Source organism: Pseudomonas sp. C9 (assembly GCF_002000165.1).
Taxonomy (GTDB): Bacteria; Pseudomonadota; Gammaproteobacteria; order Pseudomonadales; family Pseudomonadaceae; genus Aquipseudomonas.
On record NZ_MPAK01000001.1, the window covers coordinates 173,014 to 230,684 of the forward strand.

Sequence of the window (57,671 nt, forward strand, 5' to 3'; positions counted from 1 at the left end):
CGGCAACGCCGCAATAAAACTGGTGGAGCGCACCCGATTGAAGATCACATCCTCAGGCGACCCCGTGTGTCCATGGTTGAAGTGCTGCACCTGCAATGGCCCGAACGCGGGATGTGGAAACGCCCGGCGCCAGGCGCCGGTGTAATAACGCGGCGTATCGCCTTCCAGCGCGTTGACGATCGCATCCAGTTTCGGCACCCAACTGACCTTGGTATCGCGCAGGTTCCACACCAGCCCCAGCTTGCCGCCCGGCTTCAGGACCCGCGCTATTTCGGTCAGCGCCCGGGCGTTGGCGAACCAGTGAAAGGCCTGGGCGCAGACCACCACGTCCACACACGCATCCGGTAGCGGCAAATCCGTAGCGGTGCCGTTGACCGCCAGCACTTCGGGATAGGCCTGGGACAGCTTCTCCAGCATCTGCGCCACCGGTTCCACGGCAATCACCTGCGCTCCGGTCGCCAGCAACCGGCCGGTGAACTTGCCGGTGCCGGCGCCCAGGTCCACCACGCTTTTGTCGGCGTTCAAGCCCAACGTACCCGCCAGCCAGTCAGCGACCGCTGGCGGGTAGTCCGGGCGGCCGCGCACATAGGTTTCGGCGCTGGTTTTATAGCCCGCCGTCGCGTGATGAACGTGGTCTGTCATGGCAGTTCTCCTGGTGGACAACGAATGCTGTCGAGCATAGCGCCAAGGTCTGAGCTTTCGTTGCAATGTTCGCCAGAAAGAAATGAATAATTGTTCACGCTGCGGTGTTTTCAATTCATCACCCCACATTATCGTGATTCAAACCCTGGAGCCTTGCCCATGAACGTGCGTTTTGCTGTTTTCACCGCCCCGCTGCTGCTTGCCGGTTGCCTGACGGCAGCATTGACCAGTTCGCTCGCCCAGGCCCATGGCGAAGAAGACGCACCCGCCAGGCCCAACTGCCCGAAAGGCCAGGTGTTCGACTCCAGATCGCAAAAATGCCTCAAGCAAACCAGCAACCTCGTGCCGGACGCCGACCGAACCAGCTACGCTTATCGTCTGGCCAAGGACGGACGCTACGAGGAAGCCTTGGCCCTGCTCGACACCCTGAAAGAGCCGAACACCGCCATCGCCTTGAACTATCGGGGCTACGCCACGCGTAAACTGGGGCGCACCGACGAAGGCATCGGTTACTACCTGCAATCGGTCAAACTTGACCCGCAGTATGCGAAAGTGCGCGAGTACCTCGGCGAAGCGTACGTGATCAAGGGTCGACTGGACCTGGCCCAGGAACAGTTGCAGCACATCAAATCGATTTGCGGCAACACCTGCGAGGAGTATCAGGACCTGGCCGAAGCCATCAACGACTCATCGAAAACCTGACAACCGAGATAGACGGAGTTCGTCATCGCCAACGATCAAGCAATCAGGGCCGAACTGGGGCAGCACTTGGCGCGTTTGTGGCGCTATGGCTTGTTGCTGTCCCGGCAACGGCATGTGGCCGAAGACCTGGTGCAGGCGACTTGCGTGCGGGCGCTTGAGCGTGCCGCGCAGTTTATCCCGGGCACGCGTATGGACCGCTGGTTGTTGAGCATTCTTCACTCGATCTGGCTCAACGAAGTGCGCAACCGGCGCGTGCGTCAGGGCCAGGGATTGGTGGATGCCGACAGTCACTTGTCGTTTGACGGCGAACACGCGGCGCAAACCCATGTGCTCGCCGCTCAAGTGATCCGGCGTGTCGACGCGTTGCCCGAAGCACAACGCGAAACGGTGTACCTGGCGTATGTCGAAGGTTTGGCGTATCGCGAAGTCGCCGAGGTGCTGCAAGTGCCCATCGGCACGGTCATGAGCCGGCTGGCCGCGGCACGGGTGAAACTGGCCGAGTATCCGCCGCTGCACGCGGTACCGAACCCTTCCACGGGAGAACGTCGATGAACGAGCGTGGCATACCGTCGGATGAGCAACTGGTGGCGTACCTCGACGATCAACTCGATGTCGAGCAACGCAGCCGCATTGACGCGGCCATCGCCGAGGATTCGACGCTCAACCTGCGCCTGCAATGGCTGGCCCGCAGCTGCCTGCCGTTCAAGGAAGCCTATGCCGAACTGGGCCAACAGGCGCCCCTGGATCGCTTACAGTCGATGCTCGACACCTTGCCGTCCCCTGAACTCCCGTCGATGAATCGTCGCTGGTTTCTCGCGGCAGCTGCCGGGTTGGTGCTCAGCAGCGTGGTGGCGGACCGTTTTTTCCTGGGCTGGCAATTGAGTCAGGAAAAAACCAATTGGCGCGGCCTGGTGGCGGACTACATGTCGCTTTACGTGCCGCAAACGCTGGAGCACCTGCCCAGCGATGAAGCCAGCCAAAGTGCGCAACTGCGCATCATCGACACACGCCTGGGCCTGAACCTGACGCCGGCCCAACTGGTCCTGCCAAGGTCCGAGTTCAAGCGCGCGCAAATCCTCGAATATGACGGCGTGCCCATTGCGCAGATTACGTACCTGGATCCGGTGCACGGCCCGATTGCCTTGTGCGCCACCCGCTCCAACAGCGGCAGTCGCCACCTCGCCCATGAGCGCCGACACGACATGAACGTGGTTTATTGGGCGGACATGGAGCATGCCTGGATGCTGATCGGACACAACCCGGCAGCCGAGCTGGAGGGCATGGCCACCGTGTTGCGAACCCGGCTTGGCGCATAGTTTTGTAGCCGCTGCCGAGCTTGCGAGGCTACATTCGCCGTAGCAGCTGTCGAGCCTGCGAGGCTGCGTCCGCCGTAGCAGCTGTCGAGCTTGCGAGGCTGCGTCCGCCGTAGCAGCTGTCGAGCTTGCGAGGCTGCGTCCGACTGCGAAGCAGTCGTAAATCAGACGGTGCGGTGCTTCATAAAGAATGCTTGTGCAGGTTTTACGACCGCTACGCGGCCGGACGCAGCCTCGCAGGCTCGACAGCTGCTACGGCGGACGCGGGCTCGGCAGCGACTACATCGGTCTGCGTCAGGATTGGGTCGGCAACCACAAACGAAAGCGCGCGCCACCCAGCGGCGACAGTTCGACGGTCAGTGTACCGCCCTGCGCTTCCAGTGCCCGACGGCTGATCGCCAGCCCCAGGCCGAACCCGCCCGTCGCCCGGTCCCGACTTCGGTCCAGTCGATAAAACGGCTCAAAGACCCGCTCGCGCTCGTCATCGGGAATGCCGATGCCGTCGTCATCGACCCAGATTTCACAGCCCTTGGTACAGACCTGAACGCCAATTTGAATGCGTTTTTCGCAATAGCGCATGGCATTGCGCAGCAGGTTCTGAATTGCGCGGGCGGTCAGGCGCGGGTCGAGCGTGAAGCGTTCGAGCTGGCCTTGAAGCAGGACGTCTATCACGATGTGCGGCGACTCCAATTCTTCATCGACGCTCCCCAGGATGCTGTCGATAAACTCGTCCAGCGACACTTCAACCCGCTCTGGCAGGCGAGCCGGGTTTTGCAGGCGGCTGTAGGACAGTAACTCCAACACCAATTCATCGAGTTCGCGGATGTGTGCCACCAAGCCTTGCAAGCGCTCGCGGCTGGCGGCGGGCAAGTCGTCGGACAGCGCCAGCGCCAGGCCAAAATCCAGGCGGGTCAGCGGTGTACGCAGTTCGTGGGAGACCGCGTTGAGCAAGTCGCGCTGCTGGTTGAGCAGGCTTTCGATGTCGCCGGCCATGGTGTCGAAGACGTTGGCCAGGCTGCCGATGTTGGAGTGTCGGGAAATCAGTGTGCGTTCGCTCAAGTGACCTTTGCCGAAACGTTCGGCGGTGCCTTTGAGGCGTTCCAGATCGCGCCAGTGCGGACGCAACCATAGCAACAGGCACGCCAGCATGGTTGCCCCGATCAGAACGTTGATGCTCCAGTACAGCAAGCTGACGTCCATCGGGTCCGGCGGCACGATCATTTGCACCACTGTCTGTTCGTTCAGTGGTGCCACGGCGAGCGTGCGCCAGCCCCAGTCGCCGATGCGCACCACGTTCTCGCCGCGCTGCAGGCGTTCGCGCTCAAACAGGGAAAATTCGGGATCATCATTGCGTGTCAGAACGATGTGCAGCGGGGCAAACTCCTTGTCCATCTCGACCGCCAAGGCCGGCCACTGCGCGTCGGGCACCGCATGGAACTGTTTGACGATGAGGGTCTGCAAGCCTCGCGAATAGTCGAGGTTGTAGGTGATAAAGCGTTCATGGAAGACCTTGACCACTATGTCTGGTACCAGATAAATCGCCGCGCTGAAGGAGACGATGGTTACCAGGTACAGGCGAAACAGAATTCTGAACATCGTCTCAGCATTCCCACTCGGAACGGCTGAACAGATAACCTTTGCCCCAGACAGTCTTGATCTTGCGCGCCTCGCCGGCGTGGTCGTCGAATTTGCGCCGCAACTTGGAAATCGCCACATCCACCGAACGGTCTGTGCCGTTGAACTCGATGCCGCGCAAACGCTGCAGGATCTGGTCACGGCTCAGCACTTCGCCGGCATGTCGAGCCAGCACCACCAGCAGGTTGTACTCGCCGCTGGACAGTTCGACCAACTGCTCGCGCCAGGTTACGGTGCGCTCGGACAGGTCAATGCACAGGTTGCCCATGAGGATGCGATCGTTGACGGTTTGTGGATCGCCAAGGCTGCTGCGGCGCAGCAATGTACGCACTCGGGCCAGCAAAACCCGGGGCTCGCAGGGCTTGGTGACGTAGTCGTCGGCGCCCATTTCCAGGCCCAGCACCTGATCGTGACTGTCGTCGCGAGCGGTCAGCATGAGGATCGGCAGCGTGGCCGAATCCGCCCGCAGCAAACGGCAGACTTGCAGGCCATCGAGGCCCGGCAACATCAAGTCGAGGATCACCAGGTCCGGCGGATTGGCCCGCGCGCGCTCACGTACGTGGTCGCCACGACTGATCACACTGACCGAGTAGCCGTTGCGTTCCAGGTAGCTGGCAATCAGTTCGGAGAGCGCGGTGTCGTCTTCGACCAGGAGAATGTTGGGCATGGGTGTTTCCAGAAAGAGCTGTGGCTACTGTTAAGGCCTCATCGCGGGCAAGCCCGCTCCCACAGTGGTCGGTGGTGTTCACAAAATCTGCGTTCACATGAGATCCCTGTGGGAGCGGGCTTGCCCGCGATGACGGCGTAACAGTCGCAAAAAATATCAAGTCGCCAAGGATATACGCCCTCACGCCCGCCCGAGCAAAACCCTTACACAATTTCACACAGCACCAACAAAGCTTCACCGCTACCCTCGTCGGCGCCCCGTAGGATGCGGGTGGTCATTATTGGGGTATTTCCATGTCAAAGAATCTGTTTGCCACGCTCGGCGTGTTTGCGCTGGCGCTGACGCTGAGCGCTTGCGACAAGTCCTCCAACGCCGAAGAACAGGCGCCGCTGGCCACCGTGCGCATCGAAACCATCGAAGCCGGCCCCTTGTCGATCACCAGCGAATTGAGCGGGCGGATTGCCGCGCCACGGATTGCCGAAGTCCGTGCCCGAGTCGCCGGCGTCGTGTTGCAACGCACCTTCAATGAAGGCAGCGATGTGAAAAAAGGCGACGTGTTGTTCCGCATTGATCCAGCACCGTTCAAGGCCGACCTGGACAGCGCCGAAGCTGCATTGCGCAAGGCCGAGGCCAACGCCTTCCAGGCCCGGCTGCAAGAGCAGCGGTTTGCACAATTGATCGAAGGCAACGCCATCAGTGGCCAGGACTACGACAACGCCCGCGCCAGCGTCCGGCAAACCGCGGCCGACGTGGCCGCCAACAAAGCCGCCGTGGAACGGGCGAAACTGAACCTCGGCTACGCCACCGTCACCGCGCCGATTTCCGGGCGGGTCGGCCGCGCACTGGTGACCGAGGGCGCCCTGGTCGGCCAGAACGAAACCACGCCAATGGCGCTGATTCAGCAGCTAAACCCTATTCATGCCGACCTGACCCAGTCGACCCGCGAACTCAACGACCTGCGCCGGGCATTCCGCTCCGGCCAGTTGCAGCAAGTCGGCCAGGGCCAGGCCAGAGCGACATTGATCCAGGACGACGGCAGTCTCTATCCGCTGCCGGGCAAGCTGTTGTTCACCGACATTACCGTGGACCCGGGCACGGGCCAGATCATCTTGCGCAGCGAGTTTCCCAACCCGGACCTCGATTTGCTGCCGGGCAGTTTTGTGCGTGTGCGCCTGGAGCAGGCGGTGAACCAACAAGGCATCAGCGTGCCGCAACGGGCGATCCAGCGTGACAGCGCCGGTATTGCTCAAGTGTGGCTACTCGACGCCGAGCAACGCGTGGGTCTGCAACCGGTTGAACTGGGCGCGGTGCAGAACGATCGCTGGATCGTCACCGGAGGTCTCAAGCCCGGCGACCGCATCGTCATCGAAGGCCTGCAACACGCACGCCCCGGTGAGCAAGTCCAGATCGACAACACCCCTCTTCCACTTGCCCAGGTTTCTGGTCAGTAAGCAGGACGCTTTTTTATGCCGCAGTTCTTTATCGATCGCCCGGTGTTCGCCTGGGTGGTTGCCCTGTTCATCCTGTTGGCCGGTGCGCTGGCCATTCCGCAGTTGCCGGTGGCGCAGTACCCCGACGTCGCGCCACCGCAAATCGAAATCTATGCCACGTACCCGGGCGCCTCGGCGCAAACCGTGGACGAAAGCGTGGTCAGCCTGATCGAGGAGGAGCTCAACGGCGCTGATCACCTGCTGTATTTCGAATCCCAGAGCAGTCTCGGCAGCGCCACGATCAAGGCGACCTTTCAACCGGGCACCGATCCGGAAATGGCTCAGGTCGATGTGCAAAACCGCCTGAAAGTCGTGGAATCGCGCCTGCCGCAAGCGGTGAACCAGCAAGGTTTGCAGGTGGAGAAAGTCTCCGCCGGTTTCCTGTTGCTGATCACGCTCACCTCCAGCGACGGCAAGCTCGACGACGTGGCGCTCAGCGATTACCTGGCGCGTAACGTGATGAACGAGATCAAGCGTCTGGACGGTGTCGGCAAGGCTCAGTTGTATGGTGCCGAACGGGCGATGCGCATCTGGATCGATCCACAGAAGCTGATCGGCTTCAACTTGACCCCGGCCGACGTCAACGCCGCCATCGTGGCGCAGAACGCTCAAGTGTCGGCCGGCAGTATCGGCGACTTGCCGACCCGCACCACCCAGGAAATCACCGCGACCATTCTGGTCAAAGGCCAATTGTCGACGCCGCAAGAGTTCGCCGACATCGTCCTCAAGGCCAATCCCGACGGCTCCACTGTGCGCATCGGCGATGTGGCACGGGTCGAGATCGGCAGCCAGGACTACAACTTCTCCACCCGCCTGAACGGCAAACCGTCGACCGCCGTCAGCGTGCAATTGGCACCGGGGGCCAATGCCCTGAGCACGGCAACGCTGGTGCGGGCGAAGATGGATGAACTGTCGCGCTATTTCCCGGCCGGGGTGGAGTACAAGATCCCGTACGACACTTCGCCTTTCGTCAAAGTCTCGATCACCAAAGTGGTCTACACCCTCGGCGAAGCGATGTTGCTGGTGTTTGCGGTGATGTTCCTGTTCCTGCAAAACATCCGCTACACACTGATCCCGACCCTGGTGGTGCCGGTCGCACTCATGGGCACCTTCGCGACCATGCTGGCGCTGGGTTTCTCGATCAACGTGCTGACTATGTTCGGCATGGTGCTGGCCATCGGCATTCTGGTGGACGATGCCATTGTGGTGGTGGAAAACGTCGAGCGGATCATGGCCACTGAGGGCCTGTCACCGAAAGAAGCGACGCGCAAGGCAATGACACAGATCACCGGCGCAATTATCGGCATTACGCTGGTGCTGGTGGCGGTGTTTATTCCGATGGCGTTCATGCAAGGCTCGGTCGGGGTGATTTACCAGCAGTTCTCGTTGTCGATGGCCACGTCGATTTTGTTCTCCGCGTTCCTTGCGCTGACGTTGACCCCGGCGCTGTGTGCGACGTTGCTCAAGCCGATTGCCAAGGGTGAGCATCACGAAAAGACCGGCTTCTTCGGTGGGTTCAATCGTGGCTTCGAACGGTTGACCGAACGTTATCAAGGCTGGGTCGCCTATGCGTTGAAACGCACCGGTCGATACCTGCTGATCTATGGCGTGTTGCTGATCGGTCTGGGCGTTTGTTTCAGTCGTCTGCCCTCCTCGTTCCTGCCGGTTGAAGACCAGGGGTACACCATCACCGACATTCAATTGCCGCCGGGCGCGAGCAAGAACCGGACGGTGCAGGTTGTTGAGCAGATTGAAGCGCATAACGCCACGGAACCGGGCATTGGCGACAGCACGATCATTCTCGGCTTCAGTTTTTCTGGTAGCGGGCAGAACGCGGCGCTGGCGTTTTCCACGCTCAAGGATTGGTCTGAACGCAGCAGTGACGACTCGGCGACTTCGATTGCCGACCGGGCCAATATCGCGTTGAGCCAGATCAAGGACGCCGTGGCTTTTTCGGTGCTGCCACCACCGGTTGACGGCCTGGGCACCTCCAGCGGTTTCGAGTTCCGCTTGCAGGACCGTGGCGGTCTCGGCCACACCACACTGATGCAGGCGCGCAGTGAATTGCTCGCCGCCGCCGAGAAAAGTCCGATCCTGATGAACGTGCGTGAAAGCGCTCTGGCTGAAGCGCCGCAGGTGCAACTGGAAGTCGACCGCAAACAGGCCAACGCACTGGGCGTGTCCTTTGCTGACATCGGCAACCTGCTGTCCACCGCCGTCGGCTCGGCCTACATCAATGACTTCCCCAACCAGGGCCGAATGCAACGGGTGGTGGTTCAGGCTGAAGGCGATCAGCGCAGCCAAGTGGCTGATCTGCTGAAAATGCACGTGCGCAACGACGCCGGAAAAATGGTGCCGCTGTCGGCCTTCGTCCAGGCCAAATGGACCCAGGGCCCGGCGCAACTGACGCGCTACAACGGTTACCCGGCGGTTGCCATTTCCGGCGAACCGGCGCCGGGCCACAGTACCGGCGAAGCCATGGCTGAAATCGAGCGGCTGGTGGCACAAGGGCCGGCGGGATTGGGTCAGGAATGGACAGGGTTGTCATTGCAGGAACGTTTGTCCGGCAGCCAGGCGCCCATTCTGCTTGGGCTGTCGCTGCTGATCGTGTTCCTGTGCCTGGCGGCGCTATACGAGAGCTGGTCAATTCCGACGTCGGTATTGTTGGTGGTGCCGCTCGGCGTACTCGGCGCGGTATTGGCGGTGACCTTCCGCGGCATGCCCAACGATGTGTTCTTCAAGGTGGGGTTGATTACCATCATCGGCCTGTCGGCGAAAAACGCGATTCTGATCATCGAGTTCGCCAAGAGCCTGTACGACGAAGGCCATGACCTGGTCGACGCCACGTTGCAAGCGGCACGGTTGCGACTGCGGCCGATCGTCATGACGTCGCTGGCGTTTATTCTCGGCGTGGTGCCGCTGGCGATTGCCACCGGAGCCAGCTCGGCAAGCCAGCAAGCGATCGGTACCGGGGTGATTGGCGGGATGATCACGGCGACGCTGGCGGTGGTGTTCGTGCCGGTGTTTTTTGTGGTGGTGATGAAGTGGGTGAAACGACTTGCCAGTCGATCTTGAACTGGACATTTCGCGATTAAAAAAACCGTTTAATACCTGTCATATTTGACAGTATCGGATAACGAAACCAGTCTTTAATCTGGCTCCTGTCTCGCACTAAGACACCCCGTCTTCTCGATTCAGGAGTCAGTCATGAAAACGATTAACGGCACCTCAGGTTCGTTTACTGCTAATACGACCGATAGCTCCCTTCCAGTGTACGAGGGAGATTCCGATCGAATGATGTTCTTCCGCGACCTGGACTTGGGCTGGTGGACGCTCAGTTCAAGGGCAACCATCACCGATGGAGATCCGGATTACCGGGACATCCTGATCTTTTTTCCAGATGAGGGAAGCGTCAGTAACAAGACCTATGAAATTGTTCTTGATCAAACGTCCGGTAAAGCGTCGGCCGCATGGGTGGTCAGCACCGACAACACCTTTAACCCCTACCCAGCCCAGCTTGGCGAGGTCACCGTCACATTGGATGCAGAAAAAAACTCCGTCAGCGGCACTTTCCACTTCCATACACAATCGTTGGGAGGCATTGACTTTAAAGTGTCTGACGGGAAGTTTGCACTTGAAGGCATCGAAGAGAAACGGTCTATCCCAAAACGGCTATCCGAAGGACATTTCACCGCTGATATCACCGGTGGTCCACCTGAAACGCAAAACTACCAAGCTACTCGGGTGAAGTTGACGCATCTGCCAACGTCCATCTATTTCAAACCCGCCCATTGGCACGGGTGGTCGCAACAGGAAGTTACTGGACAACCCGGTCAACTTGCTGTGTTTGTTCAGGTACTGATTGCTGACACGGCCAAACCGGGCGAGAGCTATCAACTGAGCGAAGACAGTGAAGTTGTCAGGGCGACGTGCATCGTGACTCAAGGTAACGTAAAGAATTTTCAAGCTATCAGTGGTTCTTTGAAACTGGATTCCTCTCCGCCAAAAGAGTCGTCGGCCGGAACGCTCAAAGGTAGCGTTGACTTCGTAGCTCGCAGTGGTGACGGTACTACTATTACGATTGATAACGGCAAGTTCTCGATCACAAACTAAATGTTCACCTGACTCGTGGCAGCCCTTTTGATTTCCCCCAAAAGGGCTGGCGCCTGTAAAAGCGCATTGACCTGGGCTATGGTGCTGAAAAGCCCCGACGCATCGAGTCTCCATGCCCTTCCTCACCCACACCCACCCTCGCCTGTCCGCCGCTACTACCCTCGGTGTCGCTGTGGGCATATTGGCGCCGGCCAATTCAATCATTAGCAAAATCCTCATTGGCTGGAATGTCGCGGTCTGGACTTACCTGATTCTGATGGTTTGGCTCGCCGCCCGCACCCAGTCGCCAGATGTGAAGCGCATTGCCGAGATCGAAGACGAGAACGCCGGGCTGGTGCTGTTCGTGGTGTGCATCGCCGCTATTGCCAGCCTGGCCGCCGTCACCTTCGAACTGGCCGGCAACAAGGAAACCACCCACAAGCTGCTGCATTACGCTTTCACAGCGTTGACCGTGATTGGTTCATGGCTGCTGATCGGGGTGATTTTCTGCCTGCATTACGCCCGCCTGTTCTACACCTGGGGCGGCAAAGGCCTGGCGCTGCGCTTCGCCGAAGGCCTGGAAAACCCCAATTACTGGGACTTCCTGTATTTCTCGTTCACCATCAGCGCGGCAGTGCAGACCTCCGATGTCGGCGTGGCCACGCGAGAATTGCGCAAGATTGTGCTGGCGCAGTCGCTGATCGGTTTTCTGTTCAACACGGCGATTCTCGGGTACTCAATCAACATTGCCGCGGGACTCTTCAACTGATCCGCGCACAAACGTTCTAGTCAGCACCCTCGACGCAGGCGTTAAATACGTCGGCAATCCGTCCCACAGGTGCCGCATGAATACTCACAACTGGATCGACCTGGCCCAGGACGCCGACACCGGCATCGAGACCCTGCGCGCGCATTTCGAGGGCCATGCCTACGATCCGCATTGGCATGACAGCTATCTGGTGGGGGTCACCGAACAAGGGGTTCAGCAATTCAACTGCCGGCGGGCGAAGCATCAGAGCACGCCGGGCAAGGTGTTTCTTCTCGAACCCGGTGACATCCACGACGGTGAAGCGACGACCGAGGAAGGTTTCACCTACCGCATGCTGTACCTCGACCCGCAATGGCTGAGACGAGAACTGAGTGCGGTGTTCGAAAATGCCCCCGACTCCAGTCAATTGAGTTTCGCCAATACCCTGACCAGCGATCCGCGACTGGCCCGCGCCACCAGCGTAGCCTTCCAGACCCTGCATGGCGGCGAACTGAAGATCGTGCGCCAGACTGCCCTCGACGGTTTGCTCGAACGCCTGACCAGTCATCTGCACTGGCGCACCCGTTACGCCGAAGACCCACGCCTGCCGTTGATCGCGCAAAAAGCCCGGGAGTACTTGCACGCTCACGCCCACGAGGACATTGGCCTCGATCAACTGGCCGCCAGCACTGGCGTTGATCGATTTCGCCTGACCCGCGCGTTCAAAGCCGCGTATGGCCTGGCGCCCCACGCTTATCTGGTGCAATTGCGCCTGTCCAAGGCCCGGCGAATGCTTGCCAGCGGCCTGCAACCGGTGACGGTGGCGGTGGCATTGGGCTTTGCCGACCAGAGCCATCTTGGGCGCTGGTTCGTGCGGGCTTATGGTTTGACGCCGGCCATGTACCGCAAGCGCTGCTCAAATCTTCCAGACGCCTGACTCACTGCTCGTGAAGATTGACCCTCGTCAATCATTCACTGGAACCCGTCATGCTGCCCACCTTGTTACCTTTTCTACTGTTTGCGTTCGTCGCCGCCATTACGCCCGGCCCGACCAATATTCTGGTGCTGAGCCACAGCGCCCGTCATGGCTTCAAGGCCGCGCTGCCCATCGTTATCGGCGCCTGTACCAGTGCCGCGTTGCTGGTCATGGTGGTCGGCAGCGGGTTGGGGCAAGTCTTGAAAACACACCCGAAAATAGAAACGGCCATGCAGTGGGCGGGCATTATCTGGTTGAGTTATCTGGCGTGGCAGATTTTCCGCCTGCCGCCTGAGCGTCTCGACCGGCCCTCTCCTTTACAGGCTCCTCGACTCGGATTGTGGGGTGCGGCTGCGCTTCAGTGGATCAACCCCAAGACCTGGATGATGGCATTGGCCGTGATCAGTGTTTTTACCGGGAGCGGTGCAGAGAAAACAACACAGGTAATGCAGCTGTCGCTGGTGTTCTTTCTGGTATCGCTGCCGTGTATGGGAGCCTGGTCTGCAGTGGGCGCAGGGTCCGGGAAATTATTACGATCGACAGCCGCGCAAACGTACTTCAATCGAGGCATGGGCCTGCTGTTGCTTTGTTCTACCTGGTTGCCTGTCACGGTATAGAAGCGAATGTTACTAACACCGAAGAATGCAAACATTTAGCGCGATGATTTCACTATTAATTTCACATGCATCAGCACTTGTAAACTGTCAACTATGACAGTTTACAAGTGGCTCGCTAACAGGCTTTTATAGTTCATCCAGGATTAGGGTCGCGTACGGCCTTTGGATACCTTACCTAAACGTAACGGAGACCGAATCCATGAACGCTGTGATCAAACGTACCAGCTTTGCAGAAGGCAATTACATCAATGCGTCTGCGTTTGCAACTGAAAAGGACATTACGGATTTTATTGCGACATCGCGACTGATCGACCGAGTAAAGTCTGGCCCACAAAAGACTGAAACCGTGAAAATTACTGCCATTGATCGGCCAGCCTCAAAAACAAAAGCGAAAAGCTTGCCCGCCCGCGAGTTGGTTATCTGCATTCCCGCAGACTTTGCGCCGGGTGAATACCCATTGAAAAGTCGTGACGATGTGAGTTTCAGCTTCAAAGACGCCGACGATACTATTTATGAAGGTATTTCGGGCGATATCGTGCTGGAGCCGGGCGTGGGAGACAGTGTCAAAGGTAATTTCAAGATCGATCTCGAATTCCCGGACACCGACGGAGAAACCTTTTTGCTCAAAGGTGTCTTTCAGGTGTTGAAAGCGGGATAGTCCAGATTGAAATCAATAAAAAGGGAAGCCAATGCTTCCCTTTTTACTGCTGCATTAAAACGCGAAATGAACCCCCATATTCACACCCAGCTCCTTGGTCACGTTGTCGCCTTTACTGGTATCCAGTTCAGCATGCAGCTGCCAGCGATCGTTCAACGTCCATGAAGCCCCTGCTCCGACTTCGAACCGGGTACCCGACAAGTCATTGTTGAACTTGTTATCGTTGACTCGCACCTCATTGTTGTTCACAAACTCATGGACAACGGCAGCACGAATATGTGGTTGCACTACGCTGCCGTTGGCCAGTGTCATGCCGCGCCCCAGAGTTACGCCGGCCTTGCCCAACATCGAGCGCGTCGTGTCGGCATCCGCCTTCAAACCGTTATCCAGAGTAAAATCATCGCCTTGTACGGAGGCTGCTTGCCACTGGGTAAACACTTCTGCGTAATAGCCGTCCTTGATATCGATGTGTTTACCAAACTCGACCGAAGCACTGGCCCCCAGATTGTTGTAGTTGCCTTCGGTTCGGGTGCCATCACTCAGCGCCACCTTGGCGTCGTTACGGAAATGATTGAGTTTGACCACGGTATCCAGGTAATAGCCGCTATCACCCATCCACGTGCCGTAGACACCCACAGAGGTGCTGTCGATTTCGCCGGAGCTGCCGCGACTCAAGTCGAGATCGGATTTGCTGTAGCCGGCAAATACGCCCAATAGCACACGCTCTCCTGCGATTTCGAAAGGAGTATCGGCACCGATGGAAAGGCCATATTGGTTCTGGCTGTAACCATCGCCATACGCGTTGTTGCTGATGTTGTAACGATTGCCGTAAGTGCGAACCCATCCACCGGTCTGCCCGCCATTAACCCGCAAGTCGCCCATGCGGTTGTTCAGGGAAGCCATCTCGCCGTAAATCACGGTGGGGGCAGTGCCGAATATCGCCAGCACCGAGCGAGTCGGTGTGCTGACCACCGTCTTATCTGGTTGTAGAAACCAATCGTCGCCTTCCTTGACCAAGCGATAGGTGAACGCCCCGACATCGACCCGCTCATTGACCAAGCCATATTGAGCGCTGGCAGCAACGCTCTGCACCACCTTGATCGACGAATCATTGACCGGCTCAAGACCGGTGCTTGAGACCAGCAACTGATGGTTGCCGGTAGCGCTACCGGTGACGTTCAGCAAGTCACTGATACCTCTGTTGAAATCAGTGCCCATTTCAAACGTGCCGTTGCCCGACAAATTGGCCACGTTCAGCTGGAAATATTCCTGCCCCCCCCCAAAGCGCACTCTGCCGCCATTGTTGAGCGTGAGATTGTTCACCGACTGACTGTCGGTCATTTGCCACAGCGCCTGATTGTTGATGGAGAAATTGGCCACATTGTTCACTTGGCCGGTGAGGCTCGCACCGTTGTCCAGGGTCAGACTCGAAACGCTATCAGCGGCGGCCGTCACATTCCCGATCATGACGCTCTGGTTGTTGATCGATACATTGGCCACGTCTTGCACGTTGCCATTGTGCGTGGACCCGTTGTCGATCACCACGCTTGAGCCGCCCAACACGTTGCCGGTCATGACGCTCTGGTTGTTGATCGATACATTGGCCACGTCTTGCACGTTGCCATTGAGCGTGGACCCGTTGTCGATCACCACACTTGAGCCGCCCAACACATTGCCGGTCATCCGCGCCTGATTGGTGAGCGTTGTCGAGGTAACGTTCTGCAAATCACCGGTCAATGACGCATTGTTCTGGAGCGTGACGTTGGCCGAACTGCCTGAAGCAACCACGACATTGCCAGTCAAGGCACTGTTATCAACGAGCAAATTCGCCGAGGCGCCAACACCGACATCGAGCAGCGTATTGTTACCGGCCAACAAGGTCGAGCCGTTGCGTACCGCAATGTTGGCGACAGTCGGAAAATTCGGCGCATTGATACCGACCACAATGGCCGAGCCGCTGCCGCCTTCCACACGCGTACCGTCCAGCACGATCGTGGTTGGAATGATCGCCGAAGCCTGCGTGTCAGTGCCCACGGTCAAGCCATTGAGCCCGCCCGTGATCGTGCTGCCGCTGGCAGACAACGAACCTTCCAGCAGGCGAATCCCGAAACTGTTGGCCCCAGTGCCTTGCACGGTCGAATTCTGAAGGTTGATCTGGCTGAAACGGTTGCCCGCGATACCGCCTTGCAAACCTCGAACGACAGCCTGGTTGTTCAGTGTCACCGTGGAGCCGCCAACACTGGCGACACCGCGCACCGCCGATATACCAATCCCCGAGACGCTTGTAACCGTTGAATTGTTCAGCGTGGTGCTGGCGTTTGTCAGAACAATACCTTGGGCAAATCCGCCTTCCCCCGCAGAGGTGACGGTCGAGTTGGTCAGGTTGACCACGCCACCGGCAGAACTGGTGATACCGCGCGTTGTGGCTGCGGTGCCAATCAGTGTGGAATTGGTTTGAAGTTGCCAGTTATCCAGAGGTGTACTGGCATCGATGGATTGACTGGTGCCCGTTGGGACAGTGCCTGCGTGGGCCAATGAAGCATTAACCAGCGCGGATGCAAACGTGAATATCCAGATGCCTGTTGATGTTTTAGTAAATAGGGACAGCGGCTTTGACGACATAATTGAGTCCTGCTCGATTGCATTCCATCAGGAACGAGTGACCGACTCAAACGATGTGCGAGCCGGACTAAAACGGCCGCCAGACTACGGTTAAGCTACTCCACCTTATGTAGGACAAATCCCTATGCATGTACGATTAGTCCCTGATTGTTGTGCGAGGCTCCATATCTGGACGTACGCCACTGCACTTCCACTGAAGGAGACGACAACCAATGTCGCCCCCCGCAGTAGGAAGATTTACCTGAAACATCATTTAAGAAGCGGCTAAGGACGCTCTTGCTCGCAATACACAAGACTTGAGTTCAATAGGGCCACAGGGACCGTAACCTGAGTCTCAATCCCGTTAACGGTGTAAGCGATACGCGCATAGCGGGTAACAGGACGTTGACCCGGCGCAGTGCTTGGCAACTGGATCGTCCTGATGGAGGTGTAGTCCGTCAGCCTGAACTCCAGATCGCCCGTGGGCGGCATCGGTGCCGAAGCGGTGATCAGCGTATTAGAAATGGCAGGTGCACCCACTGCATTGGTTGTCCGGCCTTCAAATACCAGATCCACTGTCGCACCCGTCGGGATATTGGCATCACGCCGGACTCTGATTCGCAACTGTCGCGGCTGATACGGCGGCATCGGGCCATTCACGACAGTCGGGTGGTTGAGGCTCGGGCAGTTGATACTGGTCACGATGCGCTCGGGCACCAATGTCGTTGCCGTTCTGAAGGCTGACACAATAATTTGTGGAACCGGCAGATTGATCACAATCGCTGTCACATCGACTTTGGTCGTAACCAGCTGTTTCATCACATTGTTACTGCCTGGGAATCCGACGGTGATGTACGCCTCTCTGGGATTGCCGCCAGCGACAGTACCGTTTCCTTCAGCCCGAATCGTCTCCCACGGTAAGGTGGTTGTGACCGTTGTATCACCAATTCTCACAGGAATTGGAGCACCCACTTGTTTGCCCTGGTAGTAGAACGTAACGATTTCACGGCCTGTCACCGGCCGATTGCCGTCAGCCCACACAGGCCAGTTCATGACGGCCGCATCGCCGGCTTGCGCTGGGCCCAGGGTGTTGGGCGCTGGCAACGGTGTGCCCGCGCCCTGAACCACCACCGGTGGAATGTTGGGGTTTTCCAGGTCCGGCAGGTTGGGTTGCTCCGGCCCTGCGTACGCAAAATCAACGACACCAAACGCTGATGGCGACACCGGATTGACCGCGATGGTCGGGCGCTCCAGCTCATACCAATATTCGAATTCGACCTCATCGGCGCTGTTGGGATCACCAAACACCTGGGCCCAAATGTCGTACTCCACTTCGAAACGCAGTGGACCCGGGGTGCCCGCGGATGGAATCACTTGCTCCGCCAAGGCGATAGGCGAACCGGCCTGGTCGGAGGTGATGTACGGGATGATCCGGTCACCGGGTAACGAATTCAGGGGGAAATCGATTTCCATAATCGACTTGGTGGGTGGAGGGTTCACCGAGGAGAAGGTAATCGGCGTGAGACCGGTGCTCCCGGTGATCGGAATCCGTGGTGCCTGGAGGACCGGTGCCGGGGTTTTGACCCTTCTGAACATGGTGGTGATCGGAGCGTTGTTACTGATGTTCCCGGGCAAATCCGTGAGGTTGTACGAGTAGTAGAAAGTGCCTTCAGCCAACGCAGTCAGATAGGCCAGCGGAATAGTGATCACGCCACCGACGGGCAACGCAAAATCGGCCACAGCGGCGCCTTCGCCTTGCATCAATGGAAAGGTCGTTTGCGTGGAAATATAGAAGTTGACCTTGTCGTTGTTGGCTTCGAACTTGGTATAGGCGGTCGGAATGGTCAGGCGCAGGCCAGCGGCGTTGGCCGGATCGTTCAACCAGGCGTCGTCGATGACGTCAGGCACTGTGCCTGCCAGGGTCAGGAGTGCCGGTCTCGTACCCACGCCGTTGCCGGGGCCTGGTTGGCGTTGGTAGGGCGCGGTCAAGTCGACCAGGGCTTCGGCGAGCGGACGGGAAGTGTCACTGTTATCAAACGCGTCATAGATGATGAAGGCAAGTTCGTAAGGGGTGTAGTCTCCGGCCGCATTGAACCTCTCGATCAAGCTGGTGGTGGGCACATCGAACTCGATCGGGAACGTCCAGTCTCCACCGGGTTCGTTGGCTTTGAATCGGGTTGCAACAACATAAGTGGGATCGAACTCAATAGGCTCGACCCCACGCGGAAACATATGAAGTTCAACTTTGGTGCCGCTATCCGGACCTTTTTCATCAATATCGGCTAACTGCACCTTGATGGAACGGTCTACCCTGAGTTGCTGATAAGTCAATCGACCATCCGGCAGTTGATCGACAATAGTGGGAGGTAAAGCAAGAACACCAACACCCGTTTTAACCTGCATATTCATTTTCGCAAACTCCATGGATGAGTTAATACCTGAACGAACAACGTTATTGTCTAATGGAGAACCACACGACAGCGGGCTGCATGTTCCTGACATTGACGCCTCACAACCTTCAACAACATTTACTGTTGAAGCTAACCCTCCCTGTGCAGTGGGACCACAAAGTTCACTTTGCCCAGGAATAACGCGATCAATTTTTACCAAACCCGACGCCGACCGGCCCAGGGCTACGCCATTTCGATAAAGCGTGTATCGGGCCACCGCCGATGCGTTATTTCCCATCGGCTTTATATGTTGCAGATAGGTATCGCTGCCGAGCGTGAAGACGAACCCCAGGCCAGAATCGGCTTCGGCCTGGGTCAATTTCTTAGAGAGTTGCAGCGCTGTACCCGGAATCGGACCGACGCCGTTCAGGTTGCTGAAACCTTCCCAATCCAGCGTGCATTCATCGTCCAGCACGAACCGCCCCTGCTGTGCGGGAACTCGCACGATCACCGACTCCCAGAGCTTTGGCGACGAGGCGCAATTGAGGTACCCCCACAACGTGGCGCTGGGGAATGTCGGCTCAGCCAGATTGACGGGGATCACACGCCTTACAGTGAACTGTTGAGGTAAGGAGGTATCAGCGTTGCCAGTATCTTCGGCCGTTACCCGATACCGCAGGCTGATTTCTCCGTCTTGTCGCAGGTATTGCGCCGGTAACAGGAAAGAAGCCGGGATAGTCACTGGCACGGGGAACCGGTTGCTGTAGAACAGCGTCTCCGTCGAAGCACCGGGCTCAAGCACCCAGATTTCCAGCAGATCACCATTGCCGGGAATTTGGGAAGGCGCGTCCCACATGGCAATCAGCAAGTTTGCACCGACGATGGAGGCTTCAGGCGGGAGCGTGCCGTTGCCATCCGCACCTTCAACAATCAGCGGTGCGGCTAAAATTCCAATGTTCATTACGCCGCTGTTAGAAGAGCCCATCCGCCGTTCTCCAAAGTGTAAGTACCTGTGGCCTTGGAGAAATTAGACGCGGTATTAGGCTCCTCGCCTACTGTCAGATCTGACAGGTTTTACGACCATTCGTCGGACTTTTACGCGCCACAAGACAGGCTCCCGGCAAGCAAGGCGTGACGCACTGTCGATTCATGCGGTTTTCAGAAACCGGTTTCAGCGCTGAACGAGCGACCTTGAACAACGCCAACAAGAAGGCCCGACACGCACCTGCTGCGCCCCATGGCCCAAGGCGTTTTGCGGCGATGTTCATTGGCTTGGTCCGCCTGGAATTAACGTCGCGGGGCTGAGCCGGGGCGGTGTCGATTCGCCGGGCAGGCCCGCCAGGTCTCCAGAAGCTCCGCCGCACACAACGCGATCCGTTCACACGCGTCCGCCAGCTTCACCTGGTCCACCACCAATCCGATCCGGATATGCCCCGCCGCGCTCGGACCGAATGCTTCGCCGGCCAGAACCGACACGCCATAACCCACTAGCAGCCGTTCGGCGAACCGCTGGGCAGACAACCCGGTGGGACGCACATCGACCATGACGAACATCCCGCCATCGGGTCTGATCGGGCGAATCCCCGGGCAACTGCCCAACCGCGTGCACACCAGATCGCGACGCTGACGATATTCTTCGCGCATCAGCGCTACTTCCGGCAAGTCTTCATCAAGCGCCACTTGCGCCGCGTTCTGGATGAAGTCCGGAATCCCGAACAGCATGCTCAACGACAGGTTCACAAGGTGCTCGGCCATGGGTTTGGGGCCAATCGCCCAACCGACCCGCCAGCCACTCATGGCGTGGGATTTGGACAGGCTGTTGATGGTCGCGGTGCGTTCGGCCATGCCGGGCAAACTCGCCGGGCTGGTGTGTTCGCCCTCGAACAACAGATCGCTGTAGACCTCATCGCTGATCAGCCACAGGTCATGGCGCACGCATAACGCCGCGAGCGCTTGCCACGTAGGGAGCGGCAAACTGGCACCGCTCGGATTGTTGGGACTGTTGAGCAGGATGGCTCGGGTCTTCGGGCTGATCCGTGCCGCGACATCCGCCGGGTCGACGCGAAAGCCGTTTTCCGGTCGAACCGGCACCGGCACGACTGTCGCGGCGCAGGCACCGAACACGCCTTCGTAGGTCACGTACATCGGTTCGGCAACAATCACTTCGTCGCCCGGATCGAGCAGGCATTGCGCGACCGAATACACCGCGCATTGCGCTCCCGGGAACACGATCACATGGTCGCCATCCACCGCTTGGCCGCTGCGCTGGCAATGGCGGCGCGCGATGCTGTTACGCAGCCCTCGACTGCCGCGCACCTCCGGGTAATGGGTGTCGCCGGCCTGCAAACTGTCGATGGCGGCCTGGACAATGGGTTGTGGCGTGTCAAAGTCTGGATCGCCAATCGACAACAGCAGGACATCGACGCCCTGCTCGCGCATTTCCAGCGCTCGGTCATGAATCTGCCAGGCGGCGGCTCCGTCGCCGGCGATTCGTTGGGTCAAGGCTGAATAGCGCATGTGGTTCTCCTGTCGCGCGCGAACTCCCAGCCCTCACCCTATCTCAAATCACGAAACGCGCCACCATGGCATTCAAGTCCACCGCCAGACGCGACAGCTCATGGGTAGCGGCGCTGGTCTGGTTGGCGCCGGCGGCAGACTGAGTGGCCAGGTCACGGATGTTCACCAGGTTGCGGTCGACTTCACGGGACACCTGCGCCTGCTCTTCCGAAGCGCTGGCGATCACCAGATTGCGTTCGTTGATCAAATGGATCGACTGAGTGATCTGCTCCAGTGCGATGCCGGCGGCGCGGGCCATTTCCAGAGTGCTTTGGGTGCGCTGGTTGCTTTGCTGCATCGACGAGACAGCTTCGCCGGTGCCGTTCTGAATGCCGGCGACCATTTTTTCGATCTCCTGAGTCGACTGCGCGGTGCGATGAGCCAGCGCCCGCACTTCGTCCGCGACCACGGCAAAACCCCGTCCGGCTTCACCGGCACGGGCAGCTTCGATGGCGGCATTGAGCGCCAGCAGGTTGGTTTGTTCGGCGATGGCGCGGATCACGTCCAGCACTTTGCCGATGTCACGGCCCTGCGCGGCCAGGCCTTCGATCATCAGCGAAGTGTTTTGCACGTCATGGGTCATGGTCTGGATCGCGTCGACGGTTTCCACCACCCGGTCGCGCCCTTCGCGGGCTGCCTGGGTCGACTGGCTTGACGCTTCGGACGTGGACACGGCGTTGCGCGCCACTTCTTCCACGGCGGCGGTCATTTCGTTGACGGCCGTGGCGGCTTGTTCGATTTCGTTGTTTTGCTGTTGCAGTCCGCGCGAAGCTTCTTGCGTCACGGTGCTCAGTTCTTCGGCAGCGGCACCCAATTGCGTGGCCGAACCGGCAATCTGTTCGATGGTTTTGCGCAGGTTGGCCTGCATCGTGGCCAAGGCACCGAGCAACCGCGCCGGTTCGTCGTTGCCGTCAATGTCGATAACTTTGGTCAGGTTGCCACCGGCGATGGTTTCGGCCGCCTGCACGGCGCGGTTCAGCGGGGTAACGATGCTGCGGGTCAGCAACCAGGCCAGCAACACCGTCAATACTGCTGCCATGACCGAGACGGCGACGATTCCGGTGATGGCGCTGCTGTAGTGTTCGCCCGCCTCGACACCCGCCGACTTGGCGTAGCCGTTGTTGAGGGCCACCAGTTTGTTCAACTGCTCGCCCATCTGGTCGGTTCCGTCCTTGATCCGCGTATTGATCAGGGTACGCATCTCGTCGAGCTGGTTCTGGCGCGACAGCTCCATCATCTGGTTTTGCGCTTGCAGGTAGCCGTCCAGTGTTGTCATGAATGTCTTGTACAACGCCGCTTCTTCCGGCGGGGCAGGCAACGCTGCGTAACTGGCTTGGGCACTGTGCAATTTGTCGATGAGCACACCGATGCGTGTTTGCGCTTCCTGCAACGCGGCCGGTTCGCGGTTGGTCAGCACACGGAAAGAAAGGATGCGCAGTCGCAGGACGTTCTCGGTCATGTTGCCCAGGAAACCGACGCTGGGCAGCTGCGTGCTTTCCATATCAATGGAAGCCTGGCGGATGATCGACATGCGGTTGACGGCAAACACGCCCAGCACGATGACGAGCAAGGCAATAAAGGAGAAACCCAGGAAAGCTCGAGGCGCGATGTTCAGATTACGCAGTGACATAGGATGATTCTCGGAAGATTGAGGCTACGAGCGTCCATGCCGTGATCGCTGACTGGCGGGCGTTGGCGCGCACCTTGTCAGCTTGGCGCCACTGTCGAATCTGGTGTGTGAGCGTCTATTGTGGGTATCGGCTGAAGATGAGGATTTTTGCGGGGATTGGAGAAATATATTTCGGGGGGCGAATGTTTCAACGGTGAAACACAATCACCTGTAGCAGCTGCCGGAGGCTGCGTTCGACTGCGAAGCGGTCGCGCTGTTCAAATCCTGCGACGGCTGCGCAGTTCGGACGCAGCCTCGCAGGCTCGACAGCTGCTACGAGCGTTGCGGCGGCGAAGCGGTCGCGCTGTTCAAATCCTGCGACTGCTGCGCAGTCGGACGCAGCCTCGCAGGCTCGACAGCTGCTACGAGCGTTGCGGCGGCGAAGCGGTCGCGCTGTTTAGATCCTGCGACTGCTGTGCAGTTCGGACGCAGCCTCGCAGGCTCGACAGCGGCTACGAGCGTTGCGTCAGGCTTTGGCGATCCGCCAGACCCGGGCGATGTCACTGGCTCGATCCTGCAACAACCGAGGTGCCTCGGCGCACGCCTGTTCCAGCGTCATCGGCCCGCTCGCCAAGGCAAACGCGGCATCGATGCCATGTTCGTACAACGCCTGATACCCCTCACCCAAGGTGCCTGCGATCACGATCACCGGCACGCCCTGCTCCCGGGCAACGCGCGCCACGCCAAACGGCGTCTTGCCACGCAAGGTCTGGGCATCGAAGCGTCCTTCGCCGGTAATCACCATATCGGCACCTTTAACGGCCTCGGCCAACCCGACCAACTCGGCGACCACTTCCACCCCGGCTTTAAATTGCGCACCGAGGAAGGCCTTGGCAGCAAACCCCAAGCCACCTGCCGCGCCGCTGCCGGGTTCATCCTTGACGTCGTGACCCAGCACATCGGCGCACAGATCGGCGAAGTGCCCAAGCGCGCTGTCCAGTTGCTGCACCTGCTCGGGCGATGCACCTTTTTGCGGGCCGAAAATCGCTGATGCGCCGTGAGGGCCACACAAGGGGTTGTTGACGTCAGCGGCAATGTCGAAGCGCACCCCGCTCAGACGCGAATCCATGTCGCTCAGATCAATGCGATCCAGTTGCGTCAACGCCAAGCCGCCCGGCGCCAGGGGCTGCCCCTGCGCATCCAGCAACTTCACACCCAGCGCCTGCATCGCCCCGGCGCCGCCGTCGTTGGTGGCACTGCCGCCAATCGCCAGAATCACCCGCTGGGCCCCGGCATCGAGCGCCGCACGAATCAATTCACCGGTGCCGAACGTGCTGCTGGTGCACGCGTCACGCTGGCCTGGCGGGACCAGTTGCAGGCCGCTGGCTTCAGCCATTTCGATGATTGCGGTGTGGTTCTTCGGCAGCCAACCCCATGCGGCGTCGACCATCGCCCCGAGCGGCCCCCGTACATTCGTGCGGCGCAATTCGCCTTCGCACGCGGCCAGAATCGACTCGACCGTCCCCTCCCCGCCGTCAGCCATCGGGCACTTGATCAATTGCGCGTCTGGCCAGACCTCTGCCAGCCCCAGCGCAATGGCGTCGGCCACACCTTGGGCACTGAGGCTGTCCTTGAACGAATCGGGGGCGATGACGATTTTCATGCGAGTTCTCCAGTTCCAATGCGCTCCATGCTGCCAGTCGGCAGAAACAATAACGCCAGTCCGTTGCACAAGTGGCCATGGCGTTTATTGTTCATTTCCACAAAACCCACACAGTCACCGTAGCAGCTGCCGAGCCTGCGAGGCTGCGTTCGGCGGCGAAGCCGTCGTGAAATCATGCGCTGCGGTGTGTCAGGTAAATCATGCTTACCGGTTTTACGACTGCTGCGCAGCCGAACGCAGCCTCGCAGGCTCGGCAGCTGCTACAGGGTTTGTGTTAGGTCAGTCGGTTTGGGGCAGAAGCTGCACGCCGAGATAGAGCGCAAGCATGCCGTCCAGCTTGAGCGGATCAACGCCGCTCAACTCGGCGATTCGCTCCATTCGATAGCGCAAGCTGTTGCGATGAATGCCCAGTGCATCGGCACAGGCCTGGCTTTGGCCATCGTGATCACACCAACTGCGCAACGTCGCGAGCAACTGGCCGTTGCTGTCCTTGGCGATGACTTTGCGCAACGGCTTGAGCAACTCATCCAGTGCGTCGTCGTTACGATGGCGCCAGAGCATCACCGGCAATCGATAACGGGTCAGCGTCAGCAAACGTGATCGCGGCAATACATCTCGCCCATACGCCAGCAAGTCGCCGACCCGCCGGTAGCAGCGCCGCAACCCCGACAAGCCATCGGCCTGCCCGCCCACGGCGATGCGCAGAATGTTCCAGCCCAGGCCATCGAGCTTTTCCAGCAACCGATCATTCTCAATGGTTTGCGCGGCCGGTCGGCACCACAGCAACGACGACTTGGCTGAACTGACGCACCAACTGTCCGGGTAACGCGTGCTCAGCCAGGCACTCAGCGCTTCAACGGTTTGCGCCGGGCCGTGCTCCATACCCAACTCAAACAGGTAAGGCACCCGGGTCATTTGCGGTTTGAGCCCCAATTGCTGTGCTTCATCCAGCAACCGAGGTGAGTCCCCCGCCTCGCTCAGCAACAATGCCAGCAGATCATCGCAACGCTGACGCCGCCATTGCTGCTCGGCCTGCTGATTGCGCTGGCCCACGAGCATTTCCGCGGTCATTCGCACCAGTTCGGCATAGGTGCGCAGCGCCTCGGGTTCGCCGGTAATGCCGAGCACACCAATCAAGCGCCCATCGAGCAACAGCGGCAGGTTGATGCCCGGCTGCACGCCCTTGAGATGAATCGCGGTTTGCGCGTCGATTTCCACCACCCGACCATTGGCCAGCACCAGTTGCGCGCCTTCGTGGCGGGTGTTGATGCGTTCGGGTTCGCCGCTGCCAAGAATCAATCCCTGGCTGTCCATGACGTTGACGTTGTACGGCAGGATGGCCATTGCCCGGTCGACGATGTCCTGGGCCAGGTCGTGATCGAGTTCGAACATAACGGGGATCCTTGAAAACGGGGTGGGACGGGTTGTTCACCCGCACAGGCCTTGGTCGCAAACCCTGTGCTCAGGCACAAAGACAACAACCCGGGGCGTGACCGAGACTCACTGGGCGATCAACGTTACCCTTGCATCGCAAAAAATCATAATAAAGAGAGAGCCGCCATGTCACAGAGCGCCGCCGCTACCCAGGCCATCGTTGACGAAAAAAACGCCGTCTACAAACGCATTACCTTGCGTTTGATCCCCTTCATTTTCATCTGCTACCTGTTCAACTACCTCGACCGGGTGAACGTTGGATTTGCCAAACTGCAGATGCTCGACGCGCTGAAATTCAGCGAAACCGTGTACGGCCTCGGTGCCGGTATTTTCTTTATCGGCTACGTGCTGTGCGGCGTGCCAAGCAACCTGGCCCTGACCAAGTTTGGCCCACGGCGCTGGATCGCGTTGATGATGATCGTCTGGGGCACGCTCTCGACGTGCCTGCTGTTCGTCACCACCCCGACCGAGTTCTACACCTTGCGCCTGTTCACCGGCGCGGCCGAAGCCGGGTTCTTCCCGGGCGTGGTGCTTTACCTCTCGCAGTGGTTCCCGACCTTCCGCCGTGGCCGCATCATGGCGCTGTTCATGTCGGCGATCCCGGTGTCCGGCCTGCTCGGCAGCCCGTTCTCTGGCTGGATCCTCAATCACTTTGGTGCAGGCCAGGGCGGCTTGGCCGGCTGGCAGTGGATGTTTCTGCTGCAAGGCATTCCGACCATCATCCTCGGCGCCCTCGCCTATTTCCTGTTGAGCGACAGCTACGCCAACGCCAAATGGCTGACCCCGTTTGAGCGCTCGGTGCTGGAAGCGGATCACGCTGAAGACCTGGCCAACAAACCGAAAACCACCACCGATTCGTTGTCGGCGGTGTTCAAGAACCCGGCGATCTGGGCGTTCGGCTTGATTTACTTCTGCATTCAGAGCGGTGTCTACGCGATCAACTTCTGGCTGCCGTCGATCATCAAGAACCTGGGCTTCAGCGACAACATGGTGATTGGCTGGCTGAGCGCGATTCCGTACCTGTTGGCCGCCGTTTTCATGCTGATGGTCGGTCGCTCGGCGGATTTGCGCAAAGAACGCCGCTGGCACTTGGTGGTGCCGATGCTGATGGGTGCGGTCGGCCTGCTGATCGCGGTTAACTTTGCGACGACGCCGGCCATTGCGATTCTCGGCCTGACCATCGCCACCATGGGCGCCCTCACCGGCCTGCCGATGTTCTGGCCGGTGCCAACGGCGCTGCTGAGCGCGGGTGCTGCAGCGGGTGGCTTGGCGTTGATCAACTCGATGGGACAAATGGCCGGTTTCCTCAGTCCGTACCTCGTGGGTTGGGTCAAGGACAGCACCGGTTCGACCGATGCGGCGTTGTACCTGCTGGCAGGCGTGATCGTGTGCGGCAGCTTGCTGGCGCTGCGCATGACGCGCACGTTGCGGGTGTAAGCCTGTTCTACACCAATAAAAAACGGCCCTTTCGGCTAATGCCGATGAATTTGCAGTAACGCAATTTGTAGCAGCTGGCGCAGCCTGCGTTCGGCTGCGAAGCAGTCGTAAAACCGGAACATGTGGTCTTCCTGAAACACCGCATAGTCTGATTTCACGACTGCTGCGCAGCCGAACGCAGGCTGCGCCAGCTGCTACAGATCGCGTAGTGGCTTAACTAATCGGTGTTAGACATGGGGGTCGACGTTGTCGAGCATCTGGTTCACCGCCAGTTCGCCCAGCATGACCGAGTTTTGAATGCCCAGCAGGGTGTGGCGCTGTGTGCCGTTCAATTGCCCGGCGAAATCACTCAACATGACACTCGCTGACGCCAACGTCTCGCAGGCATTGACCAGCAGGGTTTCGTGATCGGTGTTGGAGCCTACGAAGTAGATCGTGCTGGGTTTGCGTGGGGTGTCTTTGGGGATGACCGGTTTGAGGTAGTAATCGAGGGCGCGGTCGGCGGCGGTGTTGAGTTTTTTGGGATTGGTGGATTCGTACGGGGAAACGTCGTCGATTTCGGTGTCGGCTTCTGGTGGGTTGGGTGTGATCTTGAACATAGATGAATCTCCAGATATTTAAAGTGGAGCCATCGCCCTCGCTACCAAACGAAGGTGGCGGCCATACGGAGGTTGGTAGACCGGTTATCTGGCAACCCGGCGCGCCCGGAAGCGCCCTACGCATGGCCACCATATAAACAGAGGACGATAAAAAGTCCCTGTATTAGGTGCGCTATGCGCCGGATAACCGGGCTACCAAACCCGATCGCTGTTTTTCAGCGACGAGCAAACGATAGAGCCCAGGCCCAAGGCGCACAAGCCGGCGGATTCTGGCGCAGTCGTAGGTAACGGCGCAAGGCTATGTAGCCTCCAGCCCCATCCCTCCCGACCGTTTAAACATGTCTGTTTATTGCCGCCAATTCCCTGTGGGAGCGAGCTTGCTCGCGATGAGGCCGGGTCAGTCGACATCCATGCTGAATGATCAACCGCCATCGCGAGCAAGCTCGCTCCCACAGGGTTCTCCATTGAGCTGATATTCCGATTGCTCCCGACGACGGTTCTGGTATTTGATTGAGGCCTTTCTCCCACCGGTAAAAGGATTTCCTCATGAGCTATCGCACGCTGGGTCATTCGGGTTTGCAGGTCTCTACCCTCACCCTGGGCACCATGATGTTCGGCGAACAGACCAACACCGAAGATTCCCTGCGGATCATCGATAAGGCCTGGGACCAGGGCATCAATTTCATCGACACTGCGGACGTTTACACGGGCGGACGTTCGGAAGAAATCGTCGGCGAAGCGATTGCCGGCAATCGGCATGAATGGGTGCTGGCGACCAAGGTCGGCTTCGGCCCGGTGGACGGTGTGCCGAACCGCAGCGGCTTGAGCCGCAAGCACCTGTTCAATGGCATCGATGCCAGCCTGACGCGTTTGGGCACCGACTATCTCGACATCTATTACCTGCACCGCGAAGACCACAACACGCCGCTGGAAGTGACGGTGTCAGCGATGGGCGATCTGATTCGCCAGGGCAAGGTTCGTCATTGGGGTTTGTCCAACTACCGTGGCTGGCGCATTGCCGAGGTGATCCGTGTGGCCGATCAACTGGGCGTCGACCGGCCGGTGATCAGCCAGCCGTTGTACAACATCGTCAACCGCCAGGTGGAAACCGAGCAGATGACCGCCGCGCAAAACTACGGGCTGGGGGTGGTGCCTTACAGCCCGTTGGCGCGGGGGGTGCTCAGCGGCAAATACGCGCCAGACGTCAAACCAGACGCCAACAGCCGCGCCGGGCGTGCGGACAAACGCATCCTGGAAACTGAGTGGCGGGTTGAGTCGTTGCGCATTGCCCAGCAGATTCAGCAGTACACCCAGGAACGTGGCGTGGGGATTGTCGAATTTGCGATCGCCTGGGTGTTGAACAACAGTGCGGTGACGTCGGCCATCGTTGGGCCCCGTACTGAAGAACAATGGGACGCCTACACCAAAGCGCAAGCGGTGAAGATTACGGCTGAGGATGAGGCGTTTATTGATTCGCTGGTGGTGCCTGGGCATTCGTCGACACCGGGGTTCAATGATGTGAGCCACTTCGTGTCGGGCCGTAAACCGCGCAATACCTGACGAAACACAATCCACTGTAGGAGCATGGCTTGCCCGCGATGGCATCGACGCGGTCTAACTGACGCACCGTGTTGCCTGCATCGCGGGCAAGCCATGCTCCTACGGTTGATAGGTGTTGATCGGTAGATCAGTGTTTAGATTGAAAACCACGTATCCTCTGCGCCCCGTTTCACGTTCAACCTCGCGAGGGCAGTTTGTCTAAAGGTATCGCTTTATCGGTCACAGCCTCGGTGCTGTTTGCCGTCATGTATTACTACACCTCGTTGCTCACGCCCCTGAGTGGCGTGGAAATTTTTGGCTGGCGGATGCTGCTGACCGTGCCGTGCATGACCGTATTCATGGTGGTGTCCGGTGAATGGAAGCATGTGGTCGGGATTGCTCGGCGCGTCAAAGCGAATCCGAAACTGGCTGCCGGCCTGATCGCCTCCTCGGCCCTGCTCGCGGTGCAACTCTGGCTGTTTATGTGGGCGCCGCTCAACGGCTACAGCCTTGACGTATCGCTGGGTTATTTCCTGCTGCCGCTGACCATGGTGCTGACCGGGCGGATCGCCTACGGTGAACGCCTCTCCTACCTACAAAAAATCGCCGTGTTTTTTGCCTGCCTAGGGGTGGCGAACGAGGTGTATCAAGTCGGTGGCTTTTCCTGGGCGACGTTGCTGGTGTGTATCGGCTATCCGACCTATTTTGTCGTGCGTAAACGCCTGGCAACGGACAACCTGGGCGGGTTATGGCTGGACATGGCGCTGACGCTGCCGGTGGCTTTCTGGTTCGTGCAGAGTGGTGAACAGGGCTTTGGTGTGTTCGATCAACATCCGTGGCTGTCACTGTTGATCCCGATTCTCGGGGTGATCAGCGCTTCAGCATTGGTGGTTTACATCATCGCCAGCCGCTTGTTGCCGTTCAGTCTTTTCGGGCTGTTGAGTTATGTCGAGCCGGTGCTGTTGCTGGGCGTGGCGCTGTTACTCGGAGAAAGCATCAAGCCTGGAGAATGGCTGACGTACATTCCGATCTGGATGGCGGTCGTGGTGCTGGTGTTTGAAGGGTTCAAGCATCTGATGCGACAGCGCCGCAAACCGATGTAACTGAAATGAAAAAGCCCGATCAATTGATCGGGCTTTTTTACATCTACTGCGGTTTAGTCGGTGGACAGCACGCCACGACGAACCTGGTCACGCTCGATCGATTCAAACAATGCCTTGAAGTTGCCTTCGCCGAAACCATCGTCGCCTTTACGCTGGATGAATTCGAAGAACACCGGGCCCATCAGGGTTTCCGAGAAGATCTGCAGCAGCAGTCGCTTGTCGCCCGACTCCGACGAACCATCCAGCAAAATACCCCGCGCTTGCAGTTCGTTGACGGGTTCGCCGTGGTTCGGCAAACGGCCTTCGAGCATTTCGTAGTAGGTTTCCGGCGGCGCGGTCATGAAGCGCATGCCGATGCTTTTCAGGTGGTCCCACGTCTTGATCAGGTCCTCGCTGAGGAAGGCCACGTGCTGGATGCCTTCACCGTTGAACTGCATCAGGAATTCTTCGATCTGCCCGGCGCCCTTGGACGATTCTTCGTTCAGCGGGATGCGGATCATGCCGTCCGGCGCGGTCATGGCCTTGGAAGTCAGGCCGGTGTATTCGCCCTTGATGTCGAAGTAGCGAATTTCACGGAAGTTAAACAGCTTCTCGTAGAAGTTCGCCCAGTACGCCATGCGACCGCGATACACGTTGTGAGTCAGGTGGTCGATGATTTTCAGGCCGGCGCCGACCGGGTTACGGTCCACGCCTTCGATGAACACGAAGTCGATGTCATAGATCGAGCTGCCTTCACCAAAACGGTCGATCAGGTACAGCGGTGCACCGCCAATACCTTTGATCGCCGGCAGGTGCAGTTCCATCGGGCCGGTTTCGATGTGGATCGGCTGGGCGCCGAGTTCCAGCGCACGCTTGTAGGCCTTTTGCGAATCCTTGACGCGGAACGCCATGCCGCACACCGACGGGCCGTGTTCGGCCGCGAAGTACGAAGCGACGCTGTTGGGTTCGTTGTTGAGGATCAGGTTGATTGCGCCCTGACGATACAGGTGCACGTCTTTGGAGCGGTGGGTCGCGACCTTGGTGAAGCCCATGATCTGGAAGATCGGCTCCAGGGTGTTTGGGGTCGGCGATGCGAATTCGATGAACTCAAAGCCCATCAGGCCCATTGGGTTTTCGTATAAATCTGCCATTTTGGCGCCTCATCATGCTTTTAGAATTAACAAATGTTAGTTGCTAGCAATGCTGAGACCAGCGGGTGGCGCACAGGAGATGCCCCGCACGCTGCGGGCGAGGAAGTCACCGTAGATCAATTGAAACCCGAAACTCTTCATTGTCGACCCAAGGCTCTGGCGGGCAAGGCTTCTGCTGCCAGAAGACGTTTATTATTGTATGCGTAAACCGATTCTACACAGCGTAAATCGGTTTGTCCGCCTTCTGTATCAAATCCCCTTTTTCCCTACTCGTGCAAGGGGTTTGTTGCAGAGGAAAATCCCCAACAGGATCAGCCCTCCTCCCAGGCACATCGCCCACGTCAACGGCTCGCCCAGCAGCAGCGCTCCAAGGATGACAGCGGTCAGCGGGTTCAAGGCAATGAACACGCCAGCGCGCGTCGCGCCAATCTGACGGATGCCGTCGTAATACCCGATGTAGGCCAGCGCCGAGCCCAATACGCCGAGGTACATCAGGCTCAGCCATTGTTGCGGGCCGAGGCTCTGGAGCGCGCCGAGACTCAATTGGCCACCCGCAGCACTCGTCACCCACAGCATCACCGTCCCCAGCAGGATCGAATAGGTCACGGTCTGCACCGGCCCCAAGGACTGATTCAGGCCTTTGGAAAACAGCGAGTAAATGCCCCAGCCGAGCACGCAGCCGAAAATCAACAGGTCACCGATCCAGGCATCGGCATGACCGGCCAGCCACTGCGGATTGCGGCTGACAATCACCACACTGGCGCCGCCAATACAGATGACGATGCCGGCGACTTTCGCCCGACCCAATCGCTCCTTGAACAGCAACCACGAAGCCAGGCCGATCACAGCCGGGTTCAGCGCGACGATTAATGAGGCGCGCGAGGCATTGATGTAATGCAACCCGTAAAAGAAGCACAGGTTGTAGAAGAAGATCCCGAAGAACCCCAGCAGCGCCAGTTGCAGCCATTGCCGTGAGCTCGGCCGGGATAAAGGAATTCGGGCCAGCAGCAGAAACAGCAACAATGCTGCGCTGGCCAGCAAGAACCGAAGGCTGGCGGCGAACAACGGGTTGAGGCTGTCGGCCAGGAAACGCCCCGCAACGAATGTCCCACCCCAGATCATGGTGACGGCAGCAAGTTTCCAATAAACCGCGCTTTGGGATGGCGCTGTTTGCACAAAGGTCGTCATGAGAGAACAAAACCGGACTGAAGTAGATGCCGTATCATCAGACTAATGATCGATCATCGTAAAATGAGTAAACACTCATGACACTCAGTCAACTTGAAATCTTTTCGCTGGTTGCTGAACTGCGCGGCTTTACGGCGGCCGCCAATCGCCTGGGTATCTCCCAATCGGCGGTTTCTCATGCACTGAAGTCGCTGGAACAAGAGTTGGGCGTCGAACTGATGCGGCGTCATCAGTCCCAGGTGGAGTTGAGCGACATCGGCCAACAGCTTTTGCTGCGCGCCAGGGCAATGCTCGGCTTGGCCAATACCTTGCGCCAGGAAGCCGCGGATGCGCGCGGGATGAAACGCGGCACGTTGCGCATCGGCTCGTTTGGCCCGACCTCGTCGATCAAGCTGCTGCCGTTGATCCTGCAGCATTACCGCGCGGCTCACCCGGGCATCGAAGTCCACATAGACGAAGGCCCAGACCGCCAAGTGTTGCAATGGCTTGAGGAGCGACGCGTCGATATCGGTTTTGTGGTGTTGCCGCAGGAGCGTTTTGACACCTTTGCACTGATTGAGGACCAGATGGTTGCTCTGCTTCCCGCCAATCATGCGTTGGCAAGTCATGACGCTTTAAGCCTGAGCGACTTGTGCCACGACCCGTTCGTACTGACGGAAGCCGGGTCGTCGGAACTGGTGTCACGGATGTTCAACGCCGCCCGGCTGACACCGAACATCCGTTACCGCTGCTCACAATTGATCAGTACGCTGGACACGGTCAGTCGTGGCGATGCACTGACCGTCGTCGCTGAAGGCTCGCTACCTGAAGACAACAACTGTCGCTATGTTAAGAAACCGCTGTCGCCCCCCGTCATGCGCCATGTCGGGCTGGCGGTGCTTGATCAGCGCCAGTCTTCACCCGCCACGCTGGCGTTTATCAAACTGGCCACGCGCCTGAACGCCCGTTGAGCAGCACAAGCGTCAAGGGCCAACTATCATGGCCTCTACCTGCACTCTTTTTGGGAGGCGTGTTGTCGTCCTGCCAGCATTTGAGAGCCCTGATTCTTCGTGAGAGGTTTCGCGAATGCCATTGAGCGCCAAAAGTCGTCGCCCGTTGCGCATCCGCATCATGGTGAGCCTGCTATGTGGATTGCTCCCGGTGTTATTGGGCTTTGCCATTCTCTATATGCAGGCTGGACGTGCTCTTCAGCAAAGCACCCGGGTGACCGCCGACGAAGCCCTGCGCCAGTTCGAACTGATGCTGGACAACACGGCGCAATCCGCGAGCGAGTTGCTGCCGTTGGCCGGGCAAGACTGCAACGACGTCAAACTGGCCTTGCGTGAACAGGTCACGCGCCGTCCGTTTGTGCGCTCGGCCAGCCTGGTGTGGGAGGACAACCTCTATTGCAGTTCGTTGTTCGGTGACTCTCAGCAAAAGGTCGACGCCAAGGACTATGTACAAGGCAAGTTGTGGCTTATGAATGGCAACCCTGTCACCCCCGATACGGCGTTGCTGGTGTATCGCCTGAACGAGGGGAAACAGGGAGCGCTGACGACGCTGGACGGTTACCACTTGACTAACGTGCTGCGCCTGATTGGTCGCAAGACAATATTGTTGCTGCAAGTGGGCCCGAACTGGTTGTCCGTCGACGGCAAAGTCCACGAAGACGCCCTGCCCGTCTTGCCCTTGGCCGAAAGTGAACTCACGTCCTCGCGCTATGCCTTTTCGGTCGTAGCCGGTTTCCCCGAGGGGGAAAACTGGCGTTACATGGCCAGCGAATACCCGCCGCTGTTCAGCCTGCTGATTTTTTTTGGCGTGGCGTCGGGTGCCATCGGCCACGTCCTGCAAAGGCGTTCATGGTCACCCATTCATGAAATGCAGCGCGCCCTCGCAGCCGAAGAGTTTGTCCCCTACTTTCAGCCTGTGGTGCATGGCGATACCCGGAAGTGGTCCGGCACCGAAGTATTAATGCGCTGGAAACATCCCAAGGAAGGCCTGGTGCGGCCCGACCTGTTCATCCCTTTCGCCGAAGACTCCCGGTTGATCGTGCCCATGACCCGCTCGCTCATGCGCCAGACCGCACAGTTGCTGGGGCCTGTTTCTTCTACGTTTGCCGAGCCCTTTCACATCGGCATCAATATCACCGCCAGCCACTGCAACGACCTGGAACTGGTCAAGGACTGCCGTGCGTTTCTAAGCGCCTTCGCACCCGGTTCCATCCACCTGGTGCTGGAACTGACCGAGCGCGAACTGATCAAGCCGAGTGACATTACGCTTGAGCTGTTCGAACAGCTTCATGCACTGGGTGTGATGATCGCGATAGACGACTTCGGTACCGGGCACTCGAGCCTGGGTTATCTGCGTCAGTTCAACGTGGACTTCCTGAAAATCGACCAGAGTTTCGTTGCTATGATCGGCATCGACGCCCTCTCACGACACATTCTGGACACCATCATCGAACTCTCGGTCAAGCTCGACCTGGGAATTGTTGCCGAAGGTGTGGAAACGGAAGAACAAAGTGACTATCTGACCGCTCACGGTGTGAACTTCCTGCAAGGTTATCTGTTCGGCCAACCGATGCCCGGTGCCGAGTTCATTAACGCATTAACCCACCATTAACTAACGCCTCTAAAGCGACGAGACATCGACACCGCGCACCAATTTGAATCAAAAGACTACTGTTGTTACATGAAGAAAAAGTCAGGATTTACTCTTGGCCAATTAACTACTACAATTTTTCATGCCTGTGCAAGATTGGCAGGTGAGCCACTATCACCGAGTCGCTTCAAGGCTCTTGGCTTATAGCTTTGTTTGCGGTTGGTATCAGCCAAACACACTATTGGAGTAAAGATATTGTCCAGACTCGCTGAATTTCGTGCAGCTGAAAAGGCCCTTCAGGAACAGCTCAAGCAGCTGGAATCGCTGAAGAATGATGCCGGGCTCAAGAAAGAAATCGAATTCGAAGAAAAGCTCCAGGGGCTGATGAAAACCTACGGCAAAGGCCTGCGTGACATCATCGCCATTCTCGATCCGAACCCGGCAAAATCCGGTCTGCAACAAGCAAAAACACCTAAAACCCGCCGCGCTCGCGTGGTCAAGGTCTATCAGAACCCGCACACCGGCGAACTGATTGAAACCAAGGGTGGCAACCACCGAGGCCTGAAGGCCTGGAAGGAACAATACGGTGCCGCCACCGTTGATTCCTGGCTGCGCGGCTAACAGCTAGCGGTTATAAAAAAGCCCTGCCAATGCAGGGCTTTTTCATGGATACCCTCTAAATGCAACGATTAGTAGGGCTCAACTCGCAACTTACCGATTAACTTTGCGCTTAATGCCTTTGGGTATCTAAAAATTTCGGTTCAAGCCAAAATCCGCTTCCACGTAAAATCCCGGCACTAAAGTTTCAAGCTGTTTCGTACCCCCTCAATTTCTTCCTGATTTACCTTATAAGCCTCGGCCTGCCCCGCAAACGAAAGTACATAGGCTTTATCGTCGTCCACCGCACCCACCAATGTTTGCGACAGCACATGTCGCCCGTTTTGGGTGATGGTGCATGTAGTTTCCAGCGCCGACAGACGGCTCAACGTCGCGGGATGAATTTTGTTGCAGACACTTTGATAGCCGCTTTGAAAGAAGTCCTTCTGCACCGCCTTGCGCATCTCCAGCAGCACGCCTTGCACATTCACCTGATGACCGCTTTCAACCTGAGTCATGGTCAACTCCATGACCATCACTGGCGTGCCACCTTCATCGTTTTTGACCGCACGCTGACGGGAAACAGCAGCGCTGGCACCCTCTTGCGCAAGGGGCTCGACCACCCAGCCACTTGGCCACGTCACTTGGGGCGCCTCTGCCTGTGCGCTGGCAACCGCAGACAAGATGCCCAACAGGGCAAACATCGGCTTATAGAATCGAACCATTGCAATAAACACTCACGGATTGAGCCGCAAAGTCTGAGCCTCGGCCGCTTGTCAGGCAATAGCAGACTGTTTGGGTTTGGTGATGTCTGAGGCGTTGCGTATCATTGTTGCCATTCGTTAGCCCCACTTATTTTTCCGGAGGGCCCATGAGCCTGCACGAATTGAACACCTTCCCAGGCGTCACCGCCCAGCCTGACACCGCGACCCAGAAGTTCGTCTTCAACCACACCATGCTGCGGGTCAAGGACATCACCAAATCCCTGGATTTCTACACCCGCATCCTCGGTTTCACACTGGTGGAAAAACGCGACTTCCCGGAAGCCGAGTTCAGCCTGTATTTCCTCGCCCTGGTTGACAAAAACCAGGTTCCGACCGACGCCGCTGCTCGCACCGAGTGGATGAAATCGATCCCCGGCATTCTCGAACTGACCCACAACCACGGCACCGAGAACGACCCTGACTTCGCTTACCACAACGGCAACACCGACCCGCGTGGTTTCGGTCATATCTGCATTTCCGTGCCGGACATTCGTGCTGCCTGCGAGCGCTTCGAAGCACTGGGCTGCGATTTCCAGAAGCGCCTGAATGACGGACGCATGAAGAGCCTGGCCTTTATCAAGGACCCGGATGCTTACTGGGTCGAGATCATCCAGCCAGCACCGCTGTAATCCGCACCAAATATCCCCTGTGGGAGCGGGCTTGCTCGCGAAAGCGGTGTGTCATTTAGCAGTGATGTTGGCTGACACACCGCCTTCGCGAGCAAGCCCGCTCCCACATTTGATCTGCGCAAGGCACAAAAAAACCCCATGATATCTCATGGGGTTTTGTGTTTTCAGTATCGGCGTTTACGCCGGAGCGGAAGTGCGGATCAAGTGATCGAATGCGCTCAGGGAAGCCTTGGCGCCCTCGCCCACGGCGATCACGATCTGCTTGTACGGCACGGTGGTCACGTCACCGGCGGCAAACACGCCCGGCATCGAGGTTTCACCGCGAGCATCGACGATGATCTCGCCACGTGGCGACAGCTCGATGGTGCCCTTGAGCCAATCGGTGTTAGGCAGCAAACCGATCTGCACGAAGATGCCTTCGAGGTTGACCGTGTTGAACTCACCCGAATCGCGATCCTTGTAGACCAGACCAGTCACCTTCTGGCCATCGCCTTTCACTTCACTGGTCAAAGCACTGGTGATGACGGTGACGTTCGGCAGGCTGAACAGCTTGCGTTGCAACACGGCATCAGCGCGCAGCTTGCTGTCGAATTCCAGCAACGTGACATGGCTGACGATACCCGCCAGGTCGATGGCCGCTTCAACGCCGGAGTTACCGCCGCCAATTACCGCCACACGTTTGCCCTTGAACAGCGGGCCGTCGCAGTGCGGGCAGAAACAGACGCCTTTGGCTTTGTATTCCTGCTCGCCCGGCACGCCCATTTCACGCCAGCGCGCACCCGTGGCAAGAATCAGCGCCTTGGTTTTCAACGTGGCGCCGCTTTCGAAGCGGACTTCGTGCAACTCGCCGGGATTCTTCGCCGGAATCAGCGCGGTGGCACGTTGCAGGTTCATGATATCGACGTCGTATTGCTTGACGTGTTCTTCGAGCGCGCTGGCCAGTTTCGGCCCTTCGGTTTCCTGCACGGAGATGAAGTTTTCGATGGCCATGGTGTCGAGCACCTGCCCACCAAAACGCTCTGCCGCGACACCGGTGCGAATGCCTTTACGCGCGGCGTAGATGGCCGCTGCTGCACCCGCCGGGCCACCGCCGACGACCAATACATCGAAGGCTTCTTTCGCGCTGAGCTTCTCGGCTTGACGCTCGATGCCGCTGGTGTCGAGCTTGGCGAGGATTTCTTCCAGGCCCATGCGGCCCTGGCCGAAGTTCACGCCGTTCAGGTAAACGCTGGGCACCGCCATGATCTGGCGCTCATCGACTTCGGCCTGGAACAGCGCGCCGTCAATGGCGACGTGGCGGATGTTGGGGTTCAACACGGCCATCAGGTTCAGCGCCTGGACCACGTCCGGGCAGTTCTGGCAGGACAGCGAGAAGTAAGTCTCGAAGCTGAACTCGCCTTTGAGTGAGCGAATCTGTTCGATCACTTCAGCACTGGCCTTCGAAGGGTGGCCGCCGACTTGTAGCAGCGCCAACACTAACGAAGTGAATTCGTGGCCCATCGGGAGGCCGGCGAAACGCAGGCTGATGTCCGCGCCTGGGCGATTGATCGAAAACGATGGCTTGCGTGCATCATCACCGTTATCGAGCAAGGTAATTTGTGTGGAAAGACTGGCAACGTCTTTCAACAGTTCGAGCATTTCCCGGGATTTCGCACCGTCGTCGAGGGAAGCAACGATCTCGATCGGCTGGGTGACCCGTTCCAGGTACGATTTCAACTGGGCTTTAAGATTGGCGTCCAACATACGGGCGATTTCCTTTCTGGTGTTTCATGAAAAGCAGGCATAAAAAAACGCCCGAGCGAATCTCGCCCGGGCGTTTTTGAGGGCGGTTGCAGCTTACTGAGTAGGTGCGGCGTACCGCCCTGATGAAGCGCTCACAGACTTAGATCTTGCCGACCAGGTCCAGGGACGGCGCCAGAGTGGCCTCGCCTTCTTTCCACTTGGCTGGGCAAACCTGGCCTGGGTGAGCAGCGACGTACTGGGCAGCCTTGATCTTGCGCAGCAGCTCGGAAGCGTCACGGCCAACGCCGCCATCGTTCAGTTCAACGATTTTGATCTGGCCTTCAGGGTTGATCACGAAGGTGCCACGGTCAGCCAGGCCTGCGTCTTCGATCAGCACGTCGAAGTTGCGGGAGATGGCGTGAGTCGGGTCGCCGATCATGGTGTACTGGATTTTGCCGATGGCTGGCGAAGTGTTGTGCCAGGCAGCGTGGGCAAAGTGGGTGTCGGTGGAAACGCTGTAGATCTCGACGCCCAGCTTCTGGAACGCGTCGTAGTTATCAGCCAGGTCTTCCAGCTCGGTCGGGCAAACGAAGGTGAAGTCAGCCGGGTAGAAGAAAACGACCGACCACTTGCCTTTCAGGTCAGCGTCCGAGACTTTTACGAAGTCGCCGTTTTTGAATGCGTCAGCTTTGAACGGTTTAACTTGGCTGTTGATGATAGGCATCGATGACTCTCCGTCAGGGTTGAAAAGTTTGGTTGAGAAGTTGATGGGGTGAATCCTACCCAACCGATCCCCGGATGGCTCATTGGCAAACCTGATGCTGCTGATTTGTTTTCGCTATTAGCCGACGGTATTAATAGAAGAAAACGTGATCTACAGCGCCACTGGTTTTTCAGTGACCCGAGCCATTCCGAGAAACGGGCTAGCTTCAACATAGCGCATGGCGGACTTCATATCCTTCCAGCCCACGTAACTCATCAACGACTTCAAGTCCCAACCGCTCTGATGCGCCCAACTGGCAAACCCGCGCCGCAAGGAGTGACTGGTGTAGTGCTCGGCGGGAATACCGGCACGTTCCAGCGCCTGACGCAGTAACGGGATGACGCTGTTGGCATGCAACCCCTCCTCGCTCAAGTGACCCCAGCGGTCAATGCCGCGAAACACCGGCCCGCGAACCAATGCCGCCTCGTTGATCCAGGCGATATACGCCTGCACTGGACACAAGCGCTGCAAGGCAGGCGTCTGATAGGTTTTCCCAAGGTTTTCGCGATCGCTTTTGCTGCGCGGCAAATAGACGGTGATGCCCGAGCCGGCGCTGGCATGCACGTGCTCAATCTGTACGCGGCACAACTCATCGCTACGGAAACCACGCCAGAAGCCCAACAGGATCAGCGCCATGTCGCGCCGCGCCCTGAGCAGAGTCGGTTGGTCACCTTGAGATTTGGCGGTTTGTGCCTCCAGCTCAAGCCAGGCCACCACCTGCTCCAGATGCTGAAGCTGCAGGGGCTCGGCCTGTTTCTCTTGAGCCGGGTGCAACGCACGGATGCCCTTGAACACTTTTTGCACCACCGGCGACTTGGTCGGGTCGGGAAACCCCTGGCTGTTGTGCCACTGCGCCAGCGCCGACAAACGCAGCTTCAACGTATTGATGGACAACACGCCCGCATGCGCCACGAGGTAGCGCGCAACGCTGTCGCTGGTAGCCGGCAAAAAACCGCCCCAACTGACCTCGAAATGCTCGATGGCTGCCCGGTAGCTGCGACGGGTGTTGTCGCGCGTAGCGGCTTGTAGGTATCGATCCAGCTCGGTCATCGGCTCAATTCTCTAAACGTACCGCTTTGGCGGGTCTAAACGCGCGGCGCGGCTGATCACACGGGGTAATACCAGTATATCCCGCATGACAAACTGACATCATTTATCTTTATTTTTCAGATGGTACACTGCGTACTTTAGTGGCATGTACCACAGTACGAAATCGTAGGAGAACTCATGGCTCGTGGCGGCGTAAATAAAGCAGTGGTGCAAGCAGCACGTTTGGCGATCCTCGCCCGCGGCGAAAACCCAAGCATCGATGCAGTACGAATCGAAATGGGCAACACCGGCTCGAAAACCACCATTCACCGCTACCTGAAAGAACTGGATGACGGTCGCGAACGCGCCGAGCCTGCGCCAGAGCCTATCGATGATGAGCTGGCAGGCCTGGTTTCGCGCTTGGCACAACGCCTCAAGGAGAAGGCTCAGGAACCCATCGATCAGGCTCGCGAGCAGTTTGATCAGCAGCGAAAAACACTGGAAAGCCAGCTTACAGAGGCCCGGGAAACCAACGCCGAATTGCATCAGCAATATGAGATGCAAAGCCTGGCCCTGACACAGGAATCGGAATCGCTGCAAGAAACCCGCTCGATGCTGCAAACCGAACAAACCCGCAACGCCGGGCTGAATCAGGCACTGGCCGGCTTCGAATTGCGCCTGCAGGACAAGGACGAACAAATCCGCTCGCTGGAAGAGAAGCACCTGCACGCGCGCGAGGCATTGGAGCACTATCGCAACGCCGTCAAGGAACAGCGCGAACAGGAACAAAGCCGCCATGAAAGCCAGGTGCAGCAGATTCAGATGGAACTGCGTCAGTCGCAACAGAGCGCAATGGTGCGCCAGGACGAAATCACTCAACTGCACCGTGACAACGAGCGGCTATTCACTGAAAACCGTGGCACCCAGAGAGAGCTGAACCTGTTGCAGGATCAACTCAAGCAAACCAACACGCGGCAAGACCAATTACTGGAGCAGGTCAATCGTATCGACAGTGAGCGCACCCTCCTCCAGGAACGCTTGCGCGTCGCCCTGCTGGAAAGCCAGGCGTTGAAGCAGAGTGTCGACGAGCAGTTGCAGGCGAATAAAGCGCTGGAAATCGAGTTGCTCAAGACTCAGGCGAGCCTGGATGAAAGCCTGCGCCTGGCGGCCGTCGTTGCGACAGCGCCAGACGCAACCAAGGACGATTAACCGGCGACAGGCGTACGCATGGTGACGAACTCTTCGGCGGCCGTCGGGTGCACGCCGATGGTTTCATCGAAATCGCGCTTGGTCGCTCCCGCTTTCAATGCAATTGCCAAACCCTGAACGATCTCACCGGCATCCGGGCCGACCATGTGGCAGCCCAGAACCTTGTCGGTTTTGGCGTCGACCACCAGTTTCATCAGCGTGCGCTCCTGGCATTCCGTCAGGGTCAACTTCATCGGGCGGAAGCGGCTTTCGAAGATCACCACCTCGTGGCCGGCTTCGAGAGCATCTTCCTCGCTCAAGCCAACGGTGCCAATGTTCGGCAGACTGAACACGGCCGTCGGGATCATTTTGTAATCCACTGGGCGATATTGCTCGGGCTTGAACAAACGTCGCGCCACGGCCATGCCTTCGGCCAATGCAACCGGCGTCAGTTGAACACGACCAATCACATCACCCAGCGCCAGGATCGACGGCTCGGCTGTCTGATACTGATCATCAACTTCGACAAAGCCTTTCTTGTCGAGCTTGACGCCCGTGTTTTCCAGACCAAGGTTGTCGAGCATCGGGCGCCGGCCGGTCGCGTAGAACACACAATCGGCTTCCAGCTCGCGGCCATCCTTGAGCGTCACCTTCAGGCTGCCATCAGGCTGCTTGTCGATACGCTCGATGTCGGAATTGAACTGCAGGTCCATGCCGCGCTTGGTCAGCTCTTCCTGCAAATGCTTGCGTACCGCACCGTCGAAGCCGCGCAGGAACAGCTCACCGCGATACAGCAACGTGGTACTGGCGCCCAAGCCATGGAAAATACCCGCGAACTCAACAGCAATATAGCCACCGCCCACGACCAGAACGCGTTTCGGCAGCGCCTTGAGAAAGAAGGCCTGATTGGAACTGATTGCATGCTCGTGCCCCGGAATTTCCGGGATCTGCGGCCAGCCGCCGGTAGCAATCAGGATATTTTTAGCGGTGTGGCGCTCGCCATTGATCTCGACCGTGTTCGGGTCGACGATTTTGGCGTGACCTTCATGTAACGTCACGCCGCTGTTGACCAGCAAATTGCGGTAAATGCCATTCAGGCGATTGATCTCACGGTCCTTGTTGGCGATCAGCGTGGCCCAATCGAACTGAGCCTCACCCGGTGTCCAGCCGAAACCGGACGATTGCTCGAAGTCCTCGGCGAAGTGCGCACCGTAGACCAGCAACTTCTTCGGCACGCAGCCGACGTTCACACAGGTGCCGCCCAGGTAGCGGCTCTCGGCCACCGCCACTTTCGCGCCATATCCGGCGGCAAACCGCGCAGCCCGCACACCGCCGGAACCCGCGCCAATCACATACAAATCAAAATCGTAGGCCATTTTCAATCTCCTCGGCAGTCCACCAGCATACCCGCAGACGCCCACCGGGCAAGCACTGCAAACGATATGGGGCCAGAAAATGAAAAAGCCACCCGAAGGTGGCTTTTCAATACAAGCGGGTCAGGCGCTATCAGTAAGCCTTGCCGGTCTTGTAGAAGTTCTCGAAGCAGAAGTTGGTCGCGTCAATGTAGCCTTCAGCGCCACCGCAGTCGAAACGCTTGCCTTTGAACTTGTAGGCAATGACGCAACCGTCCTGCGCTTGCTTCATCAGGGCGTCAGTGATCTGGATCTCGCCACCCTTGCCCGGCTCGGTCTGTTCGATCAGGCTGAAAATGTCCGGCGTCATGATGTAACGGCCGATGATCGCCAGGTTCGAGGGTGCATCTTCAGGTTTTGGCTTCTCGACCATGTTGCGTACACGGTACAGGTCGTCACCAATCAGGTCGCCGGCAATCACACCGTATTTGCTGGTTTCCTGCGGATCTACTTCCATGATCGCGACGATGGTGCAGCGATACTGCTTGTACAGCTTGACCATCTGCTTGAGCACGCCGTCACCTTCGAGGTTGACGCACAAGTCATCCGCCAGTACCACGGCGAACGGTTCGTCGCCGATCAGCGGACGACCGGTCAGGATGGCATGGCCCAGGCCTTTCATTTCGGTCTGGCGAGTGTAGGAGAAGGAGCACTCATCCAGCAGACGACGGATACCGACCAGGTATTTCTCTTTGTCGGTGCCCTTGATCTGGTTTTCCAGCTCGTAGCTGATGTCGAAGTGGTCTTCCAGGGCACGCTTGCCGCGACCGGTGACGATGGAGATTTCGGTCAAGCCGGCATCCAGAGCTTCTTCGACGCCGTACTGGATCAGTGGCTTGTTTACCACCGGCAGCATTTCTTTAGGCATGGCTTTAGTCGCTGGCAGGAAGCGAGTACCGTAACCGGCTGCTGGGAACAAGCATTTCTTGATCATATAAGTCCTTGAAAGGGCTGTGTGTACGAGTTTCGGCGCAGTCTAATCAGGCGGCGCGCACCTTACAATGCCCCGCACTGGCTAACCGATGCCATCATAGAGAAATATTCTCGCGGATAGTTCCGCAAATAGCCAAGCAGCCATTCTGCAGCCTCAATAGATAGCAGAGATCAGCGGACAATCAAACGAGCTTGCGAATGCACCACAATACGCCCATCGGCACTCTCCCAGTGCATTTGGCGCTATCATGGCGCAATTGAACCAGCCAACGAGGCAGATAGATGTCGGAAGCAAAAAGCATCAACGGGTTCCTGATCATTCAGGCGAAAGACGGCCAATGGTGGATAAACAACTTCGGCGGCGGCGAGAATATCGCCGGGCCATTCACTAGCGAAGCGCTCGCGATTGAAGTGGCATCCGTATTGCAGCTTGAACACCCAACCGTCAAACGCCGCGGTAAAGACAAGACTTGATCTGAACCCGCTTTTGACCAAGCCCTGCTTCGCGCAGGGCTTTTTTGTGGCGCCTGCAAAGAAGTGGCCCTTCGCTATAACCTTTTGATGCCAGCGCTGTCACAGGCTTAGCCCCATCATCCTGACGACGACAATGACATGACTAAATTTTTGCCTCTGATTGCAGTATTGGCCCTGAGCGGCTGTGCCACCTCGGAACCGGCTTATCTGAAAAACGGCGAGCAGGGGCTGGCCATCGACTGCTCCGGCGAAGCCAACTCCTGGGCCACGTGCTACGAAAAAGCCGATACCTCCTGCGCTGGCACCGGCTACCGGATTGTCGGCACCGACGGCACACCGTCAACCAAGGAAAGCGACAAGACCCTGGGTGTCGACGTCGGCAATTTCAAGAACCGGAGCGTGGTTGTGGTGTGCAAGTAAGGCGCTGACGCTATATGTGAATTTCAGCAAATTTGATCCCGAGACCGCGCACGGTCTCGATCAAGTCGTCGAGACGACAGAAAGATTCGACTTCATCGTTATCGTCCACCAGAAAATAGCTGCGCCCGGCGCTTTTCTTGAAAAACACGATCCATTCCCCTGAATTCGCCGGATTCTGAATCACATGGGTGGCAGAGATGTGGCCCTCTGCATGGCGCTCCCGAACCTGCTCTCGCTTCATGCCCGACTCCAGAAATGACAATGCCGTCAAAGCAAAACCTTGACGGCATCAATGTTGATTGCGGCGAGTAGTCTATCAGCCGGAAATACAGGCATTGGCTGCTTTCTGCACGTCTTTTGGACGCACTGGCACATTGGACATCCGCTCATGCAGCTTGATGCTGCTACCACCGGAGCGTTCTTCAATGTCAAAGACAGCTGCCGGATCCGAGGAGAACTTCGCCGGAACAATCACGCGCATCCCGTCCTTGTGCGGCTCCACCTGTAGAGCGCCACGGCTCTCGGCCAGTTGTGTAACCAGACACTGCGCGTACTCATGGGGCTTCTTGCCTGAGATCACGCTCATGGTCGGCAGCGTCTCGTTGATCTCCGAAACACTCGCGCAGCCACTCATGACCAACGCCACCGGCAGGACTAACACACCCCACTTCATACAAAACCTCCGATAAAGACCCTCGGACAGCGCAAATGCTGATTTTCTCCGAGGCGTACCGCTTTTATCGCTCATAGAATTCCGAATAACTGTTTTTAATTGTCAAAGCGGACCCCGACGACCCGATAATAACCTGTTCGGGCTGATAAACTGCGCCAATCGCCCATGCTATCGTTTTGATTTTGTAGAAAAAGCCCTTCTGGAGGCGCCCCATGAAATTTATCCACCAGCGCGAGCACCTCAATGAAGACGACATTGTCGTCATCCAGTGCTCCCAAACGTGCAACATCCGCTTGATGAACGACGCCAACTTCCGCAGCTTCAAAAATGGTGGTCGTCACACTTACCACGGCGGCGCATTCGACACCTTCCCGGCCCGGATCACCGCGCCGAGCACCGGTTTCTGGAACATCACCATCGACACGGTCAACCGCCGCCCGATCAGTGTTACACGTAAACCGACCCTGACTCACTCGATCAAGATCATCCGTCGCTCCAGCTCGAAACTGAGCTGAGCAACGTCCGCAGACGAAGAAAGGCAGACATGACCGTGGCTCAAACGACCAAGTACGTCATCAAATACAAACTCAACGGTGAACGCCGCTTCGAGTTTGCCCAGCTTGAAAACGGCACCGCCGAAGAAGCCAAGGCCGCGCTCGATGCCATTCATGGCCAGAGCGAGGACGTCATCAGCGAGATCAGCGTCAGCAAAGCGCTGTAATAGCCTGCGGAGCGACCACATGGATGTTGGCTCCCGATTCTGAAATTTGACCGCAAGCGCCGGAGTGTTCGCCCCCTCCCCCCTGTTTAGACTGACTACCTCAACCTTGGGTCAAGGAGTCAGAATATGCTGGAGCAACAACTCGATGAGGATGGCTGGGCCATTATCAGATCGCTCCTCAGCGCCCCGGACTGCGACGAAATCAGCGCCTTTTATGGGGAGCCCGAACGCTTTCGTTCTCAGGTGATAATGGCTCGTCACGGTTTTGGTCGGGGCGAGTACAAGTACTTCAAATACCCTCTACCGGATCCCGTCGCCCGATTGCGCAGCGAGCTCTACCCCGGCCTGGTACCGATTGCCAATCGCTGGCACGAATGCATGGGGCTGCCGACGCGTTTCCCTGCATCGCATGAAGCTTTTTTGCAACGCTGCCATGCCGCCGGTCAGGAGCGCCCCACGCCCTTGTTGCTGCAATATGGCCCGCAGGACTACAACTGCCTGCATCAGGACCTGTACGGCGAACACGTTTTCCCGTTGCAAGTGGCGATTCTTCTGTCAGAACCGAACGAAGACTTTACCGGCGGCGAGTTCGTGCTGACCGAACAGCGTCCCCGGATGCAATCACGCCCTCAAGTCATTGACCTGAGAAAAGGCGATGCCGTGATCTTTGCCGTCAGCCAGCGGCCGGTCAAAGGTGTTCGCGGGTATTACCGAGTGAACATGCGCCACGGTGTGAGTCGCCTGCAAAGCGGAAAACGGCATACCCTTGGAATCATCTTTCACGATGCGTTATGAGTCATGAGTCATGAGCCCAATTACCCTGGATTTGTTTGCTGACACCGAACCCGAGCAACCGCCCAGGCGCTTGCAGATCGGTGAACAATCCTGCGTTCTGCGCGGCTTCGCCCTGCCACGGCTGGACCCGTTGCTGATCGCCCTGGACGCAATCCTGGCAGCCGCGCCGTTTCGGCAGATGGTTACGCCCGGCGGCTTTACCATGTCAGTGGCCTTGAGCAGTTGCGGCACCTGGGGCTGGACCACCGACCGAAGCGGCTATCAATACACACGCGACGACCCACAGACCGGAAATCCCTGGCCCGAGATGCCTGAAGTGTTTTTCGAACTGGCCCAAGCAGCGGCACGTGAAGCGGGATTTGCGGCGTTTGTTCCCGATTCCTGCCTGATCAACCGCTATGTTCCGGGGGCCAAAATGTCATTGCACCAGGACAAAGACGAAAACTCCTACGCAGCACCGATCGTGTCGGTGTCGCTGGGGTTGCCGGCGACCTTCCTGTTCGGTGGCTTCGAACGAGGCGATAAAAGCCAGCGCGTGCCGCTATTCCATGGCGACATCGTAGTCTGGGGTGGCGTGGACCGCTTGCGCTATCACGGCGTACTGCCGATCAAGGACGGGCATCATCCAAGGCTGGGCGAACAACGGATCAACTTCACGTTTCGCACTGCGCGATGATGCGCTCGAATTTGACCGCAAGACCCGGAGTGCTGCGCCACTTCTGTCTGATTAATCTGAATGAAACAGGTCAATGGAAATACCGACATGACAACTCATTCGACTAAAACAGTGACTGAAATCGATCCTCGCTGGGCCGCGGTCGTCGCCCGCGATCCTGCCGCGGACGGGCAATTTGTCTATGCCGTAAAAACCACCGGCATCTACTGTCGCCCCAGCAGCCTCGCACGTTTGCCAAAACCGCAGAATGTGGAGTTTTTCGACACGCCGGAGCAAGCTCAGGCGGCAGGCTATCGTCCGAGCAAACGAGCCGTTAAAGATCAAAGTGATGTCGCCGCTCAACACGCGGCCACGGTGGCCGCAGCCTGCCGGCACATCGAGTCCGCCGAAAATCTGCCTGCACTCAATGAACTGGCCGACGCAGCGGGCCTGAGCAGTTTCCATTTCCATCGAGTGTTCAAAGCCGTCACCGGGCTGACACCCAAGGGCTACGCCACGGCCCATCGCTCGCGCAAGGTGCGCGAACGTCTGGCTGATGGGGGGACCATCACCGACGCTCTGTATGAGGCCGGTTTCAACTCCAACAGTCGATTCTATGAAGCAGCCGATCACCTGTTAGGCATGAAACCTGGAGACTACCGCGCTGCCGGACAGAACAACGACATCCGCTTTGCCGTCGGCCAGTGCTCCCTGGGGGCGATTCTGGTTGCGCAAAGTGAACGCGGCGTTTGCGCGATTTTGCTCGGGGACGACCCGCACCAGTTGGTCTGCGATCTGCAAGACAAGTTTCGCCGCGCGAACCTGATCGGTGCCGACCATGATTTCGAGCAATTGATCGCCAAGGTTGTAGGGTTTATTGAAGCCCCGGCCATCGGCCTCGACTTGCCGCTGGACGTACGCGGCACGGCGTTCCAGGAACGCGTCTGGCAAGCCCTGCGTGAGATTCCCGCCGGCCGTACCGCCAGCTATGCCGACATCGCCCAACGCATCGGTTCGCCGAAGGCGGTGCGCGCCGTGGCCCAGGCATGTGGCGCGAACAGCCTGGCGGTGGCAATCCCTTGCCATCGCGTGGTACGCAGCGATGGCAACCTGTCGGGTTATCGCTGGGGGGTTGAGCGCAAGCGTCAGTTGCTGGAACGCGAGACGCGCTGATCAGCGATTCACATCGACCACCACCCGCCCGCGCAATTGCCCGGCAAGCAAGCGCGGTGCGGCATCGATGGCTTCACTCAAGCCGATTTCATGGCTGATCAGCGGCAACAACGAGAAGTCCAGGTCCTTGGCCAGTCGATTCCAGGCCAACACGCGTCTGGCCTTTGGCTGGGTCACGCTGTTGATCCCGGCCAAGGTCACACCGCGCAAAATGAACGGGGCGACAGAGGCCGGGAAGTCCATGCCTTGTGCCAGGCCACAGGCCGTTACCGTGCCATTCGCCTTCGTACTGGCACAGGCATTGGCCAATGTGTGGCTGCCGACCGAGTCGATGACCGCCGCCCAACGCTCTTTGGCCAGTGGTTTGGCGGGTTCGGACAACGTAGCGCGGTCGATGATTTCACTCGCTCCCAGCTGTTTGAGGTAGTCGTGCTCGGACGTGCGCCCGGTGGATGCGACGACGCGATAGCCCAGTTTGCTCAGCAGCGCGATGGCGAAACTGCCGACACCGCCGTTGGCACCGGTCACCAGCACTTCGCCTTGCTCGGGCGTCACGCCGTTATGCTCCAGCGCCAGGATGCTCAGCATGGCCGTGTAGCCTGCCGTGCCGACCGCCATGGCCTGAGCGGTGGTAAATTCCTTTGGCAACGGGATCAGCCAGTCACCGTTCAGACGTGCTTTCTGTGCCAGCCCGCCCCAATGCCCTTCGCCTACACCCCAGCCATTGAGTACGACTTGATCACCGACCTTGTAGTCCGGGTGATCACTGACTTCGACAGTACCTGCCAGATCAATCCCCGGCACCATCGGAAACTTTCGCACCACCGGACTGCTGCCGGTAATTGCCAATCCATCCTTGAAGTTCAGCGTGCTGTACGCCACGCGTACCGTTACATCGCCCTCGGGCAGTTGATCGTCATTGATCTCTTGAAGTGTGGCCCGGTAGCCGCTGTCATCTTTGTCGATCAAAATGCCTTTGAACATCACTGCCTCTCAATGGAGTCAATCAGGTGGACCCTTGAAATACCACAAAGAAACATCTCGCCGTACAAGACTTTAAGCTAAAGCGTCTAAGTGCCGAGCGTTTCCACCCGGTCCGACTATGCTGTTTTTCGCGGTACTGAAATACCCGAAAAGCCGTCTCGTCAATGGAGCTGACAATGCCTCACCCCCGCTTCCGTATCGTTCTGCTGATGCTCTGCCTGTTGTTTTTTACCTCGGTGCAGGCCGCACCGACGACCCATTCCGGGGCCCCTGCCAACGAGGCACCGTCAGCGCCGACCTGGCCTCAAGTTCTGACCAGCGGGGATACCAGGCTAACCGTTTACCAGCCACAGCTCGACAGTTGGGACGGTTACACCTTGCAGGCGCGGGCAGCGGTCGAGGCCACCGGGGCCGATGGAAAATCCACCTACGGCATTGTGCAATTCAGCGCCCATACGCTGGTCGACAAAGCCACCCGCTGGGTTGCGCTCGATCAATACACCCTCATCAAAGCCGATTTCCCATCCAGCGCTGCACAAGCCGACACCTGGGTCATGGCCCTGCAAAAAGACGCGACCGATCGCAAGAAAACCATTTCCCTCGATCAACTGGAAGCCGCTGTGGGGGTGCTTGCCGCCGAGAAAAAGTCCAGTGGCGAACCTATCGAGAACGCGCCGCCGGCAATCATCACCTCTGATGTACCGGCGATCCTGGTGTACATCGATGGGGAACCGGCTTATCGCCCGGTAGTCGGCACTTCGCTGGAGCGGGTCATCAACACCCGCCCGCTGCTGCTCAAGGATGCTCAAGGCAAACACTACCTGCATGTATTTGATGGCTGGATGATCGCGGATCAGTTGGGCGGCCAATACACGCCGGTGCCATCGCCCTCGGCCGAACTGGAGACCGCCAGGAAAGCTGCGATCCAGAGCCGTCAGGTCGACCTGCTGACCGGTCAGAGTGATCCAAAGGACAAGATACCGACCCTGGCCAAGCCACCGATCCCGCAGATCCATATCGCCACCGCGCCGACCGAGCTGATCGTCACCGACGGTGCGCCCCAGTGGCAACCGATTGAAGGTACACAACTGCTTTATGTCACCAACACTACCGGACACCTCTTCAAGGAAATCGGTGACCAGGACAGTTATGTGCTGATCTCCGGACGCTGGTTCAAGGCAACTGACATGAAGGGGCCATGGACCTTCGTCCCCGCCGACAAACTGCCCACCGACTTCGCCAACATTCCCGATGACAGCGCCAAGGAGAACGTGAAGGCCTCCGTTGCCGGCACGCCACAGGCCAAGGAAGCCGCCATTGCGGCCACCATCCCGCAAACCTCGGCGATCAACAAAAGCGCGGTCAAAATGAGTACGCCGCAGTTCGACGGAGAACCGCAACTCAAGGCCATCAGCGGCACGCCGCTGCAATACGTGGTGAACACAGCAACGCCAATCATCATGGTCAACGCCAACAGCTGGTATGCGGTCGAGAACGGCATCTGGTTCAACGCCAGCTCGGTTCAAGGCCCATGGCTGGTCGCCACTTCCGTGCCGTCGGTGATCTACTCGATTCCACCGAACTCACCGATGCACTACATCACTTACGTCAAAGTCTACGAGGCCAATGGCGACACCGTGGTGGTGGGTTATACGCCGGGGTATCAGGGCACCACAATTGATCCGGACAGCGGCGTGGTGGTTTATGGCACGGGTTATCCCTATACACCGTGGGTGGGCAGCGTCTGGTACGGGCCACCCGTAACCTACGGATTTGGCGTCGCCATGCGCTACACCCCTTGGACCGGCTGGACATTCGGCTTTGGTTTCGGCTGGAGTTGGGGTGGCAGCACCGTGGCCATGGGTTGGGGTTGGGGCGCCTATCCCTGGTGGGGAAATTACGGCTGGGGGTATGCCTGGGGCCCTCACCTTTATCCGGCGCCATTGCCTTGGGCCGGCGGCGCCTATGGCTATCACGGTGGCGCTGTTGCCTGGGGCCCCGGTGGCTGGGCCGGTACAACTGGCAACATCTACCGCCAATGGGGTGATCGAGCGTCAGTCAGTCGATACGGTGCCGGCTACAACGCCTGGACCGGCAATCGCTGGGCGGGTGAGGTTGGCTCTTCCTACAACTCACGGACCGGTGTCGCGGCAGCCGGTCAACGCGGCGCGGTGCACAACGTTTACACCGGCAATTATGCGGCGGGGCGCAGTGGCGTTGCTGTAGGGCCTGATGGCGGCGCGATCGCGGGGCAGCATGTAACAGTCGGCAATGCTCGTTACGGGACGCAGGTCGATGCCAACCGTGGTGCCGTTTACAACCCCAACACCGGAAATACCACCCAGTACGGCGGCATCAGCGGACGTAACTCAGGCGTAGGTCATGTCGGTGGCAACGTCTACGCCGGGCATGATGGCAACGTCTACAGAAAAACCGATGATGGCTGGCAGTCGATGGTCAGGGGCGGCGAAACTCGAGTCAACCCGGTGAACACCACGCAAATGCAAAGCCTGGATCGGGAGTCTGCCGCCCGCGACTTCGGCAACCAACGTTTTAACAACTACCACAGCTCCTCTCAGTTCATGAGTCATTCGTTTGGGGGCGGCGGTGGCCTGCATCGACGCTAAGCGCGGTTTTCCAGCAAGCCGGCCAAAAGTCGGCTGGCCCTGCGCCAGTCATTGCTGGTAAAAACCTGTTCTACCGTCCCTGCCCTGTTTTGATGTCGGAGAATCATTCAAATGAGCCAATGGCCAGACACCCGCATTCTTGACCTGCTTGGTATCGACCTGCCAATCATCCAGGCCCCCATGGCCGGCGCCAATGGATCGGCAATGGTCATCGCAGCGAGTAACGCCGGCGGTCTGGGCTCGATGCCTGCGGCCATGCTGAGCATCGAGCAACTGCGCGAGGAGCTGAAGACGATTCGCCAACACTGCCAGCGCCCATTCAACATCAACTATTTCTGCCATCAACCTCCGGCGCCTGATGAGCAGCGCGCCCGGGACTGGAAGCAACTGCTGGAACCTTACTACCGGGAGCTGGGCGTCGATTTCGAAGCACCGACGCCCGTTTCAAATCGAGCGCCGTTCGATGCCGCCGCCTGTGAGTTGGTCGAAGAGTTTCGCCCTGAAGTCGTGAGCTTTCACTTCGGCCTCCCGGAAAAATCCCTGCTGGACCGGGTAAAAGCCACCGGCGCCAAAATACTTTCCTCAGCCACTACCGTCGAAGAAGCTGTCTGGCTGGAACAGCATGGCTGCGACGCCATCATCGCCATGGGTTACGAGGCCGGTGGTCATCGCGGGATGTTCCTCAGCAAGGACCTGAGCAGCCAGGTGGGGACGTTCGCCTTGGTGCCTCAGATCGTTGATGCCGTGAAAGTACCGGTGATTGCTGCCGGCGGGATCAGTGATGCACGAGGCGTTGCGGCCGCCTTCATGCTGGGCGCTTCGGCGGTACAGGTGGGCACTGCTTACTTGTTCACGCCAGAAGCCAAGGTCAGCAAGTCTCACTACACAGCGTTGCGCACGGCAAAAGAAAGCGAGACTGCCGTCACCAACATTTTCACAGGGCGCCCCGCCCGAGGAATTCTCAACCGGGTGATGCGCGAACTCGGGCCGATCAGCGATAAAGCGCCGACCTTCCCGCTCGCCGGCGGCGCGCTGATGCCGTTGCGAGCCAAGGACGAGGCAGACTTCAGCAACCTGTGGGCTGGCCAGGCGTTCCGATTGAGCGCTGAAATGACGACAGCAGAATTGACCCGACGCCTGGCAGAAGAAGCATTGGCCAAGCTGACCCGTCTATAAGACCAGCCCTGTAGCCGCCGCCAAAGGTTGCGGCAGCGGCACAGGTTTATGCGACAAACCAACACGTTCCGTTTAAAGGCATTTCGCTATATATTCTTTTATATAGCGATTACCCCCATTGCTGCACTCGCCTACCACGGAGCCATTTGATGACCAGTCGTGCCTCACGTTTTGCCCCTTCCTGCCTCGCCAGCCTGATCGCAGTCTTTACTTTCAGCTCCGCCCACGCGGACGAAGTCCAGGTCGCCGTTGCTGCCAACTTTACTGCCCCGATCCAGGCCATCGCTGCCGATTTCGAGAAAGACACCGGGCACAAACTGGTCGCCGCGTACGGTGCAACTGGCCAGTTCTACACCCAGATCAAGAATGGCGCGCCGTTCGAAGTGTTCCTCTCGGCAGATGACAGCACACCGCAAAAACTCGAAACCGAAGGCGACACGGTCAAGGGTTCCCGCTTCACCTACGCCATTGGCACCCTGGCGTTGTGGTCGGCCAAAGATGGCTACGTCGATGCCAAGGGCGACGTGCTGAAAAAGAACGAATACGCACACCTGTCCATCGCCAACCCCAAAGCCGCGCCTTACGGCCTGGCCGCCACTCAAGTACTGGCCAAGCTGGGCCTGACCGACAAGGTCAAGGACAAGATCGTTGAAGGCCAGAACATCACCCAGGCTTATCAGTTCGTTTCCACCGGCAACGCCGAACTTGGCTTTGTAGCCTTGTCGCAGATCTACAAAGACGGCAAAGTCACCAGCGGTTCGGCGTGGATCGTACCCGCCGACATGCATGACCCGATCAAACAAGACGCGGTGATCCTCAACAAAGGCAAGGACAACCCGGCTGCCAAGGCGCTGGTTGATTACCTCAAGGGGCCGAAAGCTGCCGCTGTCATCAAATCCTACGGTTACCAACTCTAAATGACGCTGACGAGTGCCGACTTCGCCGCCATCTGGCTGACCCTCAAACTGGCGTCCCTGACGACAGCCATTCTGCTAGTCATCGGCACTCCGATTGCGTTATGGCTGTCGCGCACCCGCTCCTGGTTTCGCGGCCCGGTCGGGGCGATCGTCGCCCTGCCCCTGGTCCTGCCGCCCACGGTGATTGGTTTTTATTTGTTACTGGTGCTAGGGCCTCACGGCGTTGTTGGCCAGTTCACTCAATCGCTGGGGCTCGGCACCCTGACATTCAGTTTTGCGGGGCTGGTCGTCGGCTCGGTGCTTTATTCAATGCCGTTCGTGATTCAGCCGCTGCAAAACGCGTTCTCCGCCATCGGCACTCGTCCGCTGGAAGTCGCCGCAACCTTACGTGCCAATCCGTGGGACACCTTCTTCAGCGTGATCCTGCCGCTGGCGCGGCCCGGTTTTATCACCGCCGCGATTCTCGGATTCGCCCACACTGTCGGCGAGTTCGGCGTGGTGCTGATGATCGGCGGCAACATCCCGGACAAGACCCGCGTGGTTTCAGTGCAAATCTACGATCACGTTGAAGCCATGGAATACGCCCAGGCCCATTGGCTGGCCGGGGCGATGCTGGTGTTCTCCTTTGCTGTATTGCTGGCGCTGTACTCCAGCCGTAAAACCAAAGCGGGCTGGAGCTGATCGATGATCGATATGCGTCTGAAACTCAGCTATTCGGGGTTCGCCCTGGACGTGGACTTGCAAATGCCCGGCCGTGGAGTGACGGCACTTTACGGACACTCGGGCTCTGGAAAGACCACTTGCCTGCGCTGTATCGCGGGCCTGGAGCGAGCCCAACAGGGTTTCATCCGGGTCAACGATGAGGTCTGGCAGGACAGCGAAAAGAAGATTTTTGTCCCGCCGCATAAGCGCGCGCTGGGTTATGTCTTCCAGGAAGCCAGCCTGTTTTCGCATCTGTCGGTGTTGGCGAATCTGGAATTTGGCCTCAAGCGCATCCCGAAACAACAGCGTCGGGTCGACATGGGTCATGCCACGGAACTGCTGGGAATCGGCCATCTGTTGGAGCGTCACCCGCAGCACCTTTCCGGTGGCGAACGGCAGCGAGTCGGCATCGCCCGTGCGCTGCTCACCAGCCCGCAACTGTTGCTGATGGACGAACCGCTGGCAGCGCTCGACAGTCAGCGAAAAAACGAAATCCTGCCGTACCTGCAACGCCTGCACGATGAACTGGAAATCCCGGTGCTGTACGTCAGTCACTCGCAGGATGAGGTGGCCCGACTGGCCGACCATATCGTCCTGCTCAGCGAGGGCAAGGCACTGGCCAGCGGCCCCATCGGAGAAACCCTCGCGCGCCTCGACCTGCCAATGGCGTTGGGCGACGACGCGGGTGTGGTGATCGAGGGGCACGTAAGCGCGTATGACGCCCACTATCAGTTGTTGACCTTGCAGTTGCCTGATACCGACCTGGGCATTCGCGTAGCCCATGCACCTATGCCGCTTGGCCAGGCACTGCGTTGCAAAGTTCAAGCGCGCGATGTCAGCCTGAGCCTGCATGGCATCGAGCAAAGCAGCATCCTCAATCGCTTGCCGGTAACAGTCATCAGTGAAATCGGTGCCGATAATGCCGCCCACGTGCTGATCCGCCTGAACGCCGCGGGCACGCCTTTGCTGTCACGCATCACCCGCTATTCTCGCGACCAGTTGGGGGTGCATCCCGGACAGCAACTCTGGGCACAAATCAAAGCGGTGGCTGTCCTGGCTTGAATCCGCTGGCACGACGGCGAATGGGTGCGGTCAATGGCTGTATTGCCCCCTGATTTGTCGTCGAGGATGACGCGCCATGGCCGATAACGCGCTGCCAGATGTATTGCCACCCGACCTGCACTATGTCGATGACACGCAGCCCGGAATCACCCGCAAACTATTGCGTGGAAAATTCAGCTACTTCGACCCTTCCGCTCAACGCATTACAGACCCGGACGAAATCAAACGCCTCAATGCCCTTGCCGTGCCGCCGGCGTATACGGAGGTGTGGATTTGCGCCGACCCACGCGGCCATCTGCAAGCCACCGGTCGCGACGCTCGCGGGCGCAAGCAATACCGCTACCACCCGCGCTGGCGTGAAGTGCGTGATGCCGATAAATACTCGCGCCTGCGGGACTTTGGCCTGGCGTTGCCAACCTTGCGTAAACAGCTCGAAACGTTGCTGGCGGCGCCCGGCTTCAGCCGAGACAAAGTCATGGCCACTGTCATCACCTTGCTCGATGCGACATTGATCCGGGTCGGAAACACGCAATACGCCCGGGACAATCGCTCCTATGGCCTGACCACCCTGCGCAGCCGTCACGTTGAAGTCAACGGCAGTGCGATCCGGTTCCAGTTTCGCGGCAAGAGCGGTGTCGAGCACCAGATCACAGTGAAAGACCGGCGCCTGGCACGCATCATCAAGCGCTGTCAGGACATTCCCGGGCAAAACCTGTTTCAGTATCTGGATGAAAACGGCGAGCGGCACACCATCAGTTCCGCCGACGTCAACGCCTACCTGCAAACCCTCACGGGCGCCGATTTCACTGCCAAGGACTACCGCACCTGGGCGGGCAGTGTGCTGGCGTTGTCCGTGTTGCGCGACATGCCGTGGGAACCGGAGTCG

The 57,671-nt window shown here is 58.5% G+C and carries 52 protein-coding genes (2 of these 52 only partly in view); 31 read left to right on the forward strand and 21 right to left on the reverse strand.

Annotated elements, in window-relative coordinates:
• Positions 1-642: the 5' portion of a class I SAM-dependent methyltransferase gene (locus BMS17_RS00750; protein WP_077430202.1), read on the reverse strand. The gene continues 129 nt to the left of window position 1, outside the view; the window shows 642 of its 771 coding nt (coding positions 1-642); it begins with the start codon at positions 640-642; its stop codon lies beyond the left edge, outside the window.
• 159 nt (positions 643-801) lie between these two features.
• Between BMS17_RS00750 and BMS17_RS00755 the strand changes: the two genes are divergently transcribed.
• From BMS17_RS00755 to BMS17_RS00765, 3 genes are all read left to right on the forward strand, one after another.
• The gene (locus BMS17_RS00755; RefSeq protein WP_046027345.1) at positions 802-1,344 is read left to right on the forward strand and encodes a tetratricopeptide repeat protein; all 543 of its coding nucleotides are present in this window, start codon (positions 802-804) and stop codon (positions 1,342-1,344) included.
• A gap of 66 nt (positions 1,345-1,410) precedes the next feature.
• Positions 1,411-1,896: a sigma-70 family RNA polymerase sigma factor gene (locus BMS17_RS00760; RefSeq protein ID WP_077430203.1), complete on the forward strand. Its 486-nt coding sequence runs from the start codon at positions 1,411-1,413 to the stop codon at positions 1,894-1,896.
• Complete coding sequence (locus BMS17_RS00765; protein WP_077430204.1) at positions 1,893-2,660, forward strand: anti-sigma factor; 768 nt, start codon at positions 1,893-1,895, stop codon at positions 2,658-2,660. Before BMS17_RS00760 ends, BMS17_RS00765 begins: the two co-directional genes overlap by 4 nt.
• Positions 2,661-2,951: 291 nt before the next feature.
• Here the strand turns inward: BMS17_RS00765 and BMS17_RS00770 are convergent, their stop codons facing one another.
• Positions 2,952-4,253 (reverse strand): ATP-binding protein, encoded by a 1,302-nt coding sequence (locus BMS17_RS00770; RefSeq protein ID WP_077430205.1) that lies wholly within the window; start codon positions 4,251-4,253, stop codon positions 2,952-2,954.
• 4 nt (positions 4,254-4,257) lie between these two features.
• A complete protein-coding gene (locus BMS17_RS00775) occupies positions 4,258-4,959 on the reverse strand; it encodes a response regulator transcription factor (protein WP_046027348.1) in 702 nt (233 codons plus the stop codon).
• A 293-nt stretch (positions 4,960-5,252) separates the two neighbouring features.
• Between BMS17_RS00775 and BMS17_RS00780 the strand changes: the two genes are divergently transcribed.
• The 7 genes from BMS17_RS00780 to BMS17_RS00810 all read left to right on the forward strand — a co-directional run bounded on the left by BMS17_RS00780 (position 5,253) and on the right by BMS17_RS00810 (position 13,540).
• Positions 5,253-6,410, forward strand: a complete 1,158-nt coding sequence (locus BMS17_RS00780; RefSeq protein WP_077430206.1) for an efflux RND transporter periplasmic adaptor subunit — start codon at positions 5,253-5,255, stop codon at positions 6,408-6,410.
• Positions 6,411-6,425: 15 nt separating this feature from the next.
• The gene (locus tag BMS17_RS00785) at positions 6,426-9,524 is read left to right on the forward strand and encodes an efflux RND transporter permease subunit (protein WP_046027350.1); all 3,099 of its coding nucleotides are present in this window, start codon (positions 6,426-6,428) and stop codon (positions 9,522-9,524) included.
• Positions 9,525-9,656: 132 nt separating this feature from the next.
• Positions 9,657-10,562 (forward strand): hypothetical protein, encoded by a 906-nt coding sequence (locus BMS17_RS00790; RefSeq protein ID WP_077430207.1) that lies wholly within the window; start codon positions 9,657-9,659, stop codon positions 10,560-10,562.
• Positions 10,563-10,674: 112 nt separating this feature from the next.
• Positions 10,675-11,310 (forward strand): DUF1345 domain-containing protein, encoded by a 636-nt coding sequence (locus BMS17_RS00795; protein WP_046027352.1) that lies wholly within the window; start codon positions 10,675-10,677, stop codon positions 11,308-11,310.
• A gap of 76 nt (positions 11,311-11,386) precedes the next feature.
• Positions 11,387-12,226, forward strand: coding sequence for an AraC family transcriptional regulator (locus BMS17_RS00800; RefSeq protein WP_046027353.1), 840 nt, complete (start codon positions 11,387-11,389; stop codon positions 12,224-12,226).
• 50 nt (positions 12,227-12,276) lie between these two features.
• Positions 12,277-12,882 (forward strand): LysE family translocator, encoded by a 606-nt coding sequence (locus BMS17_RS00805; RefSeq protein ID WP_046027354.1) that lies wholly within the window; start codon positions 12,277-12,279, stop codon positions 12,880-12,882.
• A gap of 199 nt (positions 12,883-13,081) precedes the next feature.
• Positions 13,082-13,540: a hypothetical protein gene (locus BMS17_RS00810; protein WP_077430208.1), complete on the forward strand. Its 459-nt coding sequence runs from the start codon at positions 13,082-13,084 to the stop codon at positions 13,538-13,540.
• A 54-nt stretch (positions 13,541-13,594) separates the two neighbouring features.
• Here BMS17_RS00810 and BMS17_RS00815 read toward each other — a convergent pair whose 3' ends face one another.
• The 6 genes from BMS17_RS00815 to BMS17_RS00840 all read right to left on the reverse strand — a co-directional run bounded on the left by BMS17_RS00815 (position 13,595) and on the right by BMS17_RS00840 (position 25,751).
• Positions 13,595-16,075, reverse strand: coding sequence for an autotransporter outer membrane beta-barrel domain-containing protein (locus tag BMS17_RS00815; RefSeq protein WP_256577120.1), 2,481 nt, complete (start codon positions 16,073-16,075; stop codon positions 13,595-13,597).
• A 351-nt stretch (positions 16,076-16,426) separates the two neighbouring features.
• On the reverse strand, positions 16,427-19,516 hold the full coding sequence (locus BMS17_RS00820) for a hypothetical protein (protein ID WP_077430210.1): 3,090 nt from the start codon (positions 19,514-19,516) through the stop codon (positions 16,427-16,429).
• Positions 19,517-19,818: 302 nt separating this feature from the next.
• Positions 19,819-21,048: a pyridoxal phosphate-dependent aminotransferase gene (locus BMS17_RS00825; protein WP_046027358.1), complete on the reverse strand. Its 1,230-nt coding sequence runs from the start codon at positions 21,046-21,048 to the stop codon at positions 19,819-19,821.
• A 43-nt stretch (positions 21,049-21,091) separates the two neighbouring features.
• On the reverse strand, positions 21,092-22,717 hold the full coding sequence (locus tag BMS17_RS00830; protein ID WP_077430211.1) for a methyl-accepting chemotaxis protein: 1,626 nt from the start codon (positions 22,715-22,717) through the stop codon (positions 21,092-21,094).
• A gap of 505 nt (positions 22,718-23,222) precedes the next feature.
• Positions 23,223-24,359 carry a glycerate kinase gene (locus BMS17_RS00835; protein ID WP_046027360.1) on the reverse strand — a complete coding sequence of 379 codons (1,137 nt, stop codon included), beginning with the start codon at positions 24,357-24,359 and terminating at the stop codon, positions 23,223-23,225.
• A 279-nt stretch (positions 24,360-24,638) separates the two neighbouring features.
• The gene (locus BMS17_RS00840; RefSeq protein WP_046027361.1) at positions 24,639-25,751 is read right to left on the reverse strand and encodes a sugar diacid recognition domain-containing protein; all 1,113 of its coding nucleotides are present in this window, start codon (positions 25,749-25,751) and stop codon (positions 24,639-24,641) included.
• A gap of 168 nt (positions 25,752-25,919) precedes the next feature.
• Between BMS17_RS00840 and BMS17_RS00845 the strand changes: the two genes are divergently transcribed.
• A complete protein-coding gene (locus tag BMS17_RS00845) occupies positions 25,920-27,230 on the forward strand; it encodes an MFS transporter (RefSeq protein WP_077430212.1) in 1,311 nt (436 codons plus the stop codon).
• Between the two features lie 227 nt (positions 27,231-27,457).
• On the opposite strand, the gene BMS17_RS00850 is transcribed toward BMS17_RS00845, so the two are convergent.
• The gene (locus BMS17_RS00850) at positions 27,458-27,829 is read right to left on the reverse strand and encodes a DUF6124 family protein (protein ID WP_046027363.1); all 372 of its coding nucleotides are present in this window, start codon (positions 27,827-27,829) and stop codon (positions 27,458-27,460) included.
• Between the two features lie 546 nt (positions 27,830-28,375).
• On the opposite strand from BMS17_RS00850, the gene BMS17_RS00855 reads away from it, so the two are divergent.
• Entirely contained in the window at positions 28,376-29,389 is a 1,014-nt protein-coding gene (locus tag BMS17_RS00855; protein WP_046027364.1) for an aldo/keto reductase, read from the forward strand.
• Between the two features lie 194 nt (positions 29,390-29,583).
• Positions 29,584-30,471 carry an EamA family transporter RarD gene (gene rarD, locus BMS17_RS00860; protein WP_046027365.1) on the forward strand — a complete coding sequence of 296 codons (888 nt, stop codon included), beginning with the start codon at positions 29,584-29,586 and terminating at the stop codon, positions 30,469-30,471.
• 53 nt (positions 30,472-30,524) lie between these two features.
• Here the strand turns inward: rarD and hppD are convergent, their stop codons facing one another.
• Entirely contained in the window at positions 30,525-31,601 is a 1,077-nt protein-coding gene (hppD, locus tag BMS17_RS00865; RefSeq protein ID WP_046027366.1) for a 4-hydroxyphenylpyruvate dioxygenase, read from the reverse strand.
• Between the two features lie 249 nt (positions 31,602-31,850).
• Positions 31,851-32,789 (reverse strand): DMT family transporter, encoded by a 939-nt coding sequence (locus BMS17_RS00870; protein WP_077430213.1) that lies wholly within the window; start codon positions 32,787-32,789, stop codon positions 31,851-31,853.
• Between the two features lie 77 nt (positions 32,790-32,866).
• On the opposite strand from BMS17_RS00870, the gene BMS17_RS00875 reads away from it, so the two are divergent.
• From BMS17_RS00875 to BMS17_RS00885, 3 genes are all read left to right on the forward strand, one after another.
• Positions 32,867-33,739, forward strand: coding sequence for a LysR family transcriptional regulator (locus tag BMS17_RS00875; protein ID WP_077430214.1), 873 nt, complete (start codon positions 32,867-32,869; stop codon positions 33,737-33,739).
• Positions 33,740-33,854: 115 nt separating this feature from the next.
• A complete protein-coding gene (locus tag BMS17_RS00880; RefSeq protein WP_046027369.1) occupies positions 33,855-35,390 on the forward strand; it encodes a cyclic diguanylate phosphodiesterase in 1,536 nt (511 codons plus the stop codon).
• Between the two features lie 234 nt (positions 35,391-35,624).
• A complete protein-coding gene (locus BMS17_RS00885; RefSeq protein WP_046027370.1) occupies positions 35,625-35,990 on the forward strand; it encodes a histone-like nucleoid-structuring protein, MvaT/MvaU family in 366 nt (121 codons plus the stop codon).
• A 176-nt stretch (positions 35,991-36,166) separates the two neighbouring features.
• On the opposite strand, the gene BMS17_RS00890 is transcribed toward BMS17_RS00885, so the two are convergent.
• Complete coding sequence (locus BMS17_RS00890) at positions 36,167-36,691, reverse strand: DUF4946 domain-containing protein (protein ID WP_077430215.1); 525 nt, start codon at positions 36,689-36,691, stop codon at positions 36,167-36,169.
• A gap of 146 nt (positions 36,692-36,837) precedes the next feature.
• Here BMS17_RS00890 and gloA point away from each other — a divergent pair, with 146 nt between their 5' ends.
• The gene (gene gloA, locus BMS17_RS00895; protein WP_046027372.1) at positions 36,838-37,359 is read left to right on the forward strand and encodes a lactoylglutathione lyase; all 522 of its coding nucleotides are present in this window, start codon (positions 36,838-36,840) and stop codon (positions 37,357-37,359) included.
• 177 nt (positions 37,360-37,536) lie between these two features.
• On the opposite strand, the gene ahpF is transcribed toward gloA, so the two are convergent.
• The 3 genes from ahpF to BMS17_RS00910 form a co-directional block, all read right to left on the reverse strand.
• Complete coding sequence (gene ahpF, locus BMS17_RS00900; protein ID WP_077430216.1) at positions 37,537-39,102, reverse strand: alkyl hydroperoxide reductase subunit F; 1,566 nt, start codon at positions 39,100-39,102, stop codon at positions 37,537-37,539.
• 139 nt (positions 39,103-39,241) lie between these two features.
• A complete protein-coding gene (gene ahpC, locus BMS17_RS00905) occupies positions 39,242-39,805 on the reverse strand; it encodes an alkyl hydroperoxide reductase subunit C (RefSeq protein WP_010460707.1) in 564 nt (187 codons plus the stop codon).
• Positions 39,806-39,955: 150 nt separating this feature from the next.
• Positions 39,956-40,894, reverse strand: a complete 939-nt coding sequence (locus BMS17_RS00910; RefSeq protein ID WP_046027374.1) for a site-specific integrase — start codon at positions 40,892-40,894, stop codon at positions 39,956-39,958.
• 177 nt (positions 40,895-41,071) lie between these two features.
• Between BMS17_RS00910 and BMS17_RS00915 the strand changes: the two genes are divergently transcribed.
• Positions 41,072-42,082: a DNA-binding protein gene (locus BMS17_RS00915; protein ID WP_046027375.1), complete on the forward strand. Its 1,011-nt coding sequence runs from the start codon at positions 41,072-41,074 to the stop codon at positions 42,080-42,082.
• Here the strand turns inward: BMS17_RS00915 and gorA are convergent.
• Positions 42,079-43,437 (reverse strand): glutathione-disulfide reductase, encoded by a 1,359-nt coding sequence (gene gorA, locus BMS17_RS00920; RefSeq protein ID WP_046027376.1) that lies wholly within the window; start codon positions 43,435-43,437, stop codon positions 42,079-42,081. The two genes, BMS17_RS00915 and gorA, sit on opposite strands and share 4 nt — an antisense overlap.
• 130 nt (positions 43,438-43,567) lie before the next feature.
• Entirely contained in the window at positions 43,568-44,407 is an 840-nt protein-coding gene (gene galU / locus BMS17_RS00925; RefSeq protein ID WP_046027377.1) for a UTP--glucose-1-phosphate uridylyltransferase GalU, read from the reverse strand.
• Positions 44,408-44,688: 281 nt separating this feature from the next.
• On the opposite strand from galU, the gene BMS17_RS00930 reads away from it, so the two are divergent.
• Entirely contained in the window at positions 44,689-44,880 is a 192-nt protein-coding gene (locus tag BMS17_RS00930; protein WP_046027378.1) for a hypothetical protein, read from the forward strand.
• Positions 44,881-45,018: 138 nt separating this feature from the next.
• Positions 45,019-45,300, forward strand: coding sequence for a hypothetical protein (locus tag BMS17_RS00935; protein WP_046027379.1), 282 nt, complete (start codon positions 45,019-45,021; stop codon positions 45,298-45,300).
• A gap of 10 nt (positions 45,301-45,310) precedes the next feature.
• On the opposite strand, the gene BMS17_RS00940 is transcribed toward BMS17_RS00935, so the two are convergent.
• Positions 45,311-45,541, reverse strand: a complete 231-nt coding sequence (locus BMS17_RS00940; RefSeq protein ID WP_046027380.1) for a hypothetical protein — start codon at positions 45,539-45,541, stop codon at positions 45,311-45,313.
• A 75-nt stretch (positions 45,542-45,616) separates the two neighbouring features.
• Entirely contained in the window at positions 45,617-45,973 is a 357-nt protein-coding gene (locus tag BMS17_RS00945; protein WP_046027381.1) for a hypothetical protein, read from the reverse strand.
• Between the two features lie 212 nt (positions 45,974-46,185).
• On the opposite strand from BMS17_RS00945, the gene BMS17_RS00950 reads away from it, so the two are divergent.
• The 5 genes from BMS17_RS00950 to ada all read left to right on the forward strand — a co-directional run bounded on the left by BMS17_RS00950 (position 46,186) and on the right by ada (position 49,317).
• Entirely contained in the window at positions 46,186-46,488 is a 303-nt protein-coding gene (locus BMS17_RS00950) for a DUF1883 domain-containing protein (RefSeq protein ID WP_008065357.1), read from the forward strand.
• A gap of 29 nt (positions 46,489-46,517) precedes the next feature.
• On the forward strand, positions 46,518-46,694 hold the full coding sequence (locus tag BMS17_RS30285) for a hypothetical protein (RefSeq protein WP_158283912.1): 177 nt from the start codon (positions 46,518-46,520) through the stop codon (positions 46,692-46,694).
• A 126-nt stretch (positions 46,695-46,820) separates the two neighbouring features.
• Positions 46,821-47,489, forward strand: a complete 669-nt coding sequence (locus tag BMS17_RS00955; RefSeq protein WP_046027382.1) for a 2OG-Fe(II) oxygenase — start codon at positions 46,821-46,823, stop codon at positions 47,487-47,489.
• A 10-nt stretch (positions 47,490-47,499) separates the two neighbouring features.
• Complete coding sequence (gene alkB / locus BMS17_RS00960) at positions 47,500-48,165, forward strand: DNA oxidative demethylase AlkB (protein ID WP_046027383.1); 666 nt, start codon at positions 47,500-47,502, stop codon at positions 48,163-48,165.
• An 87-nt stretch (positions 48,166-48,252) separates the two neighbouring features.
• The gene (ada, locus tag BMS17_RS00965) at positions 48,253-49,317 is read left to right on the forward strand and encodes a bifunctional DNA-binding transcriptional regulator/O6-methylguanine-DNA methyltransferase Ada (RefSeq protein ID WP_046027384.1); all 1,065 of its coding nucleotides are present in this window, start codon (positions 48,253-48,255) and stop codon (positions 49,315-49,317) included.
• On the opposite strand, the gene BMS17_RS00970 is transcribed toward ada, so the two are convergent.
• Positions 49,318-50,301, reverse strand: a complete 984-nt coding sequence (locus tag BMS17_RS00970) for an MDR family oxidoreductase (RefSeq protein WP_077430217.1) — start codon at positions 50,299-50,301, stop codon at positions 49,318-49,320.
• A gap of 176 nt (positions 50,302-50,477) precedes the next feature.
• On the opposite strand from BMS17_RS00970, the gene BMS17_RS00975 reads away from it, so the two are divergent.
• The 6 genes from BMS17_RS00975 to BMS17_RS01000 form a co-directional block, all read left to right on the forward strand.
• Positions 50,478-52,928, forward strand: a complete 2,451-nt coding sequence (locus BMS17_RS00975; protein WP_077430218.1) for an autotransporter — start codon at positions 50,478-50,480, stop codon at positions 52,926-52,928.
• Positions 52,929-53,039: 111 nt separating this feature from the next.
• Positions 53,040-54,104, forward strand: coding sequence for a nitronate monooxygenase family protein (locus tag BMS17_RS00980; protein ID WP_046027387.1), 1,065 nt, complete (start codon positions 53,040-53,042; stop codon positions 54,102-54,104).
• A gap of 149 nt (positions 54,105-54,253) precedes the next feature.
• Positions 54,254-55,021 (forward strand): molybdate ABC transporter substrate-binding protein, encoded by a 768-nt coding sequence (gene modA / locus BMS17_RS00985; protein ID WP_046027388.1) that lies wholly within the window; start codon positions 54,254-54,256, stop codon positions 55,019-55,021.
• Positions 55,022-55,702, forward strand: coding sequence for a molybdate ABC transporter permease subunit (gene modB / locus BMS17_RS00990; protein WP_046027389.1), 681 nt, complete (start codon positions 55,022-55,024; stop codon positions 55,700-55,702).
• A 3-nt stretch (positions 55,703-55,705) separates the two neighbouring features.
• Positions 55,706-56,785: a molybdenum ABC transporter ATP-binding protein gene (gene modC / locus BMS17_RS00995; protein ID WP_046027390.1), complete on the forward strand. Its 1,080-nt coding sequence runs from the start codon at positions 55,706-55,708 to the stop codon at positions 56,783-56,785.
• Between the two features lie 76 nt (positions 56,786-56,861).
• Positions 56,862-57,671 carry the 5' portion of a DNA topoisomerase IB gene (locus BMS17_RS01000; RefSeq protein WP_046027391.1) on the forward strand. 231 nt of this gene lie beyond the right edge of the window, so the window shows 810 of its 1,041 coding nt (coding positions 1-810); its start codon is at positions 56,862-56,864; the stop codon falls past the right edge of the window.

Excerpts from the sequence above, each read along its gene's own strand:
- BMS17_RS00755 (WP_046027345.1), top strand. The coding sequence starts at position 802 with ATGAACGTGCGTTTTGCTGTTTTCACCGCCCCGCTGCTGCTTGCCGGT.
- BMS17_RS00765 (WP_077430204.1), top strand. The coding sequence starts at position 1,893 with ATGAACGAGCGTGGCATACCGTCGGATGAGCAACTGGTGGCGTACCTC.
- BMS17_RS00770 (WP_077430205.1), bottom strand. The coding sequence starts at position 4,253 with ATGTTCAGAATTCTGTTTCGCCTGTACCTGGTAACCATCGTCTCCTTC.
- BMS17_RS00775 (WP_046027348.1), bottom strand. The coding sequence starts at position 4,959 with ATGCCCAACATTCTCCTGGTCGAAGACGACACCGCGCTCTCCGAACTG.
- BMS17_RS00780 (WP_077430206.1), top strand. The coding sequence starts at position 5,253 with ATGTCAAAGAATCTGTTTGCCACGCTCGGCGTGTTTGCGCTGGCGCTG.
- BMS17_RS00785 (WP_046027350.1), top strand. The coding sequence starts at position 6,426 with ATGCCGCAGTTCTTTATCGATCGCCCGGTGTTCGCCTGGGTGGTTGCC.
- BMS17_RS00790 (WP_077430207.1), top strand. The coding sequence starts at position 9,657 with ATGAAAACGATTAACGGCACCTCAGGTTCGTTTACTGCTAATACGACC.
- BMS17_RS00795 (WP_046027352.1), top strand. The coding sequence starts at position 10,675 with ATGCCCTTCCTCACCCACACCCACCCTCGCCTGTCCGCCGCTACTACC.
- BMS17_RS00800 (WP_046027353.1), top strand. The coding sequence starts at position 11,387 with ATGAATACTCACAACTGGATCGACCTGGCCCAGGACGCCGACACCGGC.
- BMS17_RS00805 (WP_046027354.1), top strand. The coding sequence starts at position 12,277 with ATGCTGCCCACCTTGTTACCTTTTCTACTGTTTGCGTTCGTCGCCGCC.
- BMS17_RS00810 (WP_077430208.1), top strand. The coding sequence starts at position 13,082 with ATGAACGCTGTGATCAAACGTACCAGCTTTGCAGAAGGCAATTACATC.
- BMS17_RS00820 (WP_077430210.1), bottom strand. The coding sequence starts at position 19,516 with ATGGGCTCTTCTAACAGCGGCGTAATGAACATTGGAATTTTAGCCGCA.
- BMS17_RS00825 (WP_046027358.1), bottom strand. The coding sequence starts at position 21,048 with ATGCGCTATTCAGCCTTGACCCAACGAATCGCCGGCGACGGAGCCGCC.
- BMS17_RS00830 (WP_077430211.1), bottom strand. The coding sequence starts at position 22,717 with ATGTCACTGCGTAATCTGAACATCGCGCCTCGAGCTTTCCTGGGTTTC.
- BMS17_RS00835 (WP_046027360.1), bottom strand. The coding sequence starts at position 24,359 with ATGAAAATCGTCATCGCCCCCGATTCGTTCAAGGACAGCCTCAGTGCC.
- BMS17_RS00840 (WP_046027361.1), bottom strand. The coding sequence starts at position 25,751 with ATGTTCGAACTCGATCACGACCTGGCCCAGGACATCGTCGACCGGGCA.
- BMS17_RS00845 (WP_077430212.1), top strand. The coding sequence starts at position 25,920 with ATGTCACAGAGCGCCGCCGCTACCCAGGCCATCGTTGACGAAAAAAAC.
- BMS17_RS00850 (WP_046027363.1), bottom strand. The coding sequence starts at position 27,829 with ATGTTCAAGATCACACCCAACCCACCAGAAGCCGACACCGAAATCGAC.
- BMS17_RS00855 (WP_046027364.1), top strand. The coding sequence starts at position 28,376 with ATGAGCTATCGCACGCTGGGTCATTCGGGTTTGCAGGTCTCTACCCTC.
- hppD (WP_046027366.1), bottom strand. The coding sequence starts at position 31,601 with ATGGCAGATTTATACGAAAACCCAATGGGCCTGATGGGCTTTGAGTTC.
- BMS17_RS00870 (WP_077430213.1), bottom strand. The coding sequence starts at position 32,789 with ATGACGACCTTTGTGCAAACAGCGCCATCCCAAAGCGCGGTTTATTGG.
- BMS17_RS00875 (WP_077430214.1), top strand. The coding sequence starts at position 32,867 with ATGACACTCAGTCAACTTGAAATCTTTTCGCTGGTTGCTGAACTGCGC.
- BMS17_RS00880 (WP_046027369.1), top strand. The coding sequence starts at position 33,855 with ATGCCATTGAGCGCCAAAAGTCGTCGCCCGTTGCGCATCCGCATCATG.
- BMS17_RS00890 (WP_077430215.1), bottom strand. The coding sequence starts at position 36,691 with ATGGTTCGATTCTATAAGCCGATGTTTGCCCTGTTGGGCATCTTGTCT.
- gloA (WP_046027372.1), top strand. The coding sequence starts at position 36,838 with ATGAGCCTGCACGAATTGAACACCTTCCCAGGCGTCACCGCCCAGCCT.
- ahpF (WP_077430216.1), bottom strand. The coding sequence starts at position 39,102 with ATGTTGGACGCCAATCTTAAAGCCCAGTTGAAATCGTACCTGGAACGG.
- ahpC (WP_010460707.1), bottom strand. The coding sequence starts at position 39,805 with ATGCCTATCATCAACAGCCAAGTTAAACCGTTCAAAGCTGACGCATTC.
- BMS17_RS00910 (WP_046027374.1), bottom strand. The coding sequence starts at position 40,894 with ATGACCGAGCTGGATCGATACCTACAAGCCGCTACGCGCGACAACACC.
- BMS17_RS00915 (WP_046027375.1), top strand. The coding sequence starts at position 41,072 with ATGGCTCGTGGCGGCGTAAATAAAGCAGTGGTGCAAGCAGCACGTTTG.
- gorA (WP_046027376.1), bottom strand. The coding sequence starts at position 43,437 with ATGGCCTACGATTTTGATTTGTATGTGATTGGCGCGGGTTCCGGCGGT.
- galU (WP_046027377.1), bottom strand. The coding sequence starts at position 44,407 with ATGATCAAGAAATGCTTGTTCCCAGCAGCCGGTTACGGTACTCGCTTC.
- BMS17_RS00930 (WP_046027378.1), top strand. The coding sequence starts at position 44,689 with ATGTCGGAAGCAAAAAGCATCAACGGGTTCCTGATCATTCAGGCGAAA.
- BMS17_RS00935 (WP_046027379.1), top strand. The coding sequence starts at position 45,019 with ATGACTAAATTTTTGCCTCTGATTGCAGTATTGGCCCTGAGCGGCTGT.
- BMS17_RS00940 (WP_046027380.1), bottom strand. The coding sequence starts at position 45,541 with ATGAAGCGAGAGCAGGTTCGGGAGCGCCATGCAGAGGGCCACATCTCT.
- BMS17_RS00945 (WP_046027381.1), bottom strand. The coding sequence starts at position 45,973 with ATGAAGTGGGGTGTGTTAGTCCTGCCGGTGGCGTTGGTCATGAGTGGC.
- BMS17_RS00950 (WP_008065357.1), top strand. The coding sequence starts at position 46,186 with ATGAAATTTATCCACCAGCGCGAGCACCTCAATGAAGACGACATTGTC.
- BMS17_RS30285 (WP_158283912.1), top strand. The coding sequence starts at position 46,518 with ATGACCGTGGCTCAAACGACCAAGTACGTCATCAAATACAAACTCAAC.
- BMS17_RS00955 (WP_046027382.1), top strand. The coding sequence starts at position 46,821 with ATGCTGGAGCAACAACTCGATGAGGATGGCTGGGCCATTATCAGATCG.
- alkB (WP_046027383.1), top strand. The coding sequence starts at position 47,500 with ATGAGCCCAATTACCCTGGATTTGTTTGCTGACACCGAACCCGAGCAA.
- ada (WP_046027384.1), top strand. The coding sequence starts at position 48,253 with ATGACAACTCATTCGACTAAAACAGTGACTGAAATCGATCCTCGCTGG.
- BMS17_RS00970 (WP_077430217.1), bottom strand. The coding sequence starts at position 50,301 with ATGTTCAAAGGCATTTTGATCGACAAAGATGACAGCGGCTACCGGGCC.
- BMS17_RS00975 (WP_077430218.1), top strand. The coding sequence starts at position 50,478 with ATGCCTCACCCCCGCTTCCGTATCGTTCTGCTGATGCTCTGCCTGTTG.
- BMS17_RS00980 (WP_046027387.1), top strand. The coding sequence starts at position 53,040 with ATGAGCCAATGGCCAGACACCCGCATTCTTGACCTGCTTGGTATCGAC.
- modA (WP_046027388.1), top strand. The coding sequence starts at position 54,254 with ATGACCAGTCGTGCCTCACGTTTTGCCCCTTCCTGCCTCGCCAGCCTG.
- modB (WP_046027389.1), top strand. The coding sequence starts at position 55,022 with ATGACGCTGACGAGTGCCGACTTCGCCGCCATCTGGCTGACCCTCAAA.
- modC (WP_046027390.1), top strand. The coding sequence starts at position 55,706 with ATGATCGATATGCGTCTGAAACTCAGCTATTCGGGGTTCGCCCTGGAC.